The 55,174-nt window shown below is 71.3% G+C and carries 56 protein-coding genes, 2 tRNA genes and 2 rRNA genes (1 of these 60 cut by a window edge); 20 read left to right on the top strand and 40 right to left on the bottom strand.

The window, feature by feature from the left end:
• Window positions 1–178: the beginning of a GNAT family N-acetyltransferase gene (locus AB0I79_RS05330; protein ID WP_357867237.1), read on the bottom strand. Its footprint begins 257 nt before the window's first position; only the first 178 of its 435 coding nucleotides appear in the window; the start codon lies at window positions 176–178; the stop codon falls past the left edge of the window.
• 75 nt (window positions 179–253) lie between these two features.
• Window positions 254–326 (bottom strand) — tRNA-Ala (locus tag AB0I79_RS05325).
• Window positions 327–401: 75 nt separating this feature from the next.
• Here AB0I79_RS05325 and sigJ point away from each other — a divergent pair.
• Window positions 402–1,292, top strand: coding sequence for an RNA polymerase sigma factor SigJ (gene sigJ, locus AB0I79_RS05320; RefSeq protein WP_357867234.1), 891 nt, complete (start codon window positions 402–404; stop codon window positions 1,290–1,292).
• Between the two features lie 2 nt (window positions 1,293–1,294).
• On the opposite strand, the gene AB0I79_RS05315 is transcribed toward sigJ, so the two are convergent.
• The 6 genes from AB0I79_RS05315 to AB0I79_RS05290 form a co-directional block, all read right to left on the bottom strand.
• Entirely contained in the window at window positions 1,295–2,119 is an 825-nt protein-coding gene (locus AB0I79_RS05315; protein WP_357867231.1) for a metal-dependent hydrolase, read from the bottom strand.
• A complete protein-coding gene (locus AB0I79_RS05310) occupies window positions 2,116–3,327 on the bottom strand; it encodes an MFS transporter (protein WP_357867228.1) in 1,212 nt (403 codons plus the stop codon). Before AB0I79_RS05310 ends, AB0I79_RS05315 begins: the two co-directional genes overlap by 4 nt.
• A gap of 138 nt (window positions 3,328–3,465) precedes the next feature.
• Entirely contained in the window at window positions 3,466–4,146 is a 681-nt protein-coding gene (locus tag AB0I79_RS05305) for an SRPBCC family protein (RefSeq protein ID WP_357867225.1), read from the bottom strand.
• Window positions 4,147–4,177: 31 nt separating this feature from the next.
• Window positions 4,178–4,555 carry a hypothetical protein gene (locus AB0I79_RS05300; RefSeq protein ID WP_357867222.1) on the bottom strand — a complete coding sequence of 126 codons (378 nt, stop codon included), beginning with the start codon at window positions 4,553–4,555 and terminating at the stop codon, window positions 4,178–4,180.
• Window positions 4,552–4,914 carry a hypothetical protein gene (locus tag AB0I79_RS05295; protein WP_357867219.1) on the bottom strand — a complete coding sequence of 121 codons (363 nt, stop codon included), beginning with the start codon at window positions 4,912–4,914 and terminating at the stop codon, window positions 4,552–4,554. The genes AB0I79_RS05300 and AB0I79_RS05295 overlap by 4 nt, the downstream gene beginning before the upstream one ends.
• An 11-nt stretch (window positions 4,915–4,925) precedes the next feature.
• Entirely contained in the window at window positions 4,926–5,627 is a 702-nt protein-coding gene (locus tag AB0I79_RS05290) for a TetR/AcrR family transcriptional regulator C-terminal domain-containing protein (RefSeq protein WP_357867216.1), read from the bottom strand.
• 44 nt (window positions 5,628–5,671) lie between these two features.
• On the opposite strand from AB0I79_RS05290, the gene AB0I79_RS05285 reads away from it, so the two are divergent.
• The gene (locus AB0I79_RS05285) at window positions 5,672–7,030 is read left to right on the top strand and encodes a DHA2 family efflux MFS transporter permease subunit (protein ID WP_357869601.1); all 1,359 of its coding nucleotides are present in this window, start codon (window positions 5,672–5,674) and stop codon (window positions 7,028–7,030) included.
• Window positions 7,000–7,494 carry a DUF523 domain-containing protein gene (locus AB0I79_RS05280; RefSeq protein ID WP_357867214.1) on the top strand — a complete coding sequence of 165 codons (495 nt, stop codon included), beginning with the start codon at window positions 7,000–7,002 and terminating at the stop codon, window positions 7,492–7,494. Before AB0I79_RS05285 ends, AB0I79_RS05280 begins: the two co-directional genes overlap by 31 nt.
• Here the strand turns inward: AB0I79_RS05280 and AB0I79_RS05275 are convergent.
• The 3 genes from AB0I79_RS05275 to AB0I79_RS05265 are packed head-to-tail and all read right to left on the bottom strand — an operon-like array spanning window position 7,470 to window position 9,044.
• The gene (locus AB0I79_RS05275) at window positions 7,470–7,850 is read right to left on the bottom strand and encodes a hypothetical protein (RefSeq protein ID WP_357867211.1); all 381 of its coding nucleotides are present in this window, start codon (window positions 7,848–7,850) and stop codon (window positions 7,470–7,472) included. The two genes, AB0I79_RS05280 and AB0I79_RS05275, sit on opposite strands and share 25 nt — an antisense overlap.
• A 40-nt stretch (window positions 7,851–7,890) precedes the next feature.
• Entirely contained in the window at window positions 7,891–8,493 is a 603-nt protein-coding gene (locus AB0I79_RS05270; RefSeq protein WP_357867208.1) for a helix-turn-helix domain-containing protein, read from the bottom strand.
• On the bottom strand, window positions 8,493–9,044 hold the full coding sequence (locus AB0I79_RS05265) for a hypothetical protein (protein WP_357867205.1): 552 nt from the start codon (window positions 9,042–9,044) through the stop codon (window positions 8,493–8,495). Before AB0I79_RS05265 ends, AB0I79_RS05270 begins: the two co-directional genes overlap by 1 nt.
• A 27-nt stretch (window positions 9,045–9,071) precedes the next feature.
• On the opposite strand from AB0I79_RS05265, the gene AB0I79_RS05260 reads away from it, so the two are divergent.
• The 7 genes from AB0I79_RS05260 (at window position 9,072) to AB0I79_RS05230 (ending at window position 16,983) form a co-directional block, all read left to right on the top strand.
• Complete coding sequence (locus tag AB0I79_RS05260) at window positions 9,072–9,749, top strand: response regulator transcription factor (RefSeq protein WP_357867202.1); 678 nt, start codon at window positions 9,072–9,074, stop codon at window positions 9,747–9,749.
• Window positions 9,750–9,759: 10 nt separating this feature from the next.
• Window positions 9,760–11,070: a HAMP domain-containing sensor histidine kinase gene (locus AB0I79_RS05255; RefSeq protein WP_357867199.1), complete on the top strand. Its 1,311-nt coding sequence runs from the start codon at window positions 9,760–9,762 to the stop codon at window positions 11,068–11,070.
• A 41-nt stretch (window positions 11,071–11,111) separates the two neighbouring features.
• A complete protein-coding gene (locus AB0I79_RS05250) occupies window positions 11,112–12,155 on the top strand; it encodes a lytic polysaccharide monooxygenase (RefSeq protein WP_357867196.1) in 1,044 nt (347 codons plus the stop codon).
• 158 nt (window positions 12,156–12,313) lie between these two features.
• Window positions 12,314–13,684 carry a Dyp-type peroxidase gene (locus AB0I79_RS05245; protein ID WP_357867193.1) on the top strand — a complete coding sequence of 457 codons (1,371 nt, stop codon included), beginning with the start codon at window positions 12,314–12,316 and terminating at the stop codon, window positions 13,682–13,684.
• A 174-nt stretch (window positions 13,685–13,858) separates the two neighbouring features.
• Window positions 13,859–14,539, top strand: coding sequence for a GAP family protein (locus tag AB0I79_RS05240; RefSeq protein WP_357867190.1), 681 nt, complete (start codon window positions 13,859–13,861; stop codon window positions 14,537–14,539).
• 65 nt (window positions 14,540–14,604) lie between these two features.
• Window positions 14,605–16,401 (top strand): Na+/H+ antiporter NhaA, encoded by a 1,797-nt coding sequence (gene nhaA, locus AB0I79_RS05235; protein WP_357867187.1) that lies wholly within the window; start codon window positions 14,605–14,607, stop codon window positions 16,399–16,401.
• 39 nt (window positions 16,402–16,440) lie between these two features.
• A complete protein-coding gene (locus AB0I79_RS05230) occupies window positions 16,441–16,983 on the top strand; it encodes a hypothetical protein (protein ID WP_357867184.1) in 543 nt (180 codons plus the stop codon).
• On the opposite strand, the gene AB0I79_RS05225 is transcribed toward AB0I79_RS05230, so the two are convergent.
• Window positions 16,974–17,750, bottom strand: a complete 777-nt coding sequence (locus tag AB0I79_RS05225; protein WP_357867181.1) for an NAD(P)H-binding protein — start codon at window positions 17,748–17,750, stop codon at window positions 16,974–16,976. The two genes, AB0I79_RS05230 and AB0I79_RS05225, sit on opposite strands and share 10 nt — an antisense overlap.
• A 62-nt stretch (window positions 17,751–17,812) precedes the next feature.
• On the opposite strand from AB0I79_RS05225, the gene AB0I79_RS05220 reads away from it, so the two are divergent.
• Window positions 17,813–18,136: a hypothetical protein gene (locus AB0I79_RS05220; protein WP_357867178.1), complete on the top strand. Its 324-nt coding sequence runs from the start codon at window positions 17,813–17,815 to the stop codon at window positions 18,134–18,136.
• Here the strand turns inward: AB0I79_RS05220 and AB0I79_RS05215 are convergent.
• Entirely contained in the window at window positions 18,123–18,572 is a 450-nt protein-coding gene (locus tag AB0I79_RS05215; RefSeq protein ID WP_357867176.1) for a hypothetical protein, read from the bottom strand. The genes AB0I79_RS05220 and AB0I79_RS05215 overlap by 14 nt on opposite strands.
• Before the next feature lie 44 nt (window positions 18,573–18,616).
• Here AB0I79_RS05215 and AB0I79_RS05210 point away from each other — a divergent pair, with 44 nt between their 5' ends.
• The 5 genes from AB0I79_RS05210 (at window position 18,617) to AB0I79_RS05190 (ending at window position 23,332) form a co-directional block, all read left to right on the top strand.
• Window positions 18,617–19,627, top strand: coding sequence for a YafY family protein (locus AB0I79_RS05210; protein WP_357867173.1), 1,011 nt, complete (start codon window positions 18,617–18,619; stop codon window positions 19,625–19,627).
• Between the two features lie 30 nt (window positions 19,628–19,657).
• Window positions 19,658–20,524, top strand: coding sequence for a hypothetical protein (locus AB0I79_RS05205; RefSeq protein WP_357867171.1), 867 nt, complete (start codon window positions 19,658–19,660; stop codon window positions 20,522–20,524).
• Between the two features lie 483 nt (window positions 20,525–21,007).
• The gene (locus AB0I79_RS05200; RefSeq protein WP_357867169.1) at window positions 21,008–22,117 is read left to right on the top strand and encodes a glycosyltransferase family 2 protein; all 1,110 of its coding nucleotides are present in this window, start codon (window positions 21,008–21,010) and stop codon (window positions 22,115–22,117) included.
• 120 nt (window positions 22,118–22,237) lie between these two features.
• Window positions 22,238–22,576 carry a hypothetical protein gene (locus tag AB0I79_RS05195; RefSeq protein WP_357867166.1) on the top strand — a complete coding sequence of 113 codons (339 nt, stop codon included), beginning with the start codon at window positions 22,238–22,240 and terminating at the stop codon, window positions 22,574–22,576.
• Between the two features lie 222 nt (window positions 22,577–22,798).
• Window positions 22,799–23,332: a GNAT family N-acetyltransferase gene (locus tag AB0I79_RS05190; RefSeq protein WP_357867163.1), complete on the top strand. Its 534-nt coding sequence runs from the start codon at window positions 22,799–22,801 to the stop codon at window positions 23,330–23,332.
• 291 nt (window positions 23,333–23,623) lie between these two features.
• On the opposite strand, the gene AB0I79_RS05185 is transcribed toward AB0I79_RS05190, so the two are convergent.
• Both AB0I79_RS05185 and AB0I79_RS05180 read right to left on the bottom strand, forming a co-directional pair.
• A tRNA-Ala gene (locus AB0I79_RS05185) sits at window positions 23,624–23,696 on the bottom strand.
• Between the two features lie 66 nt (window positions 23,697–23,762).
• Window positions 23,763–24,683, bottom strand: coding sequence for a TetR/AcrR family transcriptional regulator C-terminal domain-containing protein (locus AB0I79_RS05180; protein WP_357867161.1), 921 nt, complete (start codon window positions 24,681–24,683; stop codon window positions 23,763–23,765).
• Window positions 24,684–24,852: 169 nt separating this feature from the next.
• On the opposite strand from AB0I79_RS05180, the gene AB0I79_RS05175 reads away from it, so the two are divergent.
• Complete coding sequence (locus AB0I79_RS05175; protein WP_357867159.1) at window positions 24,853–26,022, top strand: FAD-dependent monooxygenase; 1,170 nt, start codon at window positions 24,853–24,855, stop codon at window positions 26,020–26,022.
• Window positions 26,023–26,226: 204 nt separating this feature from the next.
• Here the strand turns inward: AB0I79_RS05175 and AB0I79_RS05170 are convergent, their stop codons facing one another.
• The 3 genes from AB0I79_RS05170 to nadD all read right to left on the bottom strand — a co-directional run bounded on the left by AB0I79_RS05170 (window position 26,227) and on the right by nadD (window position 27,971).
• The gene (locus tag AB0I79_RS05170) at window positions 26,227–26,856 is read right to left on the bottom strand and encodes a histidine phosphatase family protein (RefSeq protein WP_357867156.1); all 630 of its coding nucleotides are present in this window, start codon (window positions 26,854–26,856) and stop codon (window positions 26,227–26,229) included.
• Between the two features lie 34 nt (window positions 26,857–26,890).
• Window positions 26,891–27,286: a ribosome silencing factor gene (gene rsfS / locus AB0I79_RS05165; RefSeq protein WP_357867153.1), complete on the bottom strand. Its 396-nt coding sequence runs from the start codon at window positions 27,284–27,286 to the stop codon at window positions 26,891–26,893.
• Between the two features lie 94 nt (window positions 27,287–27,380).
• Window positions 27,381–27,971 (bottom strand): nicotinate-nucleotide adenylyltransferase, encoded by a 591-nt coding sequence (gene nadD / locus AB0I79_RS05160; RefSeq protein ID WP_357867151.1) that lies wholly within the window; start codon window positions 27,969–27,971, stop codon window positions 27,381–27,383.
• Between the two features lie 123 nt (window positions 27,972–28,094).
• Here nadD and AB0I79_RS05155 point away from each other — a divergent pair, with 123 nt between their 5' ends.
• A complete protein-coding gene (locus AB0I79_RS05155; RefSeq protein WP_357867148.1) occupies window positions 28,095–29,117 on the top strand; it encodes a M48 family metallopeptidase in 1,023 nt (340 codons plus the stop codon).
• Window positions 29,118–29,244: 127 nt separating this feature from the next.
• Here the strand turns inward: AB0I79_RS05155 and AB0I79_RS05150 are convergent, their stop codons facing one another.
• The 4 genes from AB0I79_RS05150 to proB all read right to left on the bottom strand — a co-directional run bounded on the left by AB0I79_RS05150 (window position 29,245) and on the right by proB (window position 33,756).
• On the bottom strand, window positions 29,245–31,020 hold the full coding sequence (locus tag AB0I79_RS05150) for a serine/threonine-protein kinase (protein WP_357867145.1): 1,776 nt from the start codon (window positions 31,018–31,020) through the stop codon (window positions 29,245–29,247).
• 82 nt (window positions 31,021–31,102) lie between these two features.
• Window positions 31,103–31,279 carry a hypothetical protein gene (locus AB0I79_RS05145; RefSeq protein ID WP_357867142.1) on the bottom strand — a complete coding sequence of 59 codons (177 nt, stop codon included), beginning with the start codon at window positions 31,277–31,279 and terminating at the stop codon, window positions 31,103–31,105.
• A 50-nt stretch (window positions 31,280–31,329) separates the two neighbouring features.
• Window positions 31,330–32,604, bottom strand: coding sequence for a glutamate-5-semialdehyde dehydrogenase (locus AB0I79_RS05140; protein WP_357867138.1), 1,275 nt, complete (start codon window positions 32,602–32,604; stop codon window positions 31,330–31,332).
• A 24-nt stretch (window positions 32,605–32,628) separates the two neighbouring features.
• Window positions 32,629–33,756 carry a glutamate 5-kinase gene (gene proB, locus AB0I79_RS05135; RefSeq protein ID WP_357869599.1) on the bottom strand — a complete coding sequence of 376 codons (1,128 nt, stop codon included), beginning with the start codon at window positions 33,754–33,756 and terminating at the stop codon, window positions 32,629–32,631.
• 88 nt (window positions 33,757–33,844) lie between these two features.
• Between proB and AB0I79_RS05130 the strand changes: the two genes are divergently transcribed.
• Window positions 33,845–34,609, top strand: a complete 765-nt coding sequence (locus AB0I79_RS05130; protein ID WP_357867136.1) for an SDR family oxidoreductase — start codon at window positions 33,845–33,847, stop codon at window positions 34,607–34,609.
• Between the two features lie 91 nt (window positions 34,610–34,700).
• On the opposite strand, the gene obgE is transcribed toward AB0I79_RS05130, so the two are convergent.
• The 16 genes from obgE to AB0I79_RS05050 all read right to left on the bottom strand — a co-directional run bounded on the left by obgE (window position 34,701) and on the right by AB0I79_RS05050 (window position 53,785).
• Window positions 34,701–36,053, bottom strand: a complete 1,353-nt coding sequence (gene obgE, locus AB0I79_RS05125; RefSeq protein WP_357867133.1) for a GTPase ObgE — start codon at window positions 36,051–36,053, stop codon at window positions 34,701–34,703.
• Window positions 36,054–36,203: 150 nt separating this feature from the next.
• Complete coding sequence (gene rpmA, locus AB0I79_RS05120; protein ID WP_012893687.1) at window positions 36,204–36,461, bottom strand: 50S ribosomal protein L27; 258 nt, start codon at window positions 36,459–36,461, stop codon at window positions 36,204–36,206.
• Between the two features lie 15 nt (window positions 36,462–36,476).
• A complete protein-coding gene (gene rplU, locus AB0I79_RS05115; RefSeq protein WP_357867130.1) occupies window positions 36,477–36,779 on the bottom strand; it encodes a 50S ribosomal protein L21 in 303 nt (100 codons plus the stop codon).
• Between the two features lie 217 nt (window positions 36,780–36,996).
• The gene (locus AB0I79_RS05110) at window positions 36,997–39,660 is read right to left on the bottom strand and encodes an Rne/Rng family ribonuclease (RefSeq protein WP_357869596.1); all 2,664 of its coding nucleotides are present in this window, start codon (window positions 39,658–39,660) and stop codon (window positions 36,997–36,999) included.
• Window positions 39,661–40,650: 990 nt separating this feature from the next.
• Window positions 40,651–41,403, bottom strand: coding sequence for a TIGR03936 family radical SAM-associated protein (locus AB0I79_RS05105; RefSeq protein ID WP_357867127.1), 753 nt, complete (start codon window positions 41,401–41,403; stop codon window positions 40,651–40,653).
• 153 nt (window positions 41,404–41,556) lie between these two features.
• Window positions 41,557–43,467, bottom strand: coding sequence for a TIGR03960 family B12-binding radical SAM protein (locus AB0I79_RS05100; protein WP_357867123.1), 1,911 nt, complete (start codon window positions 43,465–43,467; stop codon window positions 41,557–41,559).
• 20 nt (window positions 43,468–43,487) lie between these two features.
• Window positions 43,488–43,667, bottom strand: a complete 180-nt coding sequence (locus AB0I79_RS05095) for a hypothetical protein (RefSeq protein ID WP_357867120.1) — start codon at window positions 43,665–43,667, stop codon at window positions 43,488–43,490.
• A 5-nt stretch (window positions 43,668–43,672) separates the two neighbouring features.
• Entirely contained in the window at window positions 43,673–44,836 is a 1,164-nt protein-coding gene (gene rodA / locus AB0I79_RS05090; RefSeq protein WP_357867117.1) for a rod shape-determining protein RodA, read from the bottom strand.
• A gap of 25 nt (window positions 44,837–44,861) precedes the next feature.
• Window positions 44,862–46,910, bottom strand: coding sequence for a penicillin-binding protein 2 (mrdA, locus tag AB0I79_RS05085; protein ID WP_357867114.1), 2,049 nt, complete (start codon window positions 46,908–46,910; stop codon window positions 44,862–44,864).
• Window positions 46,907–47,362 (bottom strand): rod shape-determining protein MreD, encoded by a 456-nt coding sequence (gene mreD, locus AB0I79_RS05080; RefSeq protein ID WP_357867112.1) that lies wholly within the window; start codon window positions 47,360–47,362, stop codon window positions 46,907–46,909. Before mreD ends, mrdA begins: the two co-directional genes overlap by 4 nt.
• A 277-nt stretch (window positions 47,363–47,639) precedes the next feature.
• Complete coding sequence (mreC, locus tag AB0I79_RS05075) at window positions 47,640–48,518, bottom strand: rod shape-determining protein MreC (protein WP_357867109.1); 879 nt, start codon at window positions 48,516–48,518, stop codon at window positions 47,640–47,642.
• On the bottom strand, window positions 48,518–49,549 hold the full coding sequence (locus tag AB0I79_RS05070) for a rod shape-determining protein (RefSeq protein WP_357867107.1): 1,032 nt from the start codon (window positions 49,547–49,549) through the stop codon (window positions 48,518–48,520). Before AB0I79_RS05070 ends, mreC begins: the two co-directional genes overlap by 1 nt.
• A 393-nt stretch (window positions 49,550–49,942) precedes the next feature.
• Window positions 49,943–50,353 carry a nucleoside-diphosphate kinase gene (ndk, locus tag AB0I79_RS05065; RefSeq protein WP_020546379.1) on the bottom strand — a complete coding sequence of 137 codons (411 nt, stop codon included), beginning with the start codon at window positions 50,351–50,353 and terminating at the stop codon, window positions 49,943–49,945.
• Between the two features lie 155 nt (window positions 50,354–50,508).
• The gene (locus AB0I79_RS05060; protein ID WP_357867103.1) at window positions 50,509–52,143 is read right to left on the bottom strand and encodes a hypothetical protein; all 1,635 of its coding nucleotides are present in this window, start codon (window positions 52,141–52,143) and stop codon (window positions 50,509–50,511) included.
• 11 nt (window positions 52,144–52,154) lie between these two features.
• Entirely contained in the window at window positions 52,155–52,496 is a 342-nt protein-coding gene (locus AB0I79_RS05055; RefSeq protein WP_357867101.1) for a DUF4233 domain-containing protein, read from the bottom strand.
• Complete coding sequence (locus AB0I79_RS05050) at window positions 52,496–53,785, bottom strand: folylpolyglutamate synthase/dihydrofolate synthase family protein (protein ID WP_357867098.1); 1,290 nt, start codon at window positions 53,783–53,785, stop codon at window positions 52,496–52,498. The genes AB0I79_RS05055 and AB0I79_RS05050 overlap by 1 nt, the downstream gene beginning before the upstream one ends.
• 187 nt (window positions 53,786–53,972) lie before the next feature.
• On the opposite strand from AB0I79_RS05050, the gene AB0I79_RS05045 reads away from it, so the two are divergent.
• Entirely contained in the window at window positions 53,973–54,791 is an 819-nt protein-coding gene (locus AB0I79_RS05045) for a carbohydrate-binding protein (RefSeq protein ID WP_357867095.1), read from the top strand.
• A 117-nt stretch (window positions 54,792–54,908) separates the two neighbouring features.
• Here the strand turns inward: AB0I79_RS05045 and rrf are convergent.
• Both rrf and AB0I79_RS05035 read right to left on the bottom strand, forming a co-directional pair.
• Window positions 54,909–55,025, bottom strand: a 5S ribosomal RNA gene (gene rrf, locus AB0I79_RS05040).
• A 61-nt stretch (window positions 55,026–55,086) separates the two neighbouring features.
• A 23S ribosomal RNA gene (locus tag AB0I79_RS05035) occupies window positions 55,087–55,174 on the bottom strand; the annotation flags it as partial.

The following is a 55,174-nucleotide window of genomic DNA, read 5'->3' as shown; positions in this document are numbered from 1 at the left end:
TCCTGGCCAGCCCGAGCAGCCGCCCGTCGCCGTCCCTGGCGGTGACGACGAGGTGGGAGCCGGCCAGCGCCCTGCACACCTTGGCGATGTCGCGGGTCCACACGCTCCAGCCGACGGAGTCGTACAGTTTGAAGATCTCGGCCTCGTCGAACGAGGTCTCTGCTGCGATGATCACCATTCGTACGACTCTAGGACGTCTCGCCCTGCTGGGAAGCCGCGAAGGCGGCACTGTACGACGTGCCGCCGCGAGGGGTGGAGCTATGGGGATTCGAACCCCAGACCTCCTCCATGCCATGGAGGCGCGCTACCAACTGCGCTATAGCCCCTTGCGATCAACAAGTGTAACGGAGTTCTGAACCCCTTGTGTCACGCCGGGGCTGTCGTGGTACGTCTTAGGTTTCATGTCGACATTTGAGGATCACCGAGGCGTGCTGGTCGCCGTCGCCTACCGGATCCTGGGCAGCGTGTCCGATGCCGAGGACGTCGTGCAGGAGGCGTGGCTGCGCTGGTCCGGAGTGGACGAGTCGGCCGTCGAGGATCCCAAGGCGTTCCTGATCACGGTGACCTCGCGGCTGGCCATCGACCGGCTGCGGTGGGCGAAGTCGCGGCGCGAGTCGTACGTGGGGCCGTGGCTGCCCGAGCCGATCAGCACCGCGCCCGACGTGGCCGAGCACGCCGAGCTGGCCGACTCCGTGGAGATGGCGATGCTGGTGGTGCTGGAGACGCTGTCGCCGCTGGAGCGGGCGGTGTTCGTCCTGCGGGAGGCGTTCGACCTGCCGTTCGCGGAGATCGCGCAGATCATCGGGCGGGCGGAGCCGGCCACCAGGCAGCTCGCCCGGCGGGCCAGGGATCACGTGCGGGACAAGCGGCCGCGCTTCGACGTGGACAGGGACGAGCGCCGGCGGATCACCGAGCGGTTCATGGGCGCCTCCGCGGGCGGCGACCTGGACGCGCTGATCGAGCTGTTCTCCGACCAGGTGTCGATGGTCAGCGACGGCGGCGGCAAGGCCAGGGCGGCGCTGCGGGTCATCACCGGCGCCGAGAACGTGGGCCGCTACCTGCAGTCGATCAACACCCCGGCGAACATCGCCAAGTTCATGGCCTCGATCGGCAGGGCGGACCTCGCCGACCTGTCGTTCGCGCTGGAGACGCTGAACAACGCGCCGGCCATCGTCATCTCGGCGGGCGGCCAGGTGATCAACGTCATCTCGCTGCTCATCAGGGACGGCAAGATCGAGACGATCTACGTGGTGGCCAACCCGGAGAAGATCGGCCACCTCAAGCCGTCCTGAGCTCAGCCGGCGCGGCCGGTGCGCATGGTCAGCGTGACGTCGTCGAGCGACAGTTCGGCGACGATCCCGGCCAGCTCTCCCGTGCGGCTGACGTGGGTGCCGCCGCACGGGATGGACGCCTCGCCCTCCGGCAGCGAGCAGTGCCACGTGCGGCGGGCCGTCAGCCCCCGGTCCGGCACTTCCAGGTGGACCGGCGCGTCGGCGGCCACCCACGCCGCGAGCCGGTCGTTCACCTGCCGGGCGAGCTTCTCAGGGTCCAGGTCCTCGGCGGAAAAGCCCTTCTTGCGCAGCGACTTGCCCAGGCGGTAGACGTCCACGCTGCCGTGCGGGGTGATGCGGGAGGAGGTGATGGCCGCCTGGTCGAAGTCGGGGCGGCCGAGCGAGTCGGGCCGCGTCTGCTTGCGCCACCGGTCGGCCAGGGCGGCGTTGAGCGCGAGCGCGGCCAGGTGGCAGGCGGTGTGACCGGCGCAGAGCGCGGCGCGGAAGCCCGCGTCCACTTCCAGGTCGACCTCCGCCCCCGCGGGCAGCGCCGTCTCGGTCACGTGGACGACCAGCCAGTCCCAGCCCTCGGCGCCGCGCCGGGCCGGGATGTCCGCGCCGAGGAAGATCTCGCCGGTGTCCGACCGGGCTCCTGTCAGGCAGTCGACGACCGGCAGGCCGCCGATGGTGCCGCGGTCGGCGGGCTGGTCGGGCCAGGTGTGGTCGAGGGGGTGGAACGGCGTCTCGGAGACGACGAGGCCGTGCCGCTCCCCCACCGGCACGGCCTCGACGATCGTGGAGCGGCCGCTGGTCAGGCCGCTGGGGAAGGTGACGAGGGTGGAGTTCACCCGGCCATTCTCTCGTCCTCCAGGTAGCGGTTGCGGCCGGCGTACAGGCCGGTCAGGAGCTGGGCGGCGAGGACCACGAAGATCAGCGTGTACGGCACCGCCCACCCTCCGGTGGCCTCGCGCAGCACGCCCACCAGCAGCGGGCCGGCGCCCGAGATGAGGTAGCCGGCGCTCTGCCCGAAGGCCGACAGCGCGGCCGTGGTCTCCGGCGTACGGGTGCGCAGCGCCAGCATCATCAGCGCCAGCGGGAACGACCCCATCCCCACGGCGATGAACACGACCCAGACCATGGCCGTGGAGGCGGGCGCGAACCACAGCCCGAGGAAGCCGATCACGTAGAACACGACGAGCCCGACGACGGTGGGACGCTGGTCGCGGAAGCGGGAGGCGATCATCGGCACGGCGATCGAGACGGGGATGTTCAGCGCGGTGAACACGCCGAGGATCACCCCGGCCTCGGAGGTGGTGTAGCCGCCGTCGGTGAGGATGGTGGCGAGCCAGCCGAACATGATGTAGGCGATCATCGACTGGGTGCCGAAGTAGACCGCGATCATCCAGGCCAGCCTGCTCTTGACCAGGCTGCGGATGCCCGCGTCCCGGCCGCCGGTGTCCCGCTCCGGCTCACTGCGCAGCAGCGCAAGCCACGGAATGGCGGCGACAGCGGCCAGGGCCGCCCACACGCCGAGCGCGATGTGCCAGTCCCCCGAAGCGCGCTCGATCGGCACGGTCGCGGCGGCGGCCAGCATGGTGCCGGCGGCCAGGGCCGTGGTGTAGACGGTGGTCATGATCCCGGTCCGGGCCGGGAAGTGACGCTTGATCAGCGTCGGGATCAGCACGTTGCCGACGGCGCCGCCGGACAGCGCGACGGCGCTGCTCAGCAGGAACACCGGGGCGGAGCCGACCAGCGACCTGACCAGCAGCCCGGTGCCCAGCGTGACGAGGGCGAGCAGCAGGAGCCGGTGCTCGCCGACGCGCCTGGCCAGCGTCGGGGTGATGGCGCCCACGCTGGCGAAGGCCAGCACGGGCAGGGTGGTCAGCAGCCCGGTGCCGACGCTCGACATGCCGAGGCCGGCGGAGAGCTGGTCGAGCAGGGGGCCGACGCTGGTGACGCCGGTGCGCAGGTTCAGTGCGGCGAGGACGATTCCCAGCACGAGGAGCCAGGCCAGCGGGGTGGTTCTGCCTCGGGACTCTTGGGCGAGCACGCTCATGTCGGGAACGGTCCTCCACTCATCAAATCATGGGACGAATGACACCTTAACAGGACCGAAATATGCATTTATTCCTGGCGAACATCCCTCAGGCATGACAAAACCCCCGGAGCCGGACTCCGGGGGTTCTGTGGCAGCTCACAGCACAGGGGGAGGCGGTTGCCCCGGCCCCTGAGGAGTCCCCGGGCCGCCCGGAGCCCCTGGAGTACCCGTGGAGCCCGGAGGCACCGGCCCCGGAGGCGGCAGCGTGCCGCCCGGCGAAGCGCCGCCACCACCGGCAGGCGGGTAGTCGCCGCCCACCGTGCCGGGGGGCACGTTGCGAGCGCTGCCGCCGTACGTGGAGCCCTGCTCGTGCCCGCGCTGGTGCGGCCCCGGCACGTCGCCGCGCCAGCCGCCGGTCTCGTCGCCGCGCGACTCGATGAAGGTCTTGAAGCGCTTCACGTCGCCGATCACGCGCATGCGCACGAGCTGCAGCTTGTCGCCCGCGGTCTCCAGGAGGCCCTCGGGGTCGTACTCCATCTGGAGCGTGACCCTGGTGGTGTCGTCGTCGAGCCGGTGGAAGGTCACCACACCGGCCTGGTGCGGCTTGTCGACACTGCGCCAGGCGATGCGCTCGTCGGGGTGCTGCTCGGTGATCTCCGCCTCGAACTCGCGCCTGATACCGGCGATCTCCGCCACCCAGGCCGTACGCGTGTCACTGAGCTGCTTGACCGACTCCACGCCCTCCATGAACTCGGGGAAGCTCTCGAACTGCGTCCATTGGTTGTAGGCCACCCGGACGGGGACCCTGACATCTTCGGAATGTTCGATCGTGCTCATGGGGTCTGCCACTGCCCCGGCACGCCGGGCGTTAACGCCTTCGACGCAGCCAGAACAGGCCCACGAGGGGCAGCACGAGGGGGATGAACAGGTAACCCCTGCCGTACGCCGACCACACGGTCTCGTCGGGGAAGGCGGCCTGGTCCAGCAGGCTGAGCGTGCCGATGATCAGCACGCCGGCCAGCTCGATGCCGAGCGCCACCAGCGCCAGGCGGCGCGCGCCGCGCCAGAGCGCGACCGTGAGCAGGATGTAGACCAGCGCCGCGAACGCCGACAGCGAGTACGCCAGCGGCGCCTCGCCGAACCTGGTGGCGATCTGCACGGCCGCCCGCGCCCCCGCGGCCAGCGAGAACAGCCCGTAGACCGCGATCAGCGCCCGGCCGGGCCCGGAGCCGATGGCGGTCGTCACGCCGTGCCCTGCCAAATCTGCAGGAGCCGGCCCGTCATCACCGCGACCGCGAAACCGGCCACGGCCAGGATCGCCGGCCCCCACCTGCTGCGCTCGGCCAGCGCCAGGAACACGCCCGCGGGCGGGATCAGCACCTCGCCGCCGACGTAGCCGAACAGCGTGACCTTGTCGTCGGGCCCCTGCCCACCGGCCACCCCCGCGACCACGAACCCCGCCTGCACCAGCACGGCCACCTCCAGCAGGGCGAACCCCACCAGCAGCACCATGCCCATCGGCCGGTCGCGGATCGCGACGATCAGGCTCATCAGCATCAGCAGCAGCGAGCCGGAGATGACGATCGTGGAGACGGTGGTGTTCATCGGGGGTAAGGCTATCGCCCGGTATCGCCGCCCCCGATGGAGCCCTCCATCCCGTCGAGCACCCAGTTGAGCCCGCGCTCGAAGTTGTCGTCGGCCCCCTGCACGCCCTGCTCGATCATCGGCGCCAGCCGGGGGAACTCGCCGCTCTCGATCAGCTCCCTGACGTACGGCTCCGCCAGCGCGGCCCGCTCGGCGTCGTCGATCCCCTGCTCCCTGGGCGAGCGGCGCTCCACGGCCTGCCTGACCACGAACCCGGTCATGTAGTCGTTGAAGGTCGCCAGGAACCGCCAGGCCGTCAGCCGGTCGACCCCGAGCCCGTCGAAGGCCGACAGCTTCTGCTCCACGTGCCGCAGCCCGTTGGGCCCCACGGCCACCCGGTGGGAGATCAGGTCGACCCGCCACGGATGCCGCCGCACCAGCTCCAGCTCGCGCCGGGCGAGCAGCAGTAGCGCCTCGCGCCAGTCGCCGGGCAGCGGCTCCTCGACCACCGCCTCCGCGGCGATCTCGTCGGCCATCAGCGCGAGCAGGTCCTCCTTGCGCTCGATGTAGGAGTACAGCGTCATCGCGCGGGCGTCCAGCTCGGTGGCCACGCGCCTGATCGAGACGGCGTCGAGCCCCTCGGCGTCGGCCACGGCGATGGCCGTGGCGACGATCGCCTCCCGGGTCAGCACCGGGCGGCGGGGCGGGGTCGGTCTCGACCAGATCGATGTCACGGCACCGATTCTAGACAGCGTACGAAACTGATACGGTGTACGACATGCGATACGCCGTACGAACGCCCTTCCGGGCCACCGGCCTGGTCGTCCTGCTCGGCGTCGTCATGACGATGCTCGACACCACGATCGTCAACGTCGCGCTCGGCACCCTGGCCCGCGACTTCCACACCACGCTCGCCAGCGTCCAGTGGGCGGCCACCGGCTACCTGCTGGCCCTGTCGATGACCGTCCCGGTCACGGGCTGGGCGGTCGGCAGGTTCGGCGTGCGCAACGTCTGGCTCTGCTCGCTCGCGCTCTTCGTCGCCGGCTCGGCCCTCTGCGCCGCCGCCTGGTCGCTGGGGAGCCTGGTCGTCTTCCGCGTCGTTCAGGGGGTGGGCGGGGGCCTGCTCCAGCCGGTCGGGCAGATGATGCTGGCCCAGGCGGCGGGCAAGGAGCGGATGGGCCGGGCGATGGGCCTGATCTCGGTGCCCGCCATGCTGGTGCCCGTGCTCGGGCCGCCGCTCGGCGGGCTGCTCGTGCAGGGCCCCGGCTGGCGGTGGCTGTTCCTGGTGAACGTGCCGGTCTGCGCGGTGGCGCTGCTGGCCGCGTTCCTGCTGCTGCCCCGCGAGAGCGGCGCGGGGCAGCGGCAGCGCCTCGACGTGCTCGGCCTGGCCCTGCTGTCCCCCGGCCTGGCTGCCCTGATCTACGGGCTGTCGGAGGTGGGCAACGGGGCCTCGCTGCTGCACCCGGCGCTGTGGATCGGCATGGCCCTGGTGACCGCCTTCGCCTGGCGGTCGCTGCGTGACACGTCGCTGCTGGACCTGCGGCTGTTCGGCGATCGCACGTTCGCCGCGGCGGTGCTCGCCCTCGCGTGCTACTCGGCCGCGATGCTCGGCTTCACCGTGCTCGTGCCGCTCTACAGCCAGCTCGCCGAGGGCGGCACCGCGCTGGAGGCGGGGCTGCTGCTGGCGCCGATGGGGATCGGCGCGGCCATCACCATGCCGCTGGCCGGCAAGCTCACCGACAGCAGGGGGCCGCGCGGCGTCGGAGCCGCGGGAGTGGTGCTGGTGGTGGCGAGCATCGCGGGGTTCGTGCTGACCGGCGGGGGGCCGGTGCCGATATTCGCGCTCGGGCTCGGCCACGGGCTGGTGGCCACGTCGGTGATGGCGGCCGCGTACCGGACGCTGGAGCCCGCGGCCATCCCGGCGGCGACCACGCTGAGCACGATCACGCTACGGCTCGCCGCCCCGTTCGGGGTCGCGCTGCTGGCCGTGCTGCTGCAGGTGTTCACCAGGGCGGGCGTGGCGCAGCCGTTCCCGTACACGTTCTGGGTGGCCGCCGGGCTGGCCGGGGTCTCGCTGCTGCCGATCGCGCTCATAGGATCGGGTACGTGGAGAAGATCCTCGTCAGCGCCTGCCTGATGGGCCGCAAGGTGCGCTACGACGGCGGCGCGAAGACCAGCTCCGACGCCTGGCTCGCCGGATGGCGCGAGGAGGGGCGGCTGGTGCCGTTCTGCCCCGAGGTGGAGGGCGGGCTGCCGGTCCCGAGGCTCGCCGCGGAGATCGAGGGCGGTGCGGGCGGAGAGGCCGTGCTGGCCGGCGCGGCCCGCGTGCTGGCGACGGACGGGTCCGACGTGACAGCCGAGTTCCTGGCGGGCGCGCGCGGGGCGCTGGCCGTGGCGCGCGCGCACGGCATCCGGATGGCGGTGCTGAAGGAGGGCAGCCCCTCGTGCGGGGCCCTGGCGATCTACGACGGCACGTTCCAGGGGCGCAGGACCCCGGGACGGGGTGTCACGACGGCGCTGCTGGAGCGGAACGGCATCCGGGTCTTCAGCGAGGAGCGGCTGCCCGAGGCCGCCGGCTACCTGCGCACCCTGGAGACGTAGAAGGCGCCGCTCAGCCCGGCGGCGAGCGCGACCGCCATGAGGCTGTGGTACCAGGTGAGCAGCGCGCTGCCCGCCTCCGGGCCGAAGGCCAGCGCCAGGATCCCGAGCAGCACGCCGCCGAGCGCCGCCGCGTGCGTGTAGATCAGGCCGTCCCAGGCCCACGCCCGCCGGGCCAGCGCGCCGTACCCGCCGCCGATCAGCACCACGCAGCACAGCGTCTCCACGATCGCGGCCGGCACGATCACCGGCTCCCGCACGGGCCCGAGCCCGACTCCGGCGTGCAGCACCGCGAACGTCACGAATACCAGCGCGTAGAGCAGCGACAGCCCGCCCAGCGATCTCCGGAGTGCGTCCATGCCGCCACGCTGCCACGGCCCGGGGCGAACGGAATCGTCTCTAGGGAGTCGGCGCCGCTACACCTTCAGTCGTAGGCAGCAGCCGCCTCACCAGGCGGATGACCTCGTCGATCGTCACCGTCGCGTCGGGCTCCGACTCGCACGCGGCCACCGCGCGGCCGGCCTCGCCCATCATGGTCGTCAGCAGCACCACCAGCACCTGGCTCTCCCGCGAGTCGTCCAGGCCGAGCAGGCGCTTGTTGCCGCCGATCCAGTTCCAGCCGCGCTGCCTGCGCAGCGTGGCGAACTCGACCGGCCCGTCGCTCTCCAGGAACAGCCTGGCCACCTCGCGCTGCTCCCACGAGCCCTCCAGGTACGCGCGGGCCCCCGCCAGGAACTTCTCGGCCTCGCCCGCCTCCCTGACGGACTTCGCCGCCCGGGAGGTGCGCTCCTCCTGCCCGCGCATGAACTGCTCCCACAGTGCCAGGAACAGGCCGGGCTTGCCGCCGTAGTGGTGGTACAGGCTGCCGACGCTGATCCCTGACGCCTCCACGATGTCGGCGACCGTGGCGTCGGCGTACCCCTTGGCCAGGAAGACGTCGCGGGCCGCGCGCAGCAGCGTGTCGCGGGTGCCGCTCGACCGGCTCCAGCGTCGGCTCCTCATCAGTACTCCCAGGTGTCGGTGCGCCGCTCGTGACCGATGCAGAACACGCCCGTGCCGTGCTCACCCTTGACCAGGTCCACCCGGATCCAGCCGTCGGCGCGGGCGATCTTGGCGGTGTAGCCGCTGACCGGGGTGGCCGAGATCAGGCGGCAGCCTTCCCGGCCGATCGTGAACGCCACCTCCCCGCCCTTCACCTTCACCACCTTGAGCGACGGAGTGGGCGCCGCAATCCCCGGCCCCTTCGTCGCCGGAGCCGTGGTGCGCTGCTCCTTCGGTGTGCTGCGCGGCGCCGGCGTGGCGGGCGCCTGCTCGACGGACGTCGGAGCGGGGGACGTCGGCGCGGGAGCCGTCGGCGCGGGAGCCGTCGGCGCAGCGGGCGCGCGCGTTCCGGCCCGCTCGCCCGCCGCGATCGTCTGCGCGAGGAACGGCTCGACGTCCACGTCGTCCACGAACTCCTCGCGCAGCACATCACGCACGCCGAACCACGAGACCGACACCGCGACCACGGTGGCTCCGCACCAGATCGCCGCATATCTCAGGGCTCGACGCATGAGACGCATTATGTACGGTGGGGCCCCATGGCGACGGTTCTCGTAGTCGAAGACGACGAATTCGTCAGATCGGCGATCATTCACGAGCTGGGCAGGCGGGAGCACGCCGTCCGCAGCGCCGGCTGCGCCCTCGACGCGCTCAGGGAGATCTCGCAGTCGCCTCCCGACGCCGTCATCCTCGACCTCGGCCTGCCCGACCTGGACGGCTCGGAGGCGCTGCGCATGGTGCGCGGCATCTCCGACGTGCCGGTCATCGTGGCCACCGCCCGCGACGACGAGGCCGAGATCGTCAGGCTGCTGCGCGCCGGAGCCGACGACTACCTGGTCAAGCCGTTCTCCGGCGACCATCTCAGCGCCCGGCTGGACGCCGTGCTGCGCCGGGCCAGGTCAGCGCCCGCGCCCCGGACGATCACGGTCGGCGGCCTGGTCGTGGACGTGGACCGGCGCGAGGCCGCGCTCGACGGCGGGCCGCTGGCACTGACCAGGCGCGAGTTCGACCTGCTCGCCTACCTCGCCGCCCGCGCCGACCGGGTGGTCACGCGCAAGGAGCTGCTGGCCGAGGTCTGGCGGCTCGCCTACGGCGACGACCAGACGATCGACGTGCACCTGTCGTGGCTGCGCCGCAAGCTCGGCGAGAGCGCCTCCCGGCCCCGCTACCTGCACACCGTACGCGGCGTCGGGTTCATGTTGTCAGCACCCCGATGAGCGGGCCCCGATGAGGCGGACCCTCGCGGTGCTGATGGTCGCCGTCACCTCGATGGTCGCGCTGGCCTTCCTGGTGCCGCTGGCGCTGATCGTCAGGGAGACCGCGCAGAGCAGGGCCGTCGCGGGCGCCGAGCGGCAGGCGTCGGCGCTGGTGCCGGTGCTGGCGCTGACGACCAGCGGCGACGACCTCGGCCACGCGATGGCGCGCACCGAGGCGGGACGGCGCGGCCTGCTGGCCGTGCACGTCAACGGCGGCGCGACGGTCGGCACGTCGCGCGCCCCGGCCGCGCAGGTGGCCGTGGCCGCCGCCCGGACCAGGGCGAGCACGGTCGAGCTGGACGGCGGGTACGTGCTGCTGCGCCCCGTGGCGCTGGACGGCGACCGGGGCGCGGTGATCGAGGTGTTCGTGCCCGCCGACGACCTGAACCGGGGCGTGCCGTCCTCCTGGGCGGTGCTGACGGGCGTGGCCGTGGTGCTCGTGCTGGGCTCGGTGCTGGTCGGCGACCGGCTCGGGGCGCGGGTCGTACGGGCCTCGCGCCGCCTCGGCACGGCGGCCACCGCGCTCGGCTCCGGCGACCTGAGCGAGCGCATCCACCCCGACGGGCCGCCCGAGCTCAAGGCGGCGGCCAACGCCTTCAACACCATGGCCAACCGCGTCACCCACCTCCTCGCGGCCGAGCGGGAGCTGGCCGCCGACCTCTCCCACCGGCTGCGCACGCCGCTGACCGCGCTCAAGCTGAGCCTCGACCAGCTCGGCCCGCAGGCGGAGCCCAGCAGGCAGGCGCTGGCCCGGCTGGAGGGCGAGGTCACCACGATCATCTCGGCGGCCCGGCGCCCCGCACGCGGGGACCGGTCGTTCGGCAGGTCGTGCGACGCGGCCGAGGTGCTGCGCGAGCGGCTGGCGTTCTGGTCGGCGCTGGCCGAGGACCAGGGGCGGCCGTGGCAGCTCGTCGGGGCCACGCTGCCGGTGCGGGCGCCCGTGCCGGCCGGGGAGCTGACGGCGGTGGTGGACGCGCTGCTCGGGAACGTGTTCCGGCACACGGCGGAAGGCACGGCGTTCAGCGTCACGCTGCACGAGGGCCGCGGCGTGGTCGGCATCCTGGTCGCCGACGCGGGGCCCGGCATCCCGGACCCGGAGGCGGCGCTGGAGCGGGGCGCCAGCGGGAGCGGGTCCACCGGGCTCGGGCTGGACATCGCGCGACGGCTGGCCGAGTCGACCGGCGGGTCGCTGCGGCTGGATCGTTCGTCGCTGGGCGGGGCTCAGGTGCAGGTGTGGTTGCGGCTTGAAAAGCTGTCTAAGCCAGCCTTAAAGGACACTTAAGCCCGATATTTCGGCATTATCGGTGCTCCAAGGTGTTCTGCATGCAGATCAACCGCAAGGCGCTCGTCGCCACCACCCTGGCCGCCCCCACCCTGCTCGTGCTCGCCGTCGTCCCCGGCGCCGCCTCCGCCCACGGCACCATGAGCAACCCGCCCAGCCGCACGATGGTCTGCTACAGCGAGGGCCCGGAGAGCCCCAGGTCGGCCGCGTGCAAGCAGGCCGTGGCGACCGGCGGCACCCAGCCCCTGTACGACTGGAACGAGGTCAACATCGCCGACGCCGCCGGCCGGCACCGCCAGATCATCCCCGACGGGAAGCTGTGCAGCGCGGGCCGCGACAAGTACCGCGGCTTCGACCAGGCCCGCGCCGACTGGCCGGCGACGACCATGACCAGCGGCGCCACGCACACCTTCAAGTACCGGGCGACCGCCCCGCACAAGGGCGCCTTCGAGCTGTACATCACCGACGACGGCTACGACCCGGCCAAGCCGCTGAAGTGGTCGGACCTGGAGTCCACGCCCTTCCACACCGTGACGAACCCGACGGTGGCCGACGGCTACTACACGATGACCGCCAAGCTCCCGTCCCGCCAGGGCCGCCACCTGATCTACGCGATCTGGCAGCGCAGCGACAGCCCCGAGGCGTTCTACTCCTGCTCGGACGTGGTCTTCGGGCAGAGCAACCCCTCGCCCGCGCCGACCCCGACCGGCACGCCGACGGCGACCCCGAAGCCCACCCCGACGGCCTCCACGCCCAGGCCCACCTCGACGACCTCCACCCCGAAGCCCACCTCCACCGCCACGACCCCGCCGGCCGGTGGCAACGCCCTGGCCGCGATCAACGCGGGCGTCGGCGTCTCCCCCGCCACCGCCGCCGCGGGCACGCGGGTGAAGGTGACGGCCGTCTGCAGCGGCTCCCAGGTGCGCGACGTCACCTCCGCCGCCTTCAGCCCGGCCAGGAACCTGCCCGGCACGCCCACCGTGGCCTGGTCACCGAGCCTGAAGGCGGCCGAGGCCGGCACCCACGCCGTGACCGTGCGCTGCAAGAACGGCAGCGTTGCGCGGACCTCGCTCACCGTCGGCTGATCGGGAAACGCGGCCTGTCCCTTTCCTGGAAACTTTCCCGTCTGCTCGCGAGTCGTACTGGTGGGGCGCGTCGGAAGACGGGGGATCGCCGGGGAGCGATCCCGCCGTGGCGCGTTCAGGGGGCCCGATTTCATCGCGAACGGGGAAGGGACACGGCAATGCCTGTCGACCTGAACAACGCACGACCCCTGGCCTGGGACTCGGCCACGCTCGACGCGGACACCAAGGCGATGCTCGACAACCTGCAGCCCAACATCCTGCGGGCGCACGTGCGCGAGCAGCTGTCCGTACTGTTCGTCCGGTTCAACGACGTGGCCGAGGGCAGGGCCTTCCTGCGCTGGGTCGCCACCACGAAGATGAAGTCGGCACGCAAGCACATGCAGGAGGTACGGGACTTCGCCGCCGGCCGCCACCGCGGAACCCCGTACGTCGGCATCGGCATCAGCAAGGCCGGCTACCGCGACCTCGGCCACTCGGTGGAGGACGTGCGCAAGTTCGGCGACCCGGTCTTCCGCGACGGCATGAAGCGGCGGGTCGCCGAGGTGAACGACCCTGCGGTGGAGGAGTGGGAGCGCGCCTACCAGCGCGAGATCCACGCCGTCATCCTGATCGGCGACGCGCAGGCGGAGCCGGTGGAGCGGCTGCGCGAGGAGATCCTCGGCGAGCTGCCGGAGAGCGCCCGGCTGCTCGGCGAGGAGCGGGGGCAGGGCATGCGCAACCCAGCCGGCGACGGCATCGAGCACTTCGGCTACGTGGACGGCCGCAGCCAGCCGCTGTTCCTGAAGGACGAGGTGGACAGGGAGCCGAAGGAGCACTGGGACCCGGCGTTCCCGCTGAGCAACGTCCTGGTGCCCGACCCGTTCGCGCCGAACCCCGTCCGTCACCACGGCAGCTACCTGGTGTTCAGGAAGCTGGAGCAGAACGTGCGGGCGTTCAAGGAGATCGAGCGGGACCTGGCCGACGACCTGGGCCTGAGCGGGGTGGACCGCGAGCGGGCGGGCGCCATGCTCGTCGGCCGCTTCAAGGACGGCACGCCCCTGACGCTCAAGCCCAAGCCGGGCGGCGGGCCGGTCGCCAACGACTTCACCTTCGACGGCGACGACGGCTCGAAGTGCCCGTTCTCCGGGCACGTCAGGAAGACCAACCCGCGCTCGTTCGGGCGCGAGGTGCTCATGGCGCGGCGCGGCCAGACCTACGGCGAGCGCGCCGACGAGCCGTGGGACGACTCGCCGCCGGAGAACCGGCCGAGCGGGGAGGTCGGGCTGCTGTTCATGGCGTTCAACAGCAGCCTGCTCGACCAGTTCGAGTTCACCCAGCAGAGCTGGGCGAACAACCCGAACTTCGAGGTCGAGGCCACCGGTCACGACCCCGTCATCGGGCAGGGCGAGCGCGACATCAAGGTCACCTTCCCCAAGGCGTGGGGCAAGCCCGAGATGTCCGGACCGCAGGCCCAGGTGGCCCAGACGGTCACCATGAAGGGCGGCGAGTACTTCTTCGCGCCGTCCCTGGCCTACCTGCGCAACCTGTAGCGAGCCTCAGCTCACCCCGATGCCCGTGAGGCCGAGGGCGCCGGCGACGAGCCGCCCCCGGAGTCTCGCGGGCAGGAGGGTGGGCAGCCAGGCTCCAGGTGAGCAGAAGGATGTACACCAGGTTCGATCCGGCGAAGGAGGCGGGCACCCGCCCGCGTTCAGCATGATCTCCTCATGACCATCGCGCTGCTGCTCGCCCTCGCGGGCCTGGCGGTGCTCGACAGCACGAGCTTCGGCACCCTCGCCATCCCCGTCTACCTCATGCTCAGCCTGGATCGTTCGCGGACCGCCCGGCTGCTGGTCTACCTCGCCACCATGGCGGTGTTCTACTTCCTGGTGGGCGCGGTGCTCATGCTCGGGCTGGCCACCGCGATGGACACCTTCGGCGACGCGCTCGACAGCAAGGCCGCCTACGCCGCGCAGCTCGTCCTCGGCGTGGGGCTGTTCGCGCTGAGCTGGCGCTTCGACCCCAAGTGGCGCGCCAAGCGGGGCCTGCCCAAGCGCACCTTCGAGCCCCGGGTGGGCGGGCCGCGCACGATGGTGCTGGTGGGGCTGACCGCCGGGGTGCTGGAAGTGGCCACCATGGTGCCGTACCTGGCCGCGATCGGCATGATGACGACCGCGGAGCTGGCGGTGACCCAGTGGGCGCCGCTGCTGGGGGCGTACGTGCTGATCATGATCCTTCCGGCGCTGGTGCTCATGGCCCTGCGCGCGGCGGCGGGCGAGTGGCTGGAGCCGAAGCTGGAGCGGCTGCGGGCCTGGCTGGTCAAGCACTCGTCGTCGATGCTGAGCTGGGGCATCGCGATCGTCGGCTTCCTGCTGGCCAGGGACGCGGCCTTCTACCTGTTCTTCTAGCCGGGTGCGGCGCGGGAGCACCCGGACGGCGCCTCTAGGATCAGATCTCCGGGGGGAGATCTACGATGTTGCGCGCGTTCCTGCGGACCGAGGCCGGCAGCACCAGCGTGCTGCTCGTGGCCACCGCGCTGGCCCTGCTCTGGGCGAACTCGCCGTGGGGCGGCACCTACGAGGCGTTCTGGCACACCTCGATGGGCATCTCCTTCGGCGACGCCCAGTTCTCGCTGGACCTGCGCCACTGGGTCAACGACGGCCTCATGACCGTCTTCTTCTTCCTCATCGGCCTGGAAGTCTCCTACGAGGTGCGGCTCGGGCAGCTCAGGGACCGGCGGCTGATCGCCGTGCCGGCCGTGGCGGCGTTCGGCGGCATGCTCGTGCCGGCGGGCGTCTACCTGCTGCTCAACTACGGCGGCCCCGGCGCCGGCGGGTGGGGCGTGCCGATCGCCACCGACACCGCCTTCGTGCTGGGCCTGCTCGCCGTGGCCGGCGCGCGCTGCCCCGACCCGCTGCGCGCGTTCCTGCTGACGCTGGCCATCGTGGACGACGTTCTCGCGATCATCATCATCGCGCTCTTCTACACCGAAGACCTGTCCGTGACCGCGCTGATCACCGCCGCGCTGCTGCTGGCGGCCATCATGACGCTGCGGTGGCTGAAGATCTGGCGGGCGCCCGCGTACATCGTGCTGGGGTTCGCGCTGTGGGTGGCCACGCTGGAGAGCGGCATCCACCCGACGCTGATCGGCATCGCGCTGGGGATCCTCGTCTTCGTGTACGCCCCCACCGACCACAAGCTGCTGCTCGCCGGGGAGGCCGTGCAGGAGTTCACCAGCGAGCCGAGCGCGCGGGCCGCCAGGCAGGCCGCGCTGCGCGTCCAGCGGGCCGTCTCCGTGAACGAGCGCCTGCAACTGCGGCTGCACCCGTGGAGCAGCTACGTGATCGTGCCCGTCTTCGCCCTGGCCAACGCCGGCGTCCGCCTCGACGGGGAGACGCTGCGCGCCGCCGCCACCTCGCCGGTCGCCATCGGCGTGGCGCTGGGGCTGCTGCTGGGCAAGGTCGCCGGGATCTCGCTGGGCACCTGGCTGCCGCTGCGGCTGGGCTGGGGCGTGCTGCCGGGGAACCTGGTGTGGGGGCAGCTGCTGGGCGGGGCCGCCGTGTCGGGGATCGGGTTCACGGTGGCGCTGTTCATCGTGGACCTGGCGTTCGAGGACCCCGCGCTGCACGACCAGGCCAAGATCGGCATCCTGGCGGGCTCGCTGCTGTCCGCCGCGCTGGGCTGGCTGATCTTCCGCATGGCGTGGGACCGGGGCGGGGTGTGCGCGCCGCCCGAGGCCGAGCCGGCCGAGGACCTGCCCACCACGCTGGCCGTCCCCGTCGGCCCCGGCGACCACGTACGCGGCCCCGCCGACGCCCGGGTCACGATCGTCGAGTACGGCGACTTCGAATGCCCGTACTGCGGCCGGCTGCACCCGATCCTGGAGGAGATCCTCAGGAAGAACCCCGACGTGCGGCTGGTCTTCCGCCACTTCCCGCTGCGCACGCTGCACCCGCGCGCCGCCTCGGCCGCGATCGTCGCGGAGGCCGCCGCCGACCGGGGCAGGTTCTGGGAGATGCACGACATCCTCTACGACAACCAGCGCTTCCTCACGGATGCCGACCTGGAGCACTATGCCGCCGAGCTGGACGTCGTCGCCTGGTCCGACGTGGCCGGCCATGTCGCCAGGGTCGGCGTGGACGAGGCGTCCGGCCGCGACAGCGGCGTGCGCGGCACACCGACGCTGTTCGTCAACGGCGTGCGGTACGAGGGCGGCCACGATCTCGATTCGATCACCCGTGCGGTGGAAGAAAGCCGGGAGTCCGCGTAACGTCATCGGGTCGCTCAACGACCCGATGGAGCTTGTTTGATGCTTTCCTACATCCTCAACATCTTCAATTTGATCGTGACGCTCGTCGTGCTGCTGGGTGGTGTCACGCTCATGGCGATGCGCAGGAAGGAGCACGGCCGCGCCTCGGTGGTCGGCATGGTGGGCTGCATCGCGCTCCTGCTGGGTGGCGTGATCAGCGGCGTGTTCGCGTTGCTGGCCCAGGATCTCGTCGAGTCGCTGGGGCTGGGCGGGTACCAACCGGTCTTCTTCATCATCAACGTGGCCGTCATGCTCTTCCAGACGGTCGGGACCGCGCTGCTGATCTGGGCGGTCATCATGCCCAGGAACCGGCCGCAGCCGCCTGCCCAGGGGGCGTGGCAGCCGCAACCGGAGTGGCAGCCCGGGCAGCCCGACTGGCAGGGCGGCTCACAGCCGGGGCAGCCCGGGTGGCAGCCCGGCCCGCAGCCTGGGCAGCCGGGACAGCCGGGACAGCCGGGGTGGCAGCCTGGGCCGCAGCAGCAGCCGCCCGGCTGGCAGACGCCGCCGCAGCCGCCCTTCGGCCAGGGTCACGGTCAGGGCTGAGCCTGGCGCAGGTACGCCTCCCAGGTGATCTCGCCGGCGGGCCGGGCCCGTGTGGTCAGGTGGCCGGCGCGGAAGGCCCGGCCGAGCCCGCCGGGAAGGCGCAGGCGCAGCACCGGCCTGCGCAGGCGCCGGGCCCGCAGCCAGCTCGCCGCGGCCTCGGCCATGGTCAGCGATTCCGGGCCGCCGTACTCCTGCACCTCGCCGCCCGGCCCCCGGCCTGCCAGCGCCGCCAGGTGCCCGGCCAGGTCCCGCACGTCCACGGGCTGCACCGCGATGCCCGGGTCGACGATCAGGAAACCGAGCCTGGCCATCCCCTGCAACGCCTGTGCCACGAACTCGTGGAACTGCGTGGCCCGCACGATCGTCCACGGCACCGGCCCGCCCTGCACGAGGCGCTCAGCCTCCACCTTTGTCCGGAAATATCCCCACGGCACGCGATCCACGCCCACGATCGAGACGTAGATCAGGTGCCGCACCCCGGCCTCCCGGGCCGCCGCGAGCAGCACCGACGTGCCGTCGAGCTCCACCCGGCGCGTGTAGCGGCCCCGGTAGGGCGCCGAAGCCAGGTGCACGATCACGTCCACCCCCGACACGGCCGCCGCCACGCCCCGGCCGGTGGTCAGGTCCGCGACCGCCCACCGCACGCCGCCGCCCGCGGGGCGGGCCGTACGGCTGGTCGCCCGCACCTCGTATCCCGCCTCGGCCAGGCTCTCCAGGACGGCACGGCCGAGGCGCCCGCTGCCGCCCGTCACGAGTACAGATGTCATGAGGCATGGACGGGGCAACCCCGGTAAGTGTGACAATGTTGCCGTACCCGACACTCCGCAGCGTGTTCGAGGGGACCATGACGCGAGAGCAGCCCGGCCCGCAGGATTCCGATCCCAACCAGACGATCCGCTATCCCCGCCCCGGGCAGCCGGACGAGCAGGGGCCCCCGGACGCGCCCAGCACGCGGCGGTTGCCGTACACGCCGGACATGCTCCCGGACGTGCAGCACTACGAGGCCAAGCCGCCGAGGTCGGGGTGGTGGTGGGTGATCGTGGTCGGCGGGCTCGTGCTGCTCGTCGCGGCCGTGGCCGTGGCGGCGGTGCTGTGGGTGCGCTCCGCCTCCGCCACCGGGGCGCCGGCCACGCAGACGGTCACGCTCGGCTGAAGTCCATCGTCCAGTTCGTCTCCCAGGTGCGGCCGTCGTCGGAGAAGGCCTGCTCCCAGCGGGCGGCGTCGGCGCCGGCGACCGTCCAGACGAAGCGGCAGCGCACCGGCCGGCCCTCGTGGCTCTCCTCGCCGTGGAACACGCCCCTGTCCCCCTCGAACGCGCCCACCATGGGCCTGGTGTCCAGCGCTCCTGTGGCGCTGCTGGCCCAGTAGATGGACCACTGCCGGGTCGCCGGGTCGTACACGCGCACGGTCAGGCCGCTGGTCCCCTTGGTGGGGAACTCGATCTCGTCGAAGCTGGCCGCGCCGCCGAAGTGCCGGGTGGCGACGGTCCGGCCGGGGAACTCGTCCCATTCGTCGATGCCGGACAGGGGCTTGACGAGGCGGCGGTTGATCACGTCCCAGTGACCGGCGAGAAAGTCGAAGTCGTTCATGCGGAGAACGTACGGCAGGGTCACTGACAGGTAGTGTCAGTGATGTGCGTGCCTCCCGCCTGGTCTCCATCCTCCTGATGCTGCAGACGCGCGGGCGGATGACCGCGCAGGAGCTGGCCGAGCGGCTGGAGGTCTCGGTACGCACCATCTACCGCGACGTCGAGTCCCTGCACGCCGCGGGCATCCCCCTCTACGGCGACGCGGGCCCGAAGGGCGGCTACCAGCTCCTCGACGGCTACCGCACCCGGCTCACCGGCCTGACGGCGGACGAGGCGGAGTCCCTGTTCCTGGCGGGCCTGCCCGGCCCCGCGGCCGAGCTGGGCCTGGGCACGGTGGTGGCGGCGGCGCAGCTCAAGCTGATGGCGGCGCTCCCGGTCGAGCTGAGGGACCGCGCGGGCCGCATCCAGGAGCGGTTCCTGCTCGACGCGCCCACCTGGTACCGCGATCAGGACCCCACGACCTACCTGGCCGCCGTGGCCGACGCCGTCTGGAACGAGCGGCGCATCCAGATCAGGTACCGGCGGTGGAAGCAGCCGCAGGAGGTGGAGCGGCGGCTGGAGCCGTACGGGCTGGTCGTCAAGGCGGGGCGGTGGTATCTCGTGGCCCGGGCGGGCGAGGACGTGCGCACGTACCGCGTCTCGCAGATCCTCGACCTGCAGCCGCTGGCGGAGGGGTTCGTCCGGCAGGAGGGGTTCGATCTGGCCGCCTACTGGGCGGGGCACCTGGCGGAGTTCGAGGCCAGGCTGCGCTGGGGCGAGGCCGTGGTGCGGCTGTCGCCGCGCGGGGTGCGGCGTCTGGCCGATCTCATGACGCCCGGGGTGGTGGCGGCGGCCAGGCAGAGCGCGCTGCCGCCCGACGAGGAGGGCTGGACGCGGGTCACGGTGCCGATCGAGTCGATCGAGCACGCGGTCGGGGAGTTCCTCAGGCTGGGCACGGATGCCGAGGTGCTGACTCCCGTCGCATTGCGCGAGCGGCTGGCGGCGACGGCGGACGAGCTGGCCAGGCGTTACCGGGAGGCGGGAACCCCGCCGATTTATGGGGATATCTCGGGATAAGACACCCCTCGGCCCCAGGATGCGCGCGCCATGGACCTCCACGAGCGCCTGCTGGTGCAGGTCAGCGTCAGGGACGTCTACGACGCGACGACGCTGGCCGGTCACCCCGGCTCCGGCCTGGTCTTCACCGGCCAGGCCGGCCACGACGCGGTGCGCATGGTGCGCAGGGCCGGCTACGACGGGCCGCTGCTCGCCGATCGCCGCAGGTACGCCGGGTCCGCCCGGGTGCGGGGCACGGCGCGGCTGTCGGCCGACTGGATCGCGGACCAGGTGGAGGCGGGCGCGACGGCCCCGCTCACCGATTCCGGATATGTCGGTGAAGGGGACCACGAAGCCCTGCACGCCATCCTCGAACAGGCCCTCCAGTGGGACGGCGCCGTGGCAGTGCTGCCCGTACACGCCCGCTGGGTCATCGAGGACCGCGGCACGCTCCTCCGCACGGTCGCCGACTACGGGTCGCCGGTGGCGCTGGTGGTCGAGGACGGGCCACCGTACCGGCCGGTCCCGCTGCCCCTGCTCTCGGCCGGGGTGGCCGCGCTGGGAGCGCTGGCGTACGGGGCGGAGTGGGCCGCGATCGGCGTCCGGGAGGTGCTGCGGCACCTCTACCCGGAGCCGCACGAGGTGCGTGGCGGGTGGCGGCGGGGCGGGGCGCGCAGCGCGTTCGTGGTGGAGCGGCTGGAGTTCGTGCCGGTGGAGCGGCTCGGGGAGGGCACGTGCGGCTGCTCCACCTGCCGCGGCCGCCCGCTGCGTCACCTGGCGGGGGCGGAGGAGCTCCACGTGAACACGCACAACGCCAAGGTCCTGCACGGGCTGCACAACCGCCTAGTACGGGCCACGCACCGGGAACGGTGGTGGCGGAGCCTGACGGAGACGGCGGCCTCCAGCACCGCGCCCTGAGGCTCCGGCGCCATGTGCGGCCGACGCACTGACGCTCCAGCGCCACGTCCGGTCCGACGCACTGACGCTCCAGCGCCACGTCCGGCTCGACGCACTGACGCTCCAGCGCCACGTCCGGCTCGACGCACTGACGCTCCAGCGCCACGTGCGGTCCGTTCCGCGCCATCATGGCCTGCCGCAGTGTAGGCAGCCTGCCGCGCCTCGCCACTCTCCGGCCCCGTACCGGCGGCGGCGCAACCCCGGCCGGCCCTTCATCCACAGGACAACCCGGACAGCCGACCCTCCCTCCACAGAACCGCATTCGGAACCTCGCCACCCAGGCCCCGCAGAGCATCCTCATAGCCACCTCGCACAACAACCCATCGAACAACCAAGGAGCCAGAGGATGCCCGGAGGCCCACCCACGCTCGGTTTCAGCCTGATCGTCTACGCCACGGTCGGCCTGGTGACCCTGATCGCGCTCAAGCTGAGGAGGCGACGCAGGTGACCACGCCCTCCTCGCCGGCGCTCACGCCCACGTCAACACTGGCGCGGACGTCCCCGCCCCTGACCGTCACGGTCATCATCCCGGCCCATAACGAGGAGGCAGGTCTCCCCGCCACCCTCCGCTCCGTCAAGTCCCAGTCCGTCCCGCCAGAAAAGATCATCGTCGTGGACGACGGCTCGACCGACCACACCGGCGACGTCGCCGCCTCCTACGGCGTCACGGTCCTGCGCCCGCCCCACAACCTGGGCAGCAAGGCCAAGGCCCAGAACCACGCGCTCCCCCACTGCGACACGGACCTGGTCCTGGCGGTGGACGCCGACACCGTCCTGGCCCCCGACTACATCGAGCACCTCAAGCCTGCCTTCGACGACCCGGCCGTGCAGGTGGCGGCCGGCAACGTACAGACCCGGTTCGCCCGCACCCCGTGGGAGCGCGGCAGGTCCACCGAGTACCTGTTCGGCTTCCACTGGCACCGCCCGATCCAGCAACTGGCGGACAGTCCGATGGTCTGTTCCGGCTGCTGCTCGATGTTCAGACGCACAGCCCTGGCCGAGTCCGGCGGCTTCCCCGAACGCACCATCGTCGAGGACATGGACTTCACCTGGAGCCAGCAACTGGCAGGCCGCCGGGCGGTCTACGTCTCCGACGCCGTGGCCTGGGCCGCCGATCCGGAGACCCTCACCTACCTCCGCAAGCAGGTGTGGCGCTGGATGGCCGGCTTCATGCAGAACGTCCGCCTCCATCTCCCTCGCCTGCTCACCCGCAAGCCCATGCTCGCCACCTGGATCATCGTGGCCCTCCTGGAGATCCTGGTGGCCCCGCTGTGGTGGGCGGCTCCGCTGCTCCTCGTCACGACCTTCCACGAGCCGCTGCCCCACACGCTGGGCTGGTGGGCGGGCGCCGAGCTCTTCCTGACCGTCCCAGCCCTCCTCTACGCGGCCAGACGCCGCCGCCTCCCCATCACGCAGGTCCTGCTCAACCTCCCCTTCGTCTACCTGAACAAGGCAGTGAACCTCTACTACGCCTGGAAGGCTCTCCTGGTGGAGCTGGTCCTGGTCCCCCTCCGCCTCTCCCGAGGCCTCGTCATCTACGAGAAGGGCCGCTGACCCCACCGGCCGCCCAGTGACAACAACATCGCTCTTCGTATCTATTCAGTCACAGAGAGTAGTCATAGGATGTGGTGCCGATCGAAGCCTTCATCCCATCCCGAAGGGACATGCTCCGCCATGAACGCACGCAGGACCGCCACCACCCTCTCCTCCCTGACGCTGGCACTGGCAGTGTCGCTGTGCACCCCCGCCCACGCCGCCACAGGGACCTTCAGCTACACCTACCCGACCCCGGACGGCACGAGCATCGCCGACCTGACAGACCCTCACAGCGGAACCTGCATCAACCTGCCCGAGGTCTACGACATCGAGGACAGCGCACACACCGCCGTCAACCACACCGATTCCACGGTCACCATGTTCACCGGCATCGACTGCACAGGCGACTACTACTCCCTGCGCCCCGGCGGCCGGGCAAGCAGCCGCCTGCTGCTCAAATCAGCCGTCTTCTCCTGATTCCCCACCCCGACACACCAGCAAGGCGGGACACCCAGGCACGATCCGGACGAGCCCCACAGTGTCCCGCCTTGAAACCCTTCGAGACGCGCTGCCGGCTCCGCGACACCGGCCCGTAGCATCGATCCACACAGATCCACACCGGCGCGAGCCCGATGCGGACCGATCCACCTCGGCCCGCGCCGATACCGCCCCCGGAACGAGCTGGAGATTGGCAAACAGATGGCCGACCCCGAGCTGACCAGCGACCGGCTCCTCTTCACCCCGCTGTCGGTGGCCGATGCCGAGGAGATGGTGCACGTCCTCAGCGCGAAGACCCTGTACACCTTCACCGGAGGCTCCCCGCCCACGCTGGACGAGTTACGCGCCCGCTACGCCCGCCAGGCCATCGGCCGCTCCCCTGACGGCAGCCAGGAATGGCGCAACTGGATCCTCCGCACCGGACCGGACGCCCAGGCGATCGGCTACGTCCAGGCCACCATCATGGACAACGGCCGCCGAGCCGAGGTCGCCTGGGTGATCGGCGCACCGTGGCAGGGCCAGGGCTACGCATCCGAAGCCGCCACAGCCCTGATCGCCTGGCTCCGCACGACCGGCGTCACCACCGTGCAGGCCCACATCCACCCTGCCCACACCGCCTCCGCCACCGTCGCCCGCAACGCCGGCCTCCTCCCCACCGTCCAGTTCGACGACGGCGAGCAACTCTGGCAGCACTCCTTCGGCCAAACTCCCCGACCTCCCACCCGCCCGCACTGACGAGCCGGAGGCCCGGCCGGCCGACCTCGGCGATCACCGGGCAGGTCGCACGCAACGGCGGCTCACCGGCCGCCGCGCCCCAGCCCCGAATCGGCCGCCGCACCCCACCCCCAGATCGACCGCCGCACCCCAGCCCCAGACCCGGCCGCCGCACCCCGGCCTCGAATCGGCCGCCGCGCCCTAGCCCCGGATCGGCCGCCACCCCTCCCAACGGAGGCCTGTGCTCGCACACCACACCCGCACAACACAAACGCCCCGATCCTGAACCCAGGATCGGGGCGAGTTGTCCTGTGGAGCTATGGGGATTCGAACCCCAGACCTCCTCCATGCCATGGAGGCGCGCTACCAACTGCGCTATAGCCCCTGGTCACCGCTCCGAGTCCACCCGTTGCGGCGCTCCGAGAGCATATAGCCATCCGGCCCCATTCGCCTAATCGCGCCGCCCGCCCCGCGCCCTGGCCACCAGAACGGCCAGCCCGTCGAGCTGCCGCCGCAGGCCGAACTCGAAGACCGAGTCGAGGTCGAGGTCCAGCCCGGGTTGCTCCACCACCTTGGCGAGCGTGGGATAGGCCCCGGAGGCGAACAGCGTCCCGAGCTCGGCCTCCCGTTCCCGCATCCAGTCGTCGTCCGTGATCCCCGTCTCCGTACGCGCCTGCTCCTCCGCCTCCAGACTGACCGCTGCCCCACGGACGTAGCTCAGCAGCGACAGCACGGCGTGCATCATGGCGTTCGCGTCCAGCCCGACCCCGTCCAGCGCGCGCAGCAGCCGGTCCGTGTGCGCCATGCCGTTGGGCACGAACTCGGGCCTCGTCAGGGACACGGCCCGCGCCAGCCAGGAGTGGCGCCGGTAGATGCGCCACTGCTGCCGCAGCGCCAGCTCCAGCTGCTCCCGCCAGCCGCGCGGGACGCGTTCCGGCGGCGGGTCGTCCCCGTACACCGCGTCGGCCATCAGGTGGATGAGCTCGTCCTTACCCGCCACGTGCCGGTACAGGGACATGGCGGAGGCGCCCAGCTCGGTCGAGACCCGCCGCATCGAGACGGCCGCGAGCCCCTCCCCGTCGGCGACCCTGATGGCCGCCCGCACGATGCGCTGCCTGGTCAGGTCCTGTACGTGCGTGCGCGCGACCGCCTCGCGCCCCGCCACCACGGTGCCCACCCCCGGCACCGCCCGCGCCAGCCCTTCCTCCTGCAGCCTGCTCAGCACCTTGCTGGCGGTGGCCATCGCCACCTCCCACTCCTGGACGATCTGCCGCGTCGAGGGCAGCCGATCACCCGCCGCCAGCTCTCCGGCGGCGATGCGCCGCCGCAGCTCTTCGACGATCCGGAGGTACGGCGCACCTTCCCGATCCACCGGCTGCTCCTCCCACTCGCACGGCATGCCTGGCGCACTAGTGCACCAGCCCGATTTCTACCAGACGTCTCCCGTGTGCGCACTAGTGCAGCAGGCAGCCATATTGCCGCGCCGACGCCCCGTTCCTAGAGTGCGCGTACAGCGTAAACACCCAAGGAAGGCCACCCCGATGCGCGACCTCGCCGTCCTCATCTCCGGCGCCGGCATTGCCGGCCCCGCCCTGGCCCACTGGCTGGCCCGCCACGGCAACCACCCCACCGTCGTCGAACGCGCCCCCGCCATCCGCCCGGGCGGCCAGGCGGTCGACTTCCGCGGCGCTCCCCAGCTGGAGGTCCTGACCCGCATGGGCATTCTCGACGCGGTACGGCAGGCCCAGACCCACATGGGCGACATCGCGATCGTCGACGAGCGCGGCAGACGCCTGTCGAGCCTGCCCTCGGAGGCGTTCAGCGGGGAGGTGGAGATCCTTCGCGGCGCGCTGAGCCGCATCCTGCACGACGCCGCCCCCGCCGAGTACGTCTTCGGCGACTCCATCACCGCGCTGGCGGACACCGGGGACGGCGTCCACGTCACCTTCGAACGATCCGCCCCCCGCACCTTCGACCTGGTCGTAGGGGCGGACGGCATCCGCTCGAAGGTCCGCGAGCTGGCCTTCGGCGACACCTCTGGCCGGATCCACCACCTGGGCATGTACGGGGCGATCTTCTCCATCCCCAGCACGTACGACCTCGACCACGAGGGCGTCATGTACAGCGAGCCCGCCGCCTGCGCCACCATCGTCAGCACGGGCGGCCGGACGAGGGCCTCCCTGGACTTCGCCGCGCCCCCGCTCACCTACGACCACCGCGACCGGGCCGAGCAGCAGGCCCTGGTCGAGAAGGCGTTCGAAGGGGTCGGCTGGGAGGTCCCGCACCTGCTCGGGCGGATGCGGGCGGCCGACGACTTCTACTTCGCCCCCGCGGCCCAGGTCGTCCTGCCGTCGTACTCGTCCGGCCGGGTGACGCTCCTCGGCGACGCGGGTTACGCCCCCGGGCCGGGCGGCATGGGCACGGGCCTGGCGCTGATCGGCGCGTACGTGCTGGCGGGCGAGCTGGCCGAGGCGGGCGACCACGAGGCCGCCTTCAGCCGGTACGAGAGCCGCATGAGACCCTATGCCGCCGTCTGCCGGCGCCAGGCGCAGGGGGCCGACAAGTTCCTGGTTCCCCGGAAGAAGTCCCAGATCTGGCGACGTAACCAGATGATGCGCCTGCTGCCGTACATGCCGGGCAAGAGCCTCATCAAGCGCATGACCGAACGCGCCGCCTCCGCCATCAACCTCGGGTCCTACGCGACGCCCTGAGATCATCCGTACGGAGCGCCGCCCCTTCCATGACCGCGGCATCGCCGCGCCCCCGGCCGCTCCACCGAGATCGTCCGCGGGCAGGAGGACGCCATGCTGCTCCACCGGCCCCCGCACACGCTCAGCCCGTTCGGGCTGTCGTCGGGTTGTTCGCCCGGGATCGGCCCTCGTACGCCCGTACGGCCCCCCGAGCCGTACGGACCGTCAGGCCTCGGCCTCGGGCTTGTCGTCGCTGTGCACCGGCTCGGGCAAGGTGCCGGCGTTGTGCTCCAGCAGCCGCCACCCCTTGCGCCCTTCCTGCAGCACGGACCAGGAGCAGTTGCCCAGCCCGCCCAGCGCCGGCCACAACTCCTCGGGCAGCCCGAGCAGCTCGCAGATGCCCAGCCGCAGCGCCGCGCCGTGGGAGACCACGACCAGCAGCCCGTCGTCGTCGACCCGGGCCGCCCACCGGCGCATCGCGGTCGCCACCCTGGCGGCCACGTCGGTGACGGGCTCGCCGTCGGGCGCCTCCCAGGCGGCGTACTCCTCGGGCCAGCGCGCGGCGATCTCCTCACGGGTGAGCCCTTCCCACTGCCCACCGCCGCGCTCGCGGAAGTCCTTGTCGACCGCCACGTCGAGCCCGATCAGCCGTCCGAGGGCCAGGGCGGTGTCGTTGGCCCGCTGGAGGTCGGAAGAGACGATCATGGTGGGCCGCAGCGAGGCCAGCAACGAGGCCGCCCTGGCGGCCTGCGCGACACCGGTCTCGTCGAGAGGGATGTCGGAGTGGCCCTGGAACCGCTGCTCGACGTTCCACAGAGTCTGCCCGTGACGCAGACACACGATCCGCCGGCTCATGCGGCGGCCTGCCGGAAACGCATGAAGGTGGGGCTCACGCGCGGGCCCGCTGGAGGTTGGCCTGCATCACGCTCTCCGGCAGCGCGATGGCCGGGCAGTCCTTCCAGAGGCGTTCGAGCGCGTAGAACGTGCGGTCTTCCTCGTGCTGGACGTGGACGACGATGTCGATGTAGTCGAGCAGCACCCAGCGGCCCTCGCGCTCGCCTTCACGGCGTACGGGCTTGGCGTCGGCCTCGGTGCGCAGCCGATCCTCGATCTCGTCGACGATGGCGCGTACCTGACGGTCGTTGGTGGCGGAGCAGAGCAGGAAGGCGTCGGTGATGACGAGCTGTTCGCTCACGTCGTAGGCGAGGATGTCATCGGCCAGCTTGTCGGCCGCGGCTTCCGCGGCGATGCGCACGAGCTGGACGGATCTGTCAGATGCGGTCACGATGCGGGTCTGTCCTCCTGTGTCGGCAGCATGCCCTTATGTTGAGGGTACCCTTCCAGCCCGAAACCCCTCACCTGTGTTTCCCCGAGCCCCGTCAACCGGCCGCGTGGTACAGCCCGCGCTTGTTGATGTACTGGACGATTCCATCGGGCACCAGATACCAAATCGGCTCGCCCTTTGCCACGCGCTGACGGCACTCGGACGAGGAAATGGCCAGGGCGGGAATCTCCAGCAACGTCACGCGGCCTTCGGGCAGGCCAGGGTCGTGCAGGGTGTGCCCGGGGCGCGTGCAGCCGACGAAATGCGCCAGCTCGAACAGCTCGTCGGCCTGCTGCCAGTCGAGTATGGCGCCGAGCGCGTCGGCGCCGGTGATGAAGAACAGCTCGGCCTGAGGCCCGTATATCTCTGAAATATCACGCAAGGTGTCGATCGTGAACGTCGGCCCCGGGCGGTCCACGTCCACCCTGCTGACCGAGAAGCGGGGATTGGACGCCGTCGCGATGACCGTCATCAGGTAGCGGTCCTCGGGCGCCGACACCTCCCGCTCGGACTTCTGGTACGGCCGTCCCGTCGGCACGAAGACGACCTCGTCGAGATGGAAGTGATGGGCCACCTCGCTGGCCGCGACCAGGTGCCCGTGGTGGATGGGGTCGAACGTCCCACCCATCACGCCCACTCGCCTCATCCCCTGCACACCAGGCGCATTCATCATGAATCGGACCTTACGCGGACGCTTTCCCCCAACATGAATGGACCCCCCTTCGTGATGACCGCGCATCACTTCCGTTGCGGACGTAGCATGCCGGGCATGACGACCACCCCGGACCGCAACCGCGTCCAACTGCCCGGCATCTCGTCCCGAGCCTACGAACACCCCGCAGACCGGTCCGCCCTGGTCGCTCTGCGTAAGTTGAGTGGGTTCGACACGGTTCTCAAGCAGATGTCCGGCCTCATCAGTGAGCGGCGGCTGCGCCTGATGTACCTGGCGTCGGCCGTACGCGTGAGCGAGACCCAGTTCCGCTCCCTCTACGACATGGGCCGCGACGCCGCCTACACCCTCGACCTGCACCGGATCCCTGAGATCTACGTCCAGCAGGACCCGCAGGTCCAGGCCAAGGCCATCGGCTTCGACGACCCGTTCATCGTCGTGACCACCGGTCTGCTCAACCTCATGAACGAGGAGGAGCAGCGCTTCGTCATCGGCCACGAGACCTCGCACATCCTGTCGGGGCACGCGGTCTACCGGACGATGCTCGACATCCTCACCCGCCTCGCCACCCGCGTCGCCTGGATCCCGCTCGGCTACATCGGCCTGCGGGCGATCGTCGCGGGCCTGGAGGAGTGGTACCGCAAGTCCGAGCTGTCCTCCGACCGCGGCGGCCTGCTCGTCGGGCAGGACCCCGAGGCGGCCAAGCGCGCGCTGATGAAGCTCGCCGGCGGCGACTACACCCACGAGATGAACATCGAGGCGTTCCTGGAGCAGTACCAGGAATACGACACCGCGGGCGACCTTCGCGACGGCTTCCTCAAGGTCCTCAACCTCCTCGGCACCACCCACCCGTTCGCGGTGGTGCGCGTGGCGGAGCTGGACAGGTGGCAGCGCAGCGGCGAGTACGAGCGGATCCTCGGCGGGGACTACCCCCGCAGGGAGGACGACCCCAACGCGAGAGTGACCGACGAGATCAAGGCGGCGGCCGAGTCCTACCGCGCGTCCTGGCAGCAGTCGCAGGACCCGTTCATCGGCGTCCTGCGCGACGTGGCCGAGGGCGCGGTCAACGCGGGCGAGCGCATCTTCAACCGCTTCTCCCGCCGCGACGGCGGCCAGGGCTGAACACCGCGCGACCGATCGGCGTGATCGACCGCGCCGGCCCGCCGTGAGACGGCGGCGGGCCGCCCAAGCCCGCCACAGCACGTAAACGGCTGCGGGCCCCCGGGCCCGCTGGGACCGCCCAGGCCCGTTACAGCAGGAGGGCGATCGCGCGTACGGCAGCCGCGCACAGGGCGACGAACCCGCCCAGCACGGCCAGTGCGCGCAGCCCTTCCCTGCGCAGGTCGGGCAGCCGGTGCCCGATCCGCTCGATCTCGCGCCCGGTGATGCCGCCGCACAACATCCCGAACACCACACCGGCCACCGTCACGGGCGCGGCCTGCTGCCACCAGTCGGAGTCGATCTGACCACCACCGGTGGCCCACAGCGCCCCGCCCGACGCCACCGCGACAGGCACCCCCGGCCACACGACGGCGGTGACCGCCGCCCCGGCCAGCGCCATCGGGAAGAGCAGCACGCGCAGCGTCACCCGCGTGCGCCGGGAGCTGCGCTTCCTGACCATCCAGTGGCTCATCCAGAGCGTCCTGGTCAGCACCACGAAGGCGGTCGTGATCGCGATCGAGGCGATCGGCCAGATCACCGAGGCCACCACGCACGGCACGGCCAGCACCGCCAGCATCAGCAACGCGCCGTTGCCCGCGGGCAGGGTGGTGGCCGACTCGGCCTTCGGCCTGGCGGTCGTCCTGCTCCTGACGGCCGCCGCCGTGCGCTGGCGTGAGGCGGTCATCTTGGGCCGCGGGCCGGTGGTCTTCCCGTCGACGCTCGTGCGGGCCCGCGGCGCGGGCACCTTACCCTCGGCCCGGCTGCGCGCCAGCGCCGCCGCGCCCTTCCCGTCGGGCACGGGCCTGCTCCCGGCCCGCCCGCTCCCGTCGGAGGCGGACCTGCTCCCGCTGCGCCCGCTGCCGTCGGGCACGGGCCTGCTTCCGGTACGCCCGCGCGGCGGCGGCACCTTGCCCTCCGCGGGCACCGCGTTGGGCCTGCTGCGTGCCTTGGCCTCGCCCCGCGCGCCGGAGTCCTCGGCCGCACGGCTGCGCGCGGCCGTGCCCTTGGCGGTCTCCTCGGCCCCGTCGCCGGCACGCCCACCGGCCGCCGCCTGCTCGCTCTCGGCCGTGCTGGTGGCCTTGGCCAGCCTGGACAGCCGATCGGCCAGCAGCGCCGCCGTGGGCCGCTTGCCCGGCTCCCTGTTGAGCGCGGCGCGCACCAGCGGCAGCAGTTCCACGGGCACGCCCTTGAGGTCGGCCCGGCCGTTCAGCACCGCGTACATCTGCGCCTCGGCCGTGCCCCGCCCGAACGTGGGCCGCCCCGTCGCCGCGAACGCCACCGTGGCGGCCCAGGCGTGCACGTCGGCGGGCGCGTCGACCTGCTCGTCGGCGAAGATCTCGGGCGCCGTGTAACCCGGCGTGCCGAGGAACGTGCCGGTCATGGTCAGCCGGGTCGCGTCGAGCACCTGGGCGATGCCGAAGTCGATCAGCACCGGCCCGCGGTCGGCCATGATGATGTTGCCGGGCTTGACGTCGCGGTGCACGACCCCGGCCGCGTGGATGATCGCCAGCGCGGCGGCGATGCCCTGGGCCATGTCGACGAGCTGGGAAACCTCCAGAGCGCCGCTCTGGCGTACCTGGTCGAGCAGCGTGGCGCCCTCGATGTGCTCCATGACGAGGTACGGCCGCGCACAGTTCAGGTCGGCGTCGAGCACCTTGGCGACGTACGGGCTCTCGACCCTGCGCAGCGCGCGCACCTCGCGCTCCAGCCGGATGCGCGCGGTCTCGTCCTCGGTGAGGTCGCGCAGGACCTTGAGCGCGACTTGCTCGCCGCGGCGGGTGGTGGCGAGGTAAACCTCACCCATGCCGCCCCGGCCGAGCCGCTCGACCAGGGTGTACGGCCCGACCTTGCCGAGCTTGCTCACCGTCCCTCCCCGCCCGGCGCGCCCATAAGGGACACAACCCTAGCGCCGGTACGCGAGTTACCGTGTGAGGCACGCCGAAGGATTATCGGCGTGTGTGATCGGAGAGCATGCTGTCGAGCCCGGCCGTGGGCTCTTCCGACAGTTGCCTGCGGCCCTTCCTGCGCCAGTTGACGTGGCCGCGGCTCTCCAGCCAGAGCAGCAGCCGGTCGGCGCCGAACAGCACCGCGGCCGAGAAGACCAGGGCGACGACAATTTCCATGCCCCCCAGTCAAGCTGCGGCACCCCGCGCAGGTCAGGCCGACACGCCGGTCAACCGCACACCACCGTGCCTTCTGACGTGCGCAAATGCCCCTCTCCCGTATAGACCCACTTGGTGGAGGTGAGCTCGGGCAGCCCCATCGGGCCGCGCGCGTGCAGCTTCTGCGTGGAGATGCCGATCTCCGCCCCGAACCCGAACTCGCCGCCGTCGGTGAACCGCGTCGAGGCGTTGACCGCCACGGCCGCCGAGTCGACGAGCGCCACGAACCTGCGGGCGGCCTGCTGCGACCGGGTGACGATGGCGTCGGTGTGGCCGGAGCCGTAGCGCCGGATGTGCGCCACCGCCTCCTCCAGCGAGCCGACGACGGCGGCGGCGATGTCGAGCGAGAGGTACTCGGCGTAGAAGTCGTCGTCGGTGACAGGGACGACCTCAGCGCCGTAGCCGGCGATCCGCTCGTCGCCGTGCACGGTCACGCCCGCCTCCCGCAGCGCCGCCAGCGCCTTGGGCACGAACGCGTCGGCGACGCCGGCGTGCACCAGGAACGTCTCGGCGGCGTTGCACACCGACGGCCGCTGCGCCTTGGCGTTGACCAGGATCTGCACGGCCAGGTCGACGTCGGCCTCGGCGTCGACGTACACGTGGCAGTTGCCCACGCCGGTCTCGATCACCGGCACCGTGGACTCCTCGACCACCGAGTTGATCAGGGACGCGCCGCCGCGCGGGATCAGCACGTCGACCAGCCCGCGGGCCCGCATGAGCTCCTTGACCGAGTCGCGGGTCTGGCCCGGCACGAGCTGGACGGCGCCGGAGGGCACCTCGGTGGCCGCCAGCGCGTCCTGCATGATCCGCACCAGCGCGGTGTTGGAGGAGTACGCGCTGGACGAGCCGCGCAGCAGGACCGCGTTGCCGCTCTTGAGGCAGAGCGCGGCGGCGTCGACGGTGACGTTGGGGCGGCCCTCGTAGATGATGCCGATCACGCCGAGCGGCACCCTGAGCTGGCGCAGCTCCAGCCCGTTGGGCAGCGTGGAGCCGCGGACGACCTCACCGACCGGGTCGGGCAGGTCGGCCACCTGGCGCACGGCCTCGGCGATGGCGCCGATCCTGGCCTCGTCGAGCCGCAGCCGGTCGATCATCGCCTCGGAGATGCCCTGGGCCCTGGCCCGCTCGACGTCCTCGGCGTTGGCCGTGACGATCTCGGCGGCGTGCGCGACCAGGGCGTCGGCGATCGTGCGCAGCGCCCGGTCCTTGGGCGCCCGCGGCAGCGGGGCCAGCTCGGCGGCGGCCTCTCGTGCCGCACGGGCGACCTTCAGGAACTCTTCGGACATCACGCGCTCCTTGCCGGGGCTTGTCTAGTTGTGGGCTTCCAGTATGACGATGTCGTCGCGGTGAATCAGCTCGCGTTCATATTCCGGACCGAGCGTGCTCGCCAGCTCCCTGGTGGAGCGGCCCAGCAGCCCCGGGATCTCGGTCGCGTCGAAGTTGACCAGGCCTCGGGCCACCACGAGCCCCTGAGGGCCGCACAGGTCCACCGGATCGCCCGCAGCGAACTCACCCTCCACCGCCGTCACCCCGGCCGGCAGCAGCGACTTGCGGCGCCCCACGATGGCCTCCACGGCGCCCGGGTCGAGGTGGAGGCGGCCGCGCCCGGTGGTGGCGTGCGCGAGCCACAGCAGGCGCGTGCCGGGATGGCGGCCCCCCGGGTGGAAGTAGGTGCCCACGTCGGCCCCGGCGAGCGCCTGGGCCGCGTGAGCGGCCGCTGTGAGCACCACGGGCACGCCCGCCCCGGTGGCGATCCTGGCGGCCTGCACCTTGGTGATCATGCCGCCGGTGCCGACGGCCGCGCCGTTCTTGCCCAGCTCGACGCCGACGAGGTCTTCAGGCCCGCGGATCTCGGCCAGCCTGCGCGAGCCGCTGCGGCTGGGCGGGCCGTCGTAGAGCGCGTCCACGTCCGACAGGAGCACCAGCGCGTCGGCGTGGATCAGGTGGGCGACCAGCGCCGCGAGGCGGTCGTTGTCTCCGAAGCGGATCTCGTCGGTGGCCACCGTGTCGTTCTCGTTGACGATGGGCACGATGCCCAGCTCCAGCAGCCTGGCCAGGGTGCGCTGGGCGTTGGCGTGGTGCGCGCGCCGCATCATGTCGTCGGCGGTCAGCAGCACCTGGCCCACGCGCAGCGAGTAGCGGGCGAAGGAGGAGGTGTAGCGGGCCACCAGCACGCCCTGGCCGACGGAGGCGGCGGCCTGCTGGGTGGCCAGGTCGCGCGGTCGCGCGCTCAGCCCGAGCGGGCCCAGGCCCGCCGCGATCGCTCCGGAGGACACCAGGACGATCTGCGTCCCGGTACGGCGCCTGGCCGCCAGCACGTCCACCAGGGCGTCGACCCGGTCCACGTCGATCATGCCCTGGGGGGTGGTGAGCGAGGAGGAGCCGACCTTGACGACGACCTTCGACGCTGAGCTGATCTGTTCCCGCACGTAAGGCAGCCTATCCGCTCGCCGCAGGGCCACCGCTACTGAATTGCCGCATTGTCTGCATTGACTGCATTACTTCAACGAATGTAATTTTTCACGCATGGAAGCTCGTACCTATGTCGTCACCGGCGCCGCCTCCGGCATCGGCGCGGCCACCGCCGACCACCTCGCCTCGTCCGGAGCGAAGGTGATCCGCTGCGACGTACGCGACGCCGACGTTCTCGCCGACCTGACCACCCCGCAGGGCCGCGACAGCCTGGTGTCGGGCGTCACGTCGGCCTCCGGCGGCAGGATCGACGGCCTCGTCGCCGTCGCCGGGCTCGCGCTCCCGTCCGAGCTGCCCGTGCGGCTCAACTTCTTCGGCACGATCGCCACCCTGGAGGGCCTGCGGCCGCTCCTTGCCGCGTCCGCGCAGCCCAGAGCGGTCGCGGTCTCCTCGCTGAGCGCCATCGTGGCGGCCGACGAGGACCTCGTGGAGTCCTGCCTGACCATGGACGAGGACGCCGCCGCCGCGGCCGCCCGCACACTCGTCGAGTCCGGGCGGGGGCGCGCCGTCTACCCGTCGAGCAAGCTCGCGCTCAACCGGTGGCTGCGCCGCGCCGCCCTGTCCTGGGCCGAGTGCGGCATCCCGCTCAACGCGGTGGCGCCGGGCGTGGTGGACACGCATACGGCTCGCGCGACGTTCCTGGACGACCCGCAGGCACGCGCCCTCGTCGCCGCCGCCATGCCGCAGCCCCTGGGCTTCCCCGGCCCGGTGGACGCGATCGCGTCCCTGCTCGCCTGGACGGTCAGCGCCGCCAACTCGTTCATGACGGGCCAGATCCTGTACGCGGACGGCGGCGCGGAAGCAACCCTCCGCGCCTGAACCCCCGCGCCCTACGCGCTTGAGCCGCCCGCGCCCCGGCGGGTTGGCCGCCCGCCTGGGACGCCGGCCCCCTTCGCGCCTGGGACGCGTGCTACCCGAGGCGCATGTCGGTGCCGCGCGGCCCCTGCCGCACCGACTCGGCGTTCAGCGTGGGCTGCCAGTCGAAGACGTAACCGCCCTCCATGGGCCCGATGACCACCTCGGCGCCGGCCTTGGCGCCCGCCTTGGCCAGCTGCTCCTCGACGCCCAGCCGCTCCAGCCGGTCGGCGAGGTAGCCGACGGCCTCGTCGTTGCTGAAGTCGGTCTGCCTGATCCACCGCTCCGGCTTCTCACCGGTGATCTGGAACAGGTTGTCGTTGACCCGCCGCACCTTGAACCCGGCGTCCCCGAGCTGCTTGGGCCGGATCACCAGCCGCGTGGGCTCCTCGATCGGCTTGTTGGCCCTGGCCGCCGCGACCCACTCGCCCATCGCGTACGTCAGCTCCCGCAGCCCGTCGTGCGTGGCGGCGGAGATCGTGAACACCTGCAGCCCCTTGGCCTCGAACTCGGGCCTGACCATCTCGGCCAGCTCCCGGGCGTCGGGCACGTCGGCCTTGTTCAGCACGATCATCCGCGGCCGGTCCTCGAGCTTCCCGTACGCCCGCAGCTCCGCCTCGATCACCTCGTAGTCCGTGATCGGGTCGCGCCCCGGCTCCATGGTGGCGCAGTCGATGACGTGCACGAGCATGTCGCACCGCTCGACGTGCCGCAGGAACTCGTGCCCGAGCCCCTTGCCCTGCGACGCCCCGGGGATCAGGCCGGGCACGTCGGCGACGGTGAACACGTTCTCCCCCGCGGTCACCACGCCGAGGTTGGGGATCAGGGTGGTGAACGGGTAGTCGGCGATCTTCGGCTTGGCCGCGCTCAGGGCGGCGATCAGCGAGCTCTTGCCCGCGCTCGGGAAGCCGACCAGCGCCACGTCGGCGACGCTCTTCAGCTCCAGGAGCACGTCGAGGCCGTCGCCCGGCTCGCCGAGCAGCGCGAAGCCGGGCGCCTTGCGCTTGGTGGTGGCCAGCGCGGCGTTGCCGAGCCCGCCGTGCCCGCCCTCGGCGATCACGTACCGCGTACCGGCGCCCACGAGATCGACCAGCACCTCGCCGGTGGCGGCGTCCTTCACCACGGTCCCGTTCGGCACGGGCAGGATCACGTCCTCCCCGTTGGCGCCGTCACGGTTGGAGCCCTGACCCTGCTTGCCGTTCTCCGCCTTGCGGTGCGGGCGGCGGTGGTAGTCGAGCAGGGTGGCGGTGTTGGGATCGACCTCGAGGATGACGTCGCCGCCCCGCCCGCCGTTGCCGCCGTCGGGGCCGCCGAGCGGCTTGAACTTCTCCCGGTGGATGGAGGCGCACCCGTTCCCCCCGTCACCGGCCCTGATGTGAAGGACCACCTGGTCCACGAAGTCCGGCATCCCCGTATTCCTCCATCACCCCCGCCAGGGGGCATCTCATTCCAGCACCGAGGCCGTGAAGCCCGGAAAACGCCAAAGGGTGGATCGACACCCGATCGAGTCGATCCACCCCTGAAGCAACAAACCCGAAGGTCGAACGAGCAGGAAACCCTACTCGGCGACGGGAACGATGCTCACGGCCCGACGGCCGCGCTTGACACCGAACTGCACGTGACCCGCGGCCAGCGCGAACAGCGTGTCATCGCCACCACGGCCGACGTTGTCGCCGGGGTGGAAGTGGGTGCCACGCTGACGGACGATGATCTCGCCCGCGTTGACCAGCTGGCCACCGAAGCGCTTGACGCCCAGACGCTGGGCGTTGGAGTCACGACCGTTCCGGGTGGACGACGCGCCCTTCTTGTGTGCCATCTCTCAAACTCCCGTTCAGGCCTGCTCGATACCGGTGATCTTCACCTGGGTGTACCGCTGGCGGTGACCCTGGCGCTTCTTGTAACCGGTCTTGTTCTTGTACTTGAGGATGCGGATCTTCGGGCCCTTGGTCTCGCCGAGAATCTCGGCGCTGACCATGAACTTGCCCGCCTCGGTGGTCACATCGCCGTCGTTGACGACGAGCACCGTCGGCAGCGAAACCGAAGAGCCGACCTCGCCGGCGACCTTGTCCACCTCGAGGACGTCACCGACGGAGACCTTCTGCTGCCTGCCGCCGCAACGAACGATCGCGTACACCGCGGAACCCTTCTACTGACTCACTGTTGTCTCGAACATCGGCCGCCTCACGGAGAGGCGGCCGCCGAATGCTGCGCCTGTCATTCGGTCTGTCTCAAACCGACGAACCGAGTAAGCGCGCCAACAGGGCACGTCACCTGACGCACCGATTCACCAGGGTACCGGATGACCGGGCCCCTAGGCGAACCGGACGGATCGTCGGAAGTCTGTCGAGCAGCTACTCGGCAGACTTGGCTCGGCGGGAGCGTCGCCGCCCTCTGCCGGAAGTCTGGTTTGCCTGGTCGTCCTCGGCCGGGACGTCATCAAGCGCACCGGTCACGGTATCACGGCTGGAGGAGTCCTTGGCCGCGGAAACCTTGTCCGAGACCGCCTTCTCGACCGCCATCTTGCCCTGCGTGCCACGCGGCTCCGGCTTGGACTCCACCGGTTCGGTGGAGACCACCAGGCCGCGCCCGTTGCAGCACTCGCACGGCGTCGAGAACGCCTCCAGCAGGCCCTGACCGACCCGCTTACGCGTCATCTGGACCAGCCCCAGCGAGGTGACCTCGGCCACCTGGTGCTTCGTCCTGTCGCGCGCCAGGCACTCCAGCAGCCGCCGCAGCACCAGGTCGCGGTTCGACTCCAGCACCATGTCGATGAAGTCGATCACGATGATGCCACCGATGTCGCGCAGCCGGAGCTGGCGGACGATCTCCTCGGCCGCCTCCAGGTTGTTCCTGGTGACGGTCTCCTCCAGGTTGCCGCCCTGGCCGGTGAACTTGCCGGTGTTGACGTCGACGACGGTCATCGCCTCGGTACGGTCGATCACCAGCGAGCCACCGCTCGGCAGCCACACCTTGCGGTCCAGCGCCTTGGCGAGCTGCTCGTCGATCCGGTACGACTCGAACACGTCGCCCTGCTCGCCGTCCCACTTCGACAGGCGCTCGGCCAGGTGCGGAGCGACGTACTCGACGTAGTCGTCCACCGTGTCCCACGCCTCGTCGCCCTGGACGACCAGGTTCGTGAAGTCCTCGTTGAAGACGTCACGCACGACCCTGATGGTCAGGTCGGGCTCGGCGGACAGCAGCTCGGGCGGGCTGGCCGACTTGGCCTTCTTCTGGATGCTCTCCCACTGCGCCGACAGCCGGGCCACGTCGCGGGCCAGCTCCTCCTCGGAGGCGCCCTCGGCCGCCGTGCGCACGATCACACCGGCGTTCTCCGGCATGACCTTCTTCAGGATGCTCTTGAGCCGCGTGCGCTCCTTGTCGGGCAGCTTGCGGCTGATGCCGGTCATCGACCCGTCCGGCACGTACACGAGGTAACGCCCGGGGAGGCTGATCTGCGACGTGAGGCGGGCGCCCTTGTGCCCGATCGGGTCCTTCGTGACCTGCACGAGCACCGACTGGCCCGACTTCAGCGCCGACTCGATCCGCTTGGGCTGGCCCTCCATCCCGGCGGTGTCGAAGTTCACCTCACCGGCGTACAGGACCGCGTTCCTGCCCTTGCCGATGTCCACGAACGCCGCCTCCATCGAGGGCAGCACGTTCTGCACCTTGCCGAGGTAGACGTTGCCGACGTACGACTGGCTGGCCTCACGGTTGACGTAGTGCTCGACGAGCACGCCGTCCTCCAGGACCGCGATCTGCGTACGGTCGCCCTGGCGGCGCACCACCATCATCCGGTCCACGGACTCGCGGCGGGCCAGGAACTCCGACTCGGTGATGATCGGCGGGCGCCGGCGGCCGAGCTCGCGCCCCTCACGGCGGCGCTGCTTCTTGGCCTCCAGCCGGGTGGAGCCGCGCACGCTCTGCACGCCGTCGGTGGCGGTGTCGAGCGTCGCCGTACGGCCGGAGCGCGGCGCGCGGATGCGCACCACGGTGTTCGGCGGGTCGTCGCTGGCCGGCTCGGCGACCTCCTCGCTGCCCCGGCGGCGGCGACGGCGACGACGCCGCGACGTGGAGGACTCCTCTTCCTGGGCCTCCTCCGCCTGCTCCTCGTCGCCTTCCTCCTCGGACTCCTCGCCGTCCTCGGCCTCGTCACGCTCGCGCGCCTTGCCGCGGCCCCTGCCGCCCCTGCGGCGGCGACGGCGACGGCCGCCGCCCTCTTCCTCCTCCTGCTCGTCGGAGGTGTCGAGGTCGGTCTCCTCGTCCTCGGCCACGGTCTCGTCGACCGGCTCCTCAGCCTCCTCGGGCTCGGGAGCGGGCTGCGGCTCGACCTTCCGCTGCACGACCGGCTTGGCACGGCTGGGGTCGGGCGCCTGGAACAGCGGCGCGAAGATGGCCGCCGGCCGCTGGAACGCGGCGCCGCCCGCCTCGACGTCCCTGCGCGCGGTCAGCCCGAAGGGGTCGGCGAGCAGGCTCGGCCGCACGCTCTCCTCGTCGAGGTCCTCACCCGCGGGCTCGTCGTCGAGCGGCTCGTCCTCGGGCAGGATCTCCAGAATGTCCTCGTCCGCCTCGTCGCCCTCGGCAGCCTCACCGGCACCTGCGTCCGCGGGGCCCTCGCCGGCCGCAGCGCGGCCCTTACCGGCACGGCCCCTACCGGCGCCGGCCGCCGCACGGCCCGCACCGGCCGCAGCCGCTTCGACGCCCGCGCCGCCGGCCACGTCGGCGCTGCCCTCACCGGCGCCCGCCGCCGCAGCGGCCTCACCGGCCGACAGCGCGGCGCCTCCGGCCTCACCGGCAGGCACGGCAGCGCCCCCAGCCTCACCGGCAGGCACGGCAGCGCCCCCGGCCTCGCCTGCGGGCACCGCAGCACTCTCGGCCGCGCCCGCCGCCTTACCGGCCTTCGCCGTCGTGGCCTTGCGCGTACGGCGCCGTGCCGTCCCGGTCGCCCCTTCAGGAGCGACGGCGGCCTCCGCGGCCGCACGGTCGGCACCGGCAGGGACGTCCTCAGCCGCGCCCACCTGGCCACCGGCACCCGTGACCGCCGCCTCGCCGCCGAACGGCGCCGCGACCTCACCACCACCGGAGGGCGCGACCACTTCGGCCCCCTCGGCGGCACCGGCCTCGGCCACCCCGGCCCGCGCGGCGGAGTCCTCCACGGACCGCGCCTCGCCACCGGACACCGCCACGCCGGAAACCTGCGCGCCGGACACCTCGGTGCCGGACACCTCGGCGACAGGCGCCGCGGCCTCTTCCGCCTCGGCCTTCTTACGCGTCCTGCGCCGCTTCACAGGCGCCTCCGCGGCGGCCTCAGCGACGGCCTCAGCGGCCTCGCCGGGCGCTCCGGCCTCACCCTCCGGCACCGCGGGCGCGGCTTCCTGCTCGGCCTCAGCGGCCTTCTTCGTCGTACGTCGCCGCGTCGTCGTCGCGGTCGACCGTGTCCTGGTGGCCCTCTTCGGCTTCTCGGCCACGGCGTCGGCGACGGCCTCGGCCGCGGCGGCCTCCACCGGGCTCGTCCCCTCGGCAGCCGCACCGGCGCTCCCCGCCGCCGTACCGGCAACGGCATCAGCGGCCGGCACGGTCGCCGTACCGGCCTCGGCCGTGCGCTCGGTCGCCGCGAGCAGCTCAGGCGCCGGCTCACCGGCGGCCCGCTGGGCGGCGTTGCGCTGCACCGCCTGCACCTCGGCCACGGACGGCGCGGCCTGTGCGGCGGCGACAGTGACCGGAGCGGAGGCCGGCTCCTCGGGCAGCTCCGGCGGAGGACCCGCGGGGCGGCTGGCGGAGCGGCGACGACTGGTCACCTCGGGCTGTTCAATTGTCTCCCCGTCGGGGCCAGTGGCCCCGGCGTTGGGCTCGTTGTCGAGCATGCGGGCGTTCTCCCGTCAGCTCCCGGGCGCGTCGCCGCGCCGCGCAGGAGCCCTCGTGTCTCGTTGTCCGCCGGCGCTCCCGTGAAGAGCGCGCCGGCGCCAAGTCCTGTCAGCGGTCGTGTCCGGCTCATGCCGGGCACGTCCTTAACCGGCGACGTGCTCACCCACCGCTCCCGCCTCGCCGCCGCGCGTGGTGTCGCGGTCCAGGTCGAGCGGGTCGGCAAGTGCACCGGTGCTCGCGTCGAGCGGCCCCTGCGCCAGCCTGGTCACCTCGGGGGGAACCGGCGGCGCGAAGTCGGCCACAAGGCGCAGCCCTGTGAGCACATCGTCGGGTCGAACGGCAGGCGTCATGTGCCGAACAACCATGCGCAGTATGACACACGGCTCTCCATGCACCTGAGCTGCGATTCTGTCTGTTCCCTCGAACACCGTGAGCCCCAGGACGGCCTGCCGCGCGTCAAAGCGGCGGGGACCCTTCTTGGTCAGGCGCTCGACTTCCACCGTGCCTGCCGCGAGGAACTTCTCCACCGCCACCTCGGCGGGCTCGCGATCGGCACCCGGCAGCCGCACCTCCCAGTCGGAGACCTCCAAGCGGTCGGCCAGCCCACCCTGCCCCGCCTCCACGACGTCGAGCACATCGAGCCCAGACGGCAACGACTCGTCCAGGCTCTGTCTGACCTGGGCGGGGTCGCACGGCGTGGTAACACCGATCTCGAGGTATTCGGCTTCGCTGGCGACACCGGTCGGTGCCGCGCCCGCGTAGGAGATCTTCGGGTGGGGCGAGAAGCCCGCGCTGTAGGCCACCGGAATGCCGGCACGGCGGACCGCCCTCTCGACGGCCCGCGAGATGTCGCGATGGCTGGTGAAGCGCAGGCGGCCGCGCTTGGCGTAACGCACACGCAGGCGCTGCACCGTGGGCGCGGGCGGAGGCCCTTCGGGAACAGGTTTCAGAGCTTGTCGTCCTTCCCTTGTAAGAGTTCCTTCGTCTCAGGATAAGCCGCTGCGGCGGATGAACGTGTACGCCGTGACACGGCTCGCCCACTGAGCGCGCTAGACCACCGTCAGAGGAAGGAGTTTTCGCCCCGTGGGGCCGATCTGGATCTCGGTGCCCATCGTCGGGCAGACACCGCAGTCGTAGCACGGAGTCCAGCGGCAGTCTTCGACCTCACCGCCGGAGACGGCCTCCTGCCAGTCCTGCCACAGCCATTCGCGGTCGAGCCCGGCGTCGAGGTGGTCCCACGGCAGGACCTCGTTCTCCTCCCGCTCGCGCGTGGTGTACCAGTCGACGTCGACGCCCGCCTTCTCGGCGGCGGCCATCCAGCGCTCGTAGGAGAAGTGCTCGCTCCAGCCGTCGAACCGGCCGCCGTCCTCCCAGACGGCCCTGATCACGGCGCCGACCCTGCGGTCACCCCGCGACAGCAGCCCTTCCACGATGGACGGCTTGCCGTCGTGGTAGCGGAAACCGATGGCGCGGCCGTAGTTCTTGTCGCTCCTGAGCGCGTCGCGCAGCGCCTTGAGCCGCCTGTCGACGGTCTCGTGGTCGGCCTGGCCCGCCCACTGGAACGGCGTGTGCGGCTTGGGTACGAAGCCGCCGATGGAGACCGTGCAGCGGATGTCGCGGCTGCCGGTCGCCTCGCGGCCCGCCTTGATGACCTTCTTGGCCAGGTCGGCGATGCCGAGCACGTCTTCGTCCTGCTCGGTGGGCAGGCCGCACATGAAGTAGAGCTTGACCTGGCGCCACCCCTGCGAATAGGCCGTGGTGACGGTGCGGATCAGGTCTTCCTCGGTGACCATCTTGTTGATCACCTTGCGCATGCGCTCCGAGCCGCCCTCGGGCGCGAACGTCAGGCCCGAGCGCCTGCCGTTCCTGGAGAACTCGTTGGCCAGGTCGATGTTGAACGCGTCGACCCGGGTCGAGGGCAGCGACAGCGAGGTGTTGGTGCCCTCGTAGCGGTCGGCCAGGCCCTTGGCGACCTCGCCGATCTCGGAGTGGTCGGCGGACGACAGCGACAGCAGGCCGACCTCGTTGAAGCCGGACTCCTTGATGCCGTTCTCGACCATCGCGCCGATCGTGGTGATGGAGCGCTCGCGCACCGGGCGCGTGATCATGCCGGCCTGGCAGAAGCGGCAGCCGCGCGTGCAGCCGCGGAAGATCTCCACGCTGAACCGCTCGTGCACCGTCTCGGCCAGCGGCACCAGCGGTTTCTTCGGGTAGGGCCACTCGTCGAGGTCCATCACGGTGTGCTTGTGCACCCGCCACGGCACGTCGGCCCGGTTGGGGGCGACCCGCTTGATGCGGCCGTCGGCGTGGTACTCGACGTCGTAGAACTTCGGCACGTAGACCCCGCCGGACTCGGCGAGCCGCATCAGCAGTTCGTCACGCCCGCCGGGGCTGCCCTCGGCCTTCCACTCGCGGATGACCTCGGAGATGGCGATGGAGATCTGCTCCCCGTCGCCGAGCACGGCCGCGTCGAGGAAGTCGGCGATGGGCTCGGGGTTGAAGGCCGCGTGGCCGCCGGCGAGCACGATCGGGTCGTCCTCGCCGCGGTCGGCGGCCAGCAGCGGGATGCCGGCCAGGTCGAGCGCGGTCAGCAGGTTGGTGTAGCCGAGCTCGGTCGAGAACGACACGCCGAGCACGTCGAAGGCGCGCACCGGCCGGTGCGCGTCCACGGTGAACTGCGGGACGCCTTCGGCCCGCATGAGCTCCTCGAGATCCGGCCAGACCGCGTAGGTGCGCTCGGCCAGCGTGCCCGGGAGCTCGTTGAGAATCTCGTAGAGGATGGCCACGCCCTGGTTGGGCAGCCCGACCTCGTAGGCGTCCGGGTACATCAGCGCCCACCGCACGTCCGCCGCGTCCCAGTCCTTGACGGTCGAGTTGAGCTCACCCCCGACATACTGGATGGGCTTCTGCACCTTGGGCAGCAGCGCTTCCAGGCGGTGGAAAATCGACTCGACAGGCATACCGTCAAGGGTAGCGGCGCTCAGACGGTGGCGGGTCCGGGGATGCCGATGTCGTTTCCACCGGGCACCGGGATGTGGTGCCCTTCGTAGCGGGTCAGCTCGACGGCGATGACCCCGCTGTCCAGACCGTGCACGGCGGCGACGTTGTTCGCGGGCAACAGGAAGCGTTCGCCGCACTCGTCGCAACAAGCCACGAACATTACCCCTAATTGAACGACTGTCTTCGCACCCTGATGGCCTGGAGAAGCCCGACGGCGATGAGATTGGCGAACGTGGCGGTGCCGCCATACGACACGAAGGGCAGCGGCAGCCCGGTGATCGGCATGATCCCGATCGTCATGCCCACGTTGATGAACGTCTGGAACGCGAACCAGCACACGATCGTGCCCGCGACCAGCGTCCCGAACCGGTCCTCGCACTGCCTGGCGATCTTCAGCCCGCGCAGCAGCACCACCCCGAGCAGCAGCACCACGGTGACCGACCCGAGGAACCCGAACTCCTCCCCCGCCACGGTGAAGATGAAGTCGGTGTGCTGCTCCGGCACGAACCGCCCGGTCGTCTGCCCGCCGCCGAGCAGCCCCTTCCCCAGGAGCTGCCCCGAGCCGATCGCGATCATCGACTGCGTGCTGTTGTAGCCCACCCCGCGCGGGTCCACGCTCGGGTCGACGAACGCCGTGAACCGCGCCACCTGGTACGGCTCCAGCATCTGGAAGTAGAACACCGAGAACATCCCGCCGGCCGCGACCAGCGTCAGCGCCCCGATCCACCGCTTGCGCATGCCCGCGATGATCAGCCCGGCGGCAGTGATCACCGCCAGCACCATCGCCGTGCCCAGGTCCGGCTGGAGCATCACCAGCCCCATCGTGATCGACGCGCACAGCAGCACCAGTGCCACGTCGAGCCCGCGGGGCCGATCGGTGCCCTCGGCCGGCTGGGCCAGCAACATCGCGATGATGAGCAGCAGCCCGACCTTGGCGAACTCCGACGGCTGCACCGCGAACCCCCCGCCGAGCAGGATCCACGAGTGCGAGCCGTTGATCGTCGCCCCCAGCGGCGTGATCACCAGCCCCAGCCCGACCAGCGACAGCAGGAACACCAGCGGCGCGTACGCCCGCATCGCCCGATGGTCCACCATGGCCACGATCCCGCACAGCACCACGCCGATGGTCTCGTTGAGCAGGTGCTTCTTCACCAGCCCTGTCGAGCCCGGCGCCCAGGTCCTGGTGGACGACCACACCAGCAGCGTGCCGATCACGCACAAGCCGGCCACCGCCACCAGCATCAGCCCGTCCAGCCGGCGCACGGTGGAGTTCTCGGCGGTGATCCGCCGCAGCAACGAGGGCCGCCGCACGACCGCTGTCCGCGCCATCACCTCCACCCTCCCGTACGCCTGCTCATCCCCGGATCACCGTTCCGTCCGGGGCGAAGCGCGGCAGCCGCGTGGTCAGCCGCCCGCCGTTGGGCACGGCGGGCTTGCGCTTGATGCCGTAGATCCCCTCATAGATCTCCCGTACGGCCGGCGCGGCCGTCTGCGCGCCCATCCCGCCCTGCGAGACCATCGCGACCACCACGTACTGCGGGTTCTTCGTGGGCGCGAACGACGCGAACCACGAGGTGTCCTGCTTCCCCCAGACCTCGGCGGTTCCCGTCTTGCCGCCCACCCGCACCTTGTTCATCGGGAACCCGGCGAAGGCCCCCGCCGCCGTGCCGTCGGCGGCCACCTGGCTCAGCGCGTTCTTGATGTAGAGCCGTTCCTTCTCGCTGAGCGGCAGCTTGCCGACCACCGGCACGGGGATGGTCCTGACCACCTTGCCGTCGGGCCGCACCTGCGCCCACCCGATGCGCGGGCTGCGCACCTTGCCGTCGCTCACCAGCGCCGCATACGCCCTGGCCAGCTGCATCGGCGTGACCAGCACGTCGCCCTGCCCGATGGAGAAGTTGGCCGAGTCGCCCGGCCGCAGCAGGAAGCCCTCGGTGCAGTTCTCCAGCGCCAGCCGCTTCAGGAACTCGGCCCGCGCCTTGTCCTTCTCCTCCGGATACCCCTTACGCGACCGCTCGCAGTTGACCGCGCTGGTCTGGTTCCACAGCTCCTTCTTCCAGGTCCGGTCGGGGATGCGTCCCCCTGACTCGCCCGGCAGGTCCACGCCGGTCGGGCTGCCGAAGCCGAACGCCCGCGCCGTGTTGGCGAACACCTCCTTGGGCTTGCGCTTCGGAAAGCGCCCGCCGTCCTTGAGATACTGCTCGTACGCCGCCCGGTAGAAGATCGTGTCGCACGACTTGACCAGCGCCGTGTGCAGGGAGAGCGTGCCCAGCGCGATGCCGCGGAAGTTGTTGAAGGCCCGGCCGCCCACCGCGTACGAGCCCGGGCACGAATAGTGGCCGTTGAGCGGATATCCGGCGCGCAGCATGGCCGCCACCGACGAGACCTTGAACGTCGAACCGGGCGCGAACTGCCCGTTGATCGCCCGCGACACGAGCGGTTTGCCGGACTTCTCCGACAGCAGCCACTGGTAGCCCCGCGCCGAGATCCCGCCCGCCCAGATCTCGGGGTCGTACCCGGGCGCGCTGGCCAGCGCCACGACCCGCCCCGTACGCGCGTCGAGCACCACCGCGGCCCCGCCGTCGGCCGACGGCGCCGACTTCATCGCCTTGTCGAGCGCCTTCTCGGTCACCGCCTGCACGCGGGAGTCGATGCTGGTCACGAGGTGGTCGCCGGGGATGGGGGTGATCTGCTCCTCGACGCCGAGCGCCTTGCCCATCCGGTCGACCTGCACCCTGCGCAGCCCGGCCTTGCCCCGCAGCGCGTCGTCGTAGACGTATTCGAGCCCGTCGCGCCCCGCCAGGTCCACCCCCGAGAAGCTGGCCTTGAGCCCTTCCCGCTTCTCCAGCTCGGCCTCGGTGACCGGCTGCAGGTAGCCGAGCATCTGCGCCCCGGCCCTGCCTCCGGGGTACTGCCTGACGGAGTGGATCTCCGCCGTCACCCCGGGGAACTCCTCCTGCCGCTCCAGGATCTGCAGCGCCTCGCGCGTGTCGACCTTCTCGTCCAGCGGCACCGGCTGGTACGGCGACCCCGTCCAGCACGGCTTGCCCACACCCGGGCCGCACGGCGTGATGCGTTGCTGCAGGTCCGACACCGGCCGCCCGAGCACCTCGGAGAGCTTGCGCAGCACCTTGACGCCGCCGTCCTTCATCCTCGACAGGCGGGTCCTGTCCACGGAGACGACCAGGGCGGTCTTGTTGCGCACCAGCGGCCGGCCCGAGGAGTCGAGTATCTGCCCGCGCACGGCCGGCACGATCACCGCGCGTGTCCTGGTCTCCGTGGCCCGCGCCACGAACTCCTGCCCGCGCACCACCTGCACCTGCCACAGCCGCACGGCCAGCACGACGAGCAGCGTCAGCACCAGCACGTGCAACGTCAGCAGCCGGGCTCGCATCCTGGTCATGTCGCGAATCTCTTCCTGGTGGTCAGCCAGATCACGATCGGCGAGACCAGCAGCGTGTAGACGATCGTGACCGGCACCTGCTCGGTCAGCGTGGACATCGTCACCCGGGGATCGGAGATCAGCCCGCCCACGGCCGCCGCCAGCAGCGGCGCCATCAGCACGCACAGCACGACGGTCGTCACGGGCCCGCCCGCGCCCCGCCCGGCGACGTAGCCGACCAGCGCGAGCACGAACGCGTACTGGCCCATGAGATGAGCGGTCGGCGGCATGACGTCGACCAGCAGCCCGGCGAAGAACCCGAGCACCGCCCCCGGCGCGGGCCCTCTGACCAGCGCGGCCCCGATGACGACCAGCAGCACCAGATCGGGCGCTCCGCCGGCGGGCAGCGGCACCCGGTTGACGAGTATCACCTGCGCCAGCAACGCCAGCACCACGGAAACACCCCCGATCACCGCGCCCCCTCCCCGCTCGCCGGCCCCACGCCGACCCCGCCGATCACCACGACCACTCCGCGCCCGGCGACCCCGCGGTCACGCCTCACCGGAAGCACCGCCCGGCAGCCGCCCCCGCACCGACGCCCTCCCCTCACTGCCAGCGCCACCCGGCAGCCGCCCCCGCACCGACGCCCTCCCCTCACTGCCGGCGCCACCCGGCAGCCACCTCCACACCGACGCCCTCCCCTCACCGCGAGCGCCACCCGGCAGCCGCCCCCGCCCCCACGTCCTCCCCTCACCGCGAGCCCTCCTTGGAGGGCAGCACCGCGTCACGCGGGTCCCGCTTCGGCGCCTCCACCACCACGCCGACCACGTCGAGGGCCGTCAGATCCGCGTACGGCCGGGCGTAGGCGATACGCGTCAGCTCCCCTGGCGTGGACTCCACCCGTTCGATGACCCCGATCGGCACCCCCGGCACGTACGGCCGCGCGTGCTGGGAGCCGAAGCTCACGATCCGCCCACCCCTGCTCATCGCCGCGGTGGAGTCGAGCAGCCGGAACTGCACGAGCCGCCCGTGCTCCCCCACCCCGTGCACGACGCCGATCTCCTTGCCACCTTCCAGCCGCGCCCCCGCGGCCGAGGCGGGATCGCTGAGCAGCACCACCGTCGAGGTACGGGAGGAGGCGTGCAAGACCCGCCCGACCAGCCCGTCGCCGTTGAGCACGGTCATCTCCGGCCGCACCCCGTCGTTGGTGCCGATGTCGATCTGCACCGCGTCCTCGAACCCCGGCTGCCCCCGCCTGGCGATCACGTTGCCGGGGACCACCTTGTATCCGCCGGCCCCGGCAAGCCCGACCAGCCGCTCCAGTTCCTTGGAGCGGTCGGCGTCGAGCTTGCCTGCCAGCAGCCCCGCACGCAGCTTCGCGTTCTCCGCCTTGAGCGCCTCGATGCGCTCCCTGGCGGCGGGGGCGGTCAGGATCGCGTGCACGAACGTGCTGACGGGGCGCATCACCCCGCCGCCGAACTGCTCCGCCGTGCCGAACAGGTAGGACCCGGCCGCGCGCAACGGGCGCAGCGGTGAGCTCTCGCCGGTGCGGTGGTCGATGGTCAGGATGACCAGCGCCGCCGCCAGCAGCACTCCCAGGATCAGCCGAGCACGGCGTGAGTCTCTCATCAGTGTCGCGACTCCGGCACCAGGACCTGCTGGAGGGCCTCGAACTCCTCGGCGCACTTGCCGGACCCGATGGCCACCGAGTCGAGGGCGTTGTCGACCAGGTGGACGGGCATGCCCGTCTCGGCCTTGACCCGCTCGTCGAGCCCCTTGAGCAGGGCTCCACCGCCGGTGAGCGCGATGCCGCGGTCCATGATGTCGCCGGACAGCTCGGGCGGGCACTTGTCGAGCGTGGTCTTGACCGCGTCGACGATCGCGTTGACCGGCTCCTCGGTGGCCTTCCTGATCTCCTCGCTGGACACGATGATCGTCTTGGGCAGCCCGCTGACCAGGTCGCGCCCGCGGACCTCCGCGTGCGCCTCCTCGCCGAACGGGCAGGCCGAGCCGATGGCTATCTTGATCTCCTCGGCGGTGCGCTCGCCCAGCATCAGCGAGAACTCCTTCTTGGCGAACGCGATCACCGCCTGGTCGAGCTCGTCGCCGCCGATCCTGATCGACTGGCTCGTGACCACGCCGCCCATCGAGATGATGGCCACCTCGGTGGTGCCGCCGCCGATGTCGACGACCATGTTGCCCGTCGGCTCGTGCACCGGCAGCCCGGCCCCGATGGCGGCGGCCATCGGCTCCTCGACGATGTAGACCTTTCTGGCCCCCGCCTGGTAACCGGCCTCTTTCACCGCCCGCTGCTCAACGCTGGTGATGCCGCTGGGCACGGCGATGATGATGCGCGGCTTAGCGAGATGTCGCCGTCGATGCACCCTTTGGATGAAATATCGCAACATCCGCTCAGTGACGTCGAAATCCGCGATCACACCGTCCTTGAGCGGACGGACCGCGATGATGTTGCCAGGCGTGCGGCCGATCATTCGTTTGGCCTCGATGCCGACCGCAACGATCTTGCCGGTCGCCGTGTTTATCGCGACGACTGATGGCTCATTGAGCACGATGCCACGGCCACGCACATAGACCAGCGTGTTGGCGGTGCCCAGGTCGACCGCCATGTCACGGCCGAGGAACGCGAGCTTGCTGCCCATGGGGAACGGAGCCCTCCGTAACGTCGTTCGCGAATGACTACGGATCGAATTCGAATCGTAACGTGACGTACCCACCGATGCGCGCAATGAGCCATCGCGCCCCTCAAAAATCTCCAGCCCCTACCTCAACCGCAATTTTGCCCGGATTGCACCACAACATCCGCTGAGGCTCTGGAACGATCCAACAACCAACCGCGAGAAACCATACGGTAAGCAGCCGACAAAAACCTGCCGCGCCGCCCCTCCACAATATTCCCGTCCCCTGCCGCACCCCGAGCGACCGGGCACACGGGCACGGGCTCCATCCCCATCCACGAGCATCCGGGACAAAAGAAACGCGCGCCCCAGCGGCCGAAGCCGCAGAGACGCGCGCAGAAAAGAACCGGAAACAGCCTAGAACCGGTCCGGGAAGAAGATCTTGATCTCGCGAGCCGCCGACTCGGGCGAGTCGGAGCCGTGCACCACGTTCTCACCGATCTCGAGGGCGTGGTCACCGCGGATCGTCCCCGGAGCCGACTTGACCGGGTCGGTGGCGCCGGCCAGGGCGCGGAAGGCCTCGACGGCACGCGGCCCCTCCAGCACCATGGCGACGAGCGGCCCCGAGGTGATGAACTCGACGAGCTCGCCGAAGAACGGCCGCTCGGAGTGCTCGGCGTAGTGCGCCTTGGCGGTGTCGGCGTCGAGGGTGCGCAGGTCCATCGCCACGACCTTGAGGCCCTTGCGCTCCACACGGGCGATCACGTCACCGATGAGGCCGCGCTTAACCCCGTCGGGCTTGATCAGGACAAGAGTGCGCTCGGACACTTGGAGTTCTCCTTCGAACAGAGTGGGGTCGCGACTGCAGGCATCCGGCCTGGCCGCGAAGACGCGTCGCGGGGCACGCGCCCACGCGTCGCCGTAGCAGGGCCCTCAGCTTACCGTCCCCGGCCGCGCCCTCGTTTTCCCCAGCACGACCAAGCCTAGGAAGAGGCGCCGCGGCCCTCGGGAGAATGCCCCTGAGGCGGCACGGCGGGCTCCACCCGCCCCTCGGACGCGGCCCCCGCCTTGTCGAAGGCGCCCCGGGCCGCCACGGGCAGCACCACGCGGGGGATCGCACCGGTGGGCCCCTCCTCCTCCTCGTCGTCGTCCCCGCCCGGCGCCGGCACGAGCAGCACATCCGCGGGCGCAGCAGGGGGAATGCCGGCACAGGGAGGTTCCACCGGCGGCACGGGCTCCGCCAAAGCGGCCCCCGTCCCGGAACGCCGGGCCATCACGGCCGCCAGCACGATGATCGCCACCACGAGGAACCCGCCGATCAACGCCCACCAGTGCAACGCCCCCACGAAGCTGTCGACCAGCTCCTGCGCCGACCGCACCCCGTCCAGCATGGTCATCTGCACCCCCGTGCCGAGCAGGAACCCCGCCAGCACGCCCGCGCAGCCCAGCGACAGCCCGAACACCGCCGCCCCGACGCCCACCTCCTGCGACGCCGCCGTCAGCGCCACCGCCGCACCCACCGCGAGCAGGCTGAACGGCACCGTCAGCACCATCCCGTCGGCCGACGGCACCACGAGCCGCACCGAGCAGAGCCCGACCACCATGGCCAGCAGCCCCAGGGGCGCCAGCCAGCGCCCCGCGCCCCGCGTGAGCAGCCGCACCACCACCGAGGCGACGATCGCGAGCACCCCGGCCACGGTGTACGGCACCCAGAGGCCGCGCAGCCCGGGCCCGCCGAGACCGCCCATCTCCACCAGCGTGACCTGCGCCGCGCTGGGCAGCAGCACCACACCGACCGCCACCATCGTGTACGCCGTCGCGCGGCCGCGCGCGTCCCCGATCGAGGCCAATGCCAGCAGCCCCAGGACCGCCACCGCCGCCAGCAGGATCACCGGCAGGGCCCGCCAGCCCTCGCTCGCCGTGCTGATCGCCACGACCGCGATGGCCGCGGCGGGCACGGCCGCCAGCAGCAGCCGCCCGCGCTCATGCAGATCGGGGGCGGGCGTCTCGGGCCGCCCGAGCAGCATCCACGCGACCAGGTGAACCGCGGCAAGGCCGAGCGCGACACCCGTCACCATCGGGTACGGCTGCAGCGTGACCCGCCAGCTGCTCACCTCGTCCAGCGGCCACAGCGCGAACGCCTGCGCCGCGAGCAGGCTGAGGCCGAACACACCCACCCACAGGGCCCGCAACACCGGCAGGCGGCTCCACACGGCCGCCAGCGTGGTGGTGAGCACGAGCCCGGCGCCGGCGCCGCGCAGCACGCGCACCACGCCGACGACGAACTCCGAGTCCGCGTACCCGCCCGCCGCGTCGGACAGCGCCACCAGTGCCAGCCCGCCCACCAGCAGGTGGGCGACGGGCACGCGGCGCAGCGCCACACCCGCCAGCGGAACGGCCAGTATCAGGGCGGGCAGCGCGAGTCCGTGCGTGCGCATGAGCCCGGCGTGGTCGAGGCCGGGCGGCAGCAGCCTGGCGACGACGGACAGCGTGTTGGGGATCGCGACGACCGCCAGCGGCAGCGACGCCACGACGAGGAGCCCGAGCAACGTGTCGAGCAGCCAGGGATGTCTGAGGCGCGCCTGATGCGGCGGCCGCGTGCTTGGGGGGACGGCCATAGAGGCCGACTTTAGCGGGAAGTAGCGCCCTCGACACGGCGAGCGACGATAATCACCGTGATCCACAGCGCCGTGAAGATCGCGCCGAGGAAGAACATGGTCGCCACGAGGAAGCCCGTGCAGATCGCCAGCACCTGGACGACGCTGCCGAGCACGTACCCGAAAGGCCGTTTGAGCAGGCCCGCCGCGACCACGCACAGCACCGCCAGACCGATGCCGACCGTCACGGCGAGCGCCGGCTCTACGCCCCCCACGCTGATCGCCACAGGCGTGATCAGCCCGGCCACGATCGCCTCCATGCCGAGCACGCTCGCGCCGAGCCTGCGCATGCCGGGTGTGACCTCGAAGTTCATCATGTGCCGTCCGCCTTGAGCAGCAACCGCGCGTCGCCCGCCGTCACGACGGAACCGGTGATGAGCACGCCCGTGCCGCTGAACTCGCCCTCGGCATCGGCGATGCCGATCGCCCTGTCGATGGCGTCGTCGAGCCGCTCGACGACGTGGACGCGCTCCTCGCCGAACAGCGGCACGGCCAGAGCCGCCAGCTCCTCGGCGGACATCGACCTGGGCGAGGAGTTGCGGGTCACGACGATCTCGTCGAGGATCGGCTCCAGCAGCTCGAGCAGCCCCGCCACGTCCTTGTCGTGCATGACCCCGACCACGCCGATCACCTTGGCGAAGTCGAAAGCCTCGTGCAGCCCCTCCAGCGACGCCTGCATCCCGCCCGGGTTGTGGGCGGCGTCGATCACCACCGTCGGGGTGCGCCGCACGACCTCCATCCGCCCCGGCGACGACGCCTGCGCGAACGCGGCACGTACGAGCTCCACGTCGAGCGGATCGTCACCGCCGGTCAGCGCCTCGACGGCGGCCAGCGCGCAGACGGCGTTGCTCGCCTGGTGAGCGCCGTACAGCGGCAGGTAGATCTCGTCGTAGACGCCCTTGAGCCCGCGCAGCGTGAGCAGTTGCCCGCCGATCGCCACCTCCCGGCTCAGCACGCCGAACTCCAGCCCCTCGCGCGCCACGACCGCTCCGACGTCGGCCACGCGCCGCATCAGCACCTCGGCGGCGGCCAGCTCCTGCTGGGCGAGGATGGCGGTCGCGCCGGCCTTGATGATGCCCGCCTTCTCGCCGGCGATGCTCGGGATGTCAGGACCGAGCCGGTCGGTGTGATCGAGCGAGATGGGCGTGATCACGGACACGGTGCCGTCGGCGACGTTCGTCGCGTCCCACGACCCGCCCATGCCCGTCTCGACGACGGCGACGTCGACCGGCGTGTCGGCGAACGCCGCGAAGGCCATGGCCGTCAGCAGCTCGAAGAACTGGATGCGCCGCCCCTGCGTGTCGGCCAGCTCGACGTACGGGATGACCTCCTCGTAGACCTGGGAGAACCGCTCCTCGCTCAGCGGCTCCCCGTCAACGGTGATCCGCTCGCGCATCGACACCAGGTGCGGGCTGGTGAACCGCCCCACCCGCAGGTTGCGCTCCCTGAGCAGCACCTCGGTCAGCCGCGCCGTGCTCGTCTTTCCGTTGGTGCCGGCGATGTGTATGACCGGGTACGACCGCTGCGGCGAGCCGAGCAGGTCAAGGAGGGCCGCGATCCGATCGAGCGTCGGCTCGAAATCCCACTCGACGCCACGATCCATGATCGCGCGTTCTACCGCACGATAATCCACCCTTCAACCCTACTGACCGCCGGCAGCGGTCCGTACGCGGGGCGAACATATTGCCGCGCATATAGAAAACTGGAGGGTACTCACCCGGACGGCCAGGGTGCCACCTTGGGAAACAGCCTGCCCCACCCCCCGGCGGGCCGCTCTTGAGGAGGCAATCGTGGACGGCGAGCACACTCGCGCGGAAAAGCAAGGCAGCATCAGCAGGAAGACGCTGTTCAAAGCGGCACTCATAGCGGCACCGGTCCCCTTGCTCGTCGGACAGGTGCCGGCCCTCGCCCGGCAGACGGCCCAGAGCGGCGGGCCGCTCACCCCCACCCCGTACTGCGAAGACGGCGACGACCCCACCATCCCCCAGATGGAGGGCCCGTACTTCAAGCCGAACTCCCCCCAGCGCACGGTCCTGCCCGGCGCCGGCACGCCGCTCACCGTCAGCGGGTACGTGTTCGGCCTCGCGTGCCAGCCCCTGGCCAACGTGCTGCTGGACTTCTGGCAGGCCGACAACGCCGGCGCGTACGACAACATCACGTACAACTTCCGCGGCCACCAGTACACCAACGCCCAGGGCGCCTTCAAGCTCACCACGATCGTGCCCGGCCTCTACCCGGGCCGCACCAGGCACATCCACGTCAAGGCCCAGGCCCCCGGCCGGCCGATCCTGACGACGCAGCTCTACTTCCCCGGCGAGCCCCGCAACAACACCGACACCATCTTCGACCCCCGCCTCCTGATGAACGTCCGGACGGTGGGGACGGGAAGGGAGGCCACGTTCGACTTCGTGCTCAACGTCCCGGGCGTACCGCCCACGGACCCACCGACGAGTCCGCCTCCGGGCGGCGGCACCTGGCAGGTTGGGGTGACCTACCAGGCGGGTGACCGGGTCACCTATGGCGGCGCGGCCTACCGGTGCCTGCAGGGGCACCAGGCCCAGGCGGGCTGGGAACCACCCAGCGTGCCCGCACTGTGGCAACGCGCCTGACCCACACGGTCCCCGAACGCAAGAAGAGGGCCACTCCGGCTGCTGGGAGTGGCCCTCGTTACACCAAAAAGAGAGGGCCCCGACCAGTGCTGGTCGGGGCCCTCCCCTATAAAGATTGTCCGGCGGTGACCTACTCTCCCACACCCTCCCGAGTGCAGTACCATCGGCGCAGGGAAGCTTAACTTCCGGGTTCGGAATGTAACCGGGTGTTTCCTTCCCGCCATAACCGCCGTAACCCTGCGAAACAGCCGTTTGCTGTCTCAGAATTGCCTAGTGGACGCGAGCAAGATGCTTTGTGGTCAAGTCCTCGGCCTATTAGTACCGGTCAGCTCCACACGTTACCGTGCTTCCACCTCCGGCCTATCAACCCGGTCGTCTACCGG

The sequence above is a fragment of the Nonomuraea sp. NPDC050202 genome (assembly GCF_040656115.1).
In the GTDB taxonomy this organism is placed as follows: Bacteria; Actinomycetota; Actinomycetes; order Streptosporangiales; family Streptosporangiaceae; genus Nonomuraea.
This window is presented reverse-complemented; position numbering and strand designations above follow the sequence as displayed.

What these genes read in the sequence shown, in the direction of transcription:
- AB0I79_RS05070 (WP_357867107.1), bottom strand. Translation starts at nt 49,549, where the DNA reads ATGGGCAGCAAGCTCGCGTTCCTCGGCCGTGACATGGCGGTCGACCTG.
- sigJ (WP_357867234.1), top strand. Translation starts at nt 402, where the DNA reads ATGTCGACATTTGAGGATCACCGAGGCGTGCTGGTCGCCGTCGCCTAC.
- AB0I79_RS05260 (WP_357867202.1), top strand. Translation starts at nt 9,072, where the DNA reads ATGGCGACGGTTCTCGTAGTCGAAGACGACGAATTCGTCAGATCGGCG.
- AB0I79_RS05195 (WP_357867166.1), top strand. Translation starts at nt 22,238, where the DNA reads ATGAACGCACGCAGGACCGCCACCACCCTCTCCTCCCTGACGCTGGCA.
- AB0I79_RS05155 (WP_357867148.1), top strand. Translation starts at nt 28,095, where the DNA reads ATGACGACCACCCCGGACCGCAACCGCGTCCAACTGCCCGGCATCTCG.
- AB0I79_RS05310 (WP_357867228.1), bottom strand. Translation starts at nt 3,327, where the DNA reads ATGAGCGTGCTCGCCCAAGAGTCCCGAGGCAGAACCACCCCGCTGGCC.
- AB0I79_RS05145 (WP_357867142.1), bottom strand. Translation starts at nt 31,279, where the DNA reads ATGGAAATTGTCGTCGCCCTGGTCTTCTCGGCCGCGGTGCTGTTCGGC.
- rpmA (WP_012893687.1), bottom strand. Translation starts at nt 36,461, where the DNA reads ATGGCACACAAGAAGGGCGCGTCGTCCACCCGGAACGGTCGTGACTCC.
- AB0I79_RS05215 (WP_357867176.1), bottom strand. Translation starts at nt 18,572, where the DNA reads ATGAACGACTTCGACTTTCTCGCCGGTCACTGGGACGTGATCAACCGC.
- nadD (WP_357867151.1), bottom strand. Translation starts at nt 27,971, where the DNA reads ATGAGGCGAGTGGGCGTGATGGGTGGGACGTTCGACCCCATCCACCAC.
- AB0I79_RS05055 (WP_357867101.1), bottom strand. Translation starts at nt 52,496, where the DNA reads ATGAACTTCGAGGTCACACCCGGCATGCGCAGGCTCGGCGCGAGCGTG.
- AB0I79_RS05270 (WP_357867208.1), bottom strand. Translation starts at nt 8,493, where the DNA reads ATGAGGAGCCGACGCTGGAGCCGGTCGAGCGGCACCCGCGACACGCTG.
- AB0I79_RS05060 (WP_357867103.1), bottom strand. Translation starts at nt 52,143, where the DNA reads ATGGCCGTCCCCCCAAGCACGCGGCCGCCGCATCAGGCGCGCCTCAGA.
- AB0I79_RS05225 (WP_357867181.1), bottom strand. Translation starts at nt 17,750, where the DNA reads ATGACATCTGTACTCGTGACGGGCGGCAGCGGGCGCCTCGGCCGTGCC.
- mrdA (WP_357867114.1), bottom strand. Translation starts at nt 46,910, where the DNA reads ATGACCAGGATGCGAGCCCGGCTGCTGACGTTGCACGTGCTGGTGCTG.
- AB0I79_RS05100 (WP_357867123.1), bottom strand. Translation starts at nt 43,467, where the DNA reads ATGCCTGTCGAGTCGATTTTCCACCGCCTGGAAGCGCTGCTGCCCAAG.
- AB0I79_RS05095 (WP_357867120.1), bottom strand. Translation starts at nt 43,667, where the DNA reads ATGTTCGTGGCTTGTTGCGACGAGTGCGGCGAACGCTTCCTGTTGCCC.
- AB0I79_RS05295 (WP_357867219.1), bottom strand. Translation starts at nt 4,914, where the DNA reads ATGAACACCACCGTCTCCACGATCGTCATCTCCGGCTCGCTGCTGCTG.
- AB0I79_RS05250 (WP_357867196.1), top strand. Translation starts at nt 11,112, where the DNA reads ATGCAGATCAACCGCAAGGCGCTCGTCGCCACCACCCTGGCCGCCCCC.
- AB0I79_RS05240 (WP_357867190.1), top strand. Translation starts at nt 13,859, where the DNA reads ATGACCATCGCGCTGCTGCTCGCCCTCGCGGGCCTGGCGGTGCTCGAC.
- AB0I79_RS05050 (WP_357867098.1), bottom strand. Translation starts at nt 53,785, where the DNA reads ATGGATCGTGGCGTCGAGTGGGATTTCGAGCCGACGCTCGATCGGATC.
- AB0I79_RS05285 (WP_357869601.1), top strand. Translation starts at nt 5,672, where the DNA reads ATGCGATACGCCGTACGAACGCCCTTCCGGGCCACCGGCCTGGTCGTC.
- obgE (WP_357867133.1), bottom strand. Translation starts at nt 36,053, where the DNA reads ATGCCGGACTTCGTGGACCAGGTGGTCCTTCACATCAGGGCCGGTGAC.
- mreC (WP_357867109.1), bottom strand. Translation starts at nt 48,518, where the DNA reads ATGAGAGACTCACGCCGTGCTCGGCTGATCCTGGGAGTGCTGCTGGCG.
- rodA (WP_357867117.1), bottom strand. Translation starts at nt 44,836, where the DNA reads ATGGCGCGGACAGCGGTCGTGCGGCGGCCCTCGTTGCTGCGGCGGATC.
- AB0I79_RS05130 (WP_357867136.1), top strand. Translation starts at nt 33,845, where the DNA reads ATGGAAGCTCGTACCTATGTCGTCACCGGCGCCGCCTCCGGCATCGGC.
- AB0I79_RS05205 (WP_357867171.1), top strand. Translation starts at nt 19,658, where the DNA reads ATGGACCTCCACGAGCGCCTGCTGGTGCAGGTCAGCGTCAGGGACGTC.
- AB0I79_RS05255 (WP_357867199.1), top strand. Translation starts at nt 9,760, where the DNA reads ATGAGGCGGACCCTCGCGGTGCTGATGGTCGCCGTCACCTCGATGGTC.
- AB0I79_RS05305 (WP_357867225.1), bottom strand. Translation starts at nt 4,146, where the DNA reads ATGAGCACGATCGAACATTCCGAAGATGTCAGGGTCCCCGTCCGGGTG.
- AB0I79_RS05170 (WP_357867156.1), bottom strand. Translation starts at nt 26,856, where the DNA reads ATGAGCCGGCGGATCGTGTGTCTGCGTCACGGGCAGACTCTGTGGAAC.
- AB0I79_RS05245 (WP_357867193.1), top strand. Translation starts at nt 12,314, where the DNA reads ATGCCTGTCGACCTGAACAACGCACGACCCCTGGCCTGGGACTCGGCC.
- AB0I79_RS05175 (WP_357867159.1), top strand. Translation starts at nt 24,853, where the DNA reads ATGCGCGACCTCGCCGTCCTCATCTCCGGCGCCGGCATTGCCGGCCCC.
- nhaA (WP_357867187.1), top strand. Translation starts at nt 14,605, where the DNA reads ATGTTGCGCGCGTTCCTGCGGACCGAGGCCGGCAGCACCAGCGTGCTG.
- AB0I79_RS05140 (WP_357867138.1), bottom strand. Translation starts at nt 32,604, where the DNA reads ATGTCCGAAGAGTTCCTGAAGGTCGCCCGTGCGGCACGAGAGGCCGCC.
- AB0I79_RS05230 (WP_357867184.1), top strand. Translation starts at nt 16,441, where the DNA reads ATGCTTTCCTACATCCTCAACATCTTCAATTTGATCGTGACGCTCGTC.
- AB0I79_RS05275 (WP_357867211.1), bottom strand. Translation starts at nt 7,850, where the DNA reads ATGGACGCACTCCGGAGATCGCTGGGCGGGCTGTCGCTGCTCTACGCG.
- AB0I79_RS05190 (WP_357867163.1), top strand. Translation starts at nt 22,799, where the DNA reads ATGGCCGACCCCGAGCTGACCAGCGACCGGCTCCTCTTCACCCCGCTG.
- AB0I79_RS05265 (WP_357867205.1), bottom strand. Translation starts at nt 9,044, where the DNA reads ATGCGTCGAGCCCTGAGATATGCGGCGATCTGGTGCGGAGCCACCGTG.